The sequence below is a fragment of the Pseudomonas sp. YuFO20 genome, assembly GCF_035064975.1.
Classification (GTDB): domain Bacteria; phylum Pseudomonadota; class Gammaproteobacteria; order Pseudomonadales; family Pseudomonadaceae; genus Aquipseudomonas; species Aquipseudomonas putida_AE.
Genome location: NZ_JAXDEO010000051.1, coordinates 1 through 47,662 on the forward strand (window position 1 = coordinate 1; position 47,662 = coordinate 47,662).

Annotated in this window: 42 protein-coding genes and 3 pseudogenes; 21 read left to right on the forward strand and 24 right to left on the reverse strand. The window is 62.3% G+C overall.

What is annotated here, in order from left to right; translation table 11 throughout:
• Window positions 1–418: 418 nt before the first annotated feature.
• Together SOP85_RS24210 and SOP85_RS24215 are read right to left on the reverse strand one after the other, a co-directional pair.
• Window positions 419–1,681, reverse strand: coding sequence for a gallate dioxygenase (locus SOP85_RS24210; RefSeq protein WP_323628450.1), 1,263 nt, complete (start codon window positions 1,679–1,681; stop codon window positions 419–421).
• 25 nt (window positions 1,682–1,706) lie between these two features.
• Window positions 1,707–3,044: an MFS transporter gene (locus tag SOP85_RS24215; protein WP_323628451.1), complete on the reverse strand. Its 1,338-nt coding sequence runs from the start codon at window positions 3,042–3,044 to the stop codon at window positions 1,707–1,709.
• A 249-nt stretch (window positions 3,045–3,293) separates the two neighbouring features.
• On the opposite strand from SOP85_RS24215, the gene SOP85_RS24220 reads away from it, so the two are divergent.
• Complete coding sequence (locus tag SOP85_RS24220; RefSeq protein WP_274078064.1) at window positions 3,294–3,572, forward strand: Rho-binding antiterminator; 279 nt, start codon at window positions 3,294–3,296, stop codon at window positions 3,570–3,572.
• 8 nt (window positions 3,573–3,580) lie between these two features.
• On the opposite strand, the gene SOP85_RS24225 is transcribed toward SOP85_RS24220, so the two are convergent.
• Window positions 3,581–4,330, reverse strand: coding sequence for an SDR family oxidoreductase (locus SOP85_RS24225; RefSeq protein ID WP_323628452.1), 750 nt, complete (start codon window positions 4,328–4,330; stop codon window positions 3,581–3,583).
• A gap of 100 nt (window positions 4,331–4,430) precedes the next feature.
• On the opposite strand from SOP85_RS24225, the gene SOP85_RS24230 reads away from it, so the two are divergent.
• The 8 genes from SOP85_RS24230 (at window position 4,431) to SOP85_RS24265 (ending at window position 11,776) form a co-directional block, all read left to right on the forward strand.
• The gene (locus SOP85_RS24230; protein ID WP_323628453.1) at window positions 4,431–5,327 is read left to right on the forward strand and encodes a LysR family transcriptional regulator; all 897 of its coding nucleotides are present in this window, start codon (window positions 4,431–4,433) and stop codon (window positions 5,325–5,327) included.
• 84 nt (window positions 5,328–5,411) lie between these two features.
• Window positions 5,412–5,867 (forward strand): glycine zipper 2TM domain-containing protein, encoded by a 456-nt coding sequence (locus SOP85_RS24235; protein WP_323608898.1) that lies wholly within the window; start codon window positions 5,412–5,414, stop codon window positions 5,865–5,867.
• A 217-nt stretch (window positions 5,868–6,084) separates the two neighbouring features.
• Window positions 6,085–6,537, forward strand: coding sequence for an Ohr family peroxiredoxin (locus SOP85_RS24240; protein ID WP_323628454.1), 453 nt, complete (start codon window positions 6,085–6,087; stop codon window positions 6,535–6,537).
• A gap of 63 nt (window positions 6,538–6,600) precedes the next feature.
• Window positions 6,601–7,053, forward strand: coding sequence for an Ohr family peroxiredoxin (locus SOP85_RS24245; protein ID WP_323628455.1), 453 nt, complete (start codon window positions 6,601–6,603; stop codon window positions 7,051–7,053).
• Between the two features lie 119 nt (window positions 7,054–7,172).
• Window positions 7,173–7,631 carry a MarR family transcriptional regulator gene (locus SOP85_RS24250; protein ID WP_323628456.1) on the forward strand — a complete coding sequence of 153 codons (459 nt, stop codon included), beginning with the start codon at window positions 7,173–7,175 and terminating at the stop codon, window positions 7,629–7,631.
• A 120-nt stretch (window positions 7,632–7,751) separates the two neighbouring features.
• Window positions 7,752–8,258 (forward strand): sigma-70 family RNA polymerase sigma factor, encoded by a 507-nt coding sequence (locus SOP85_RS24255; RefSeq protein ID WP_274078057.1) that lies wholly within the window; start codon window positions 7,752–7,754, stop codon window positions 8,256–8,258.
• Window positions 8,255–9,235: a FecR family protein gene (locus tag SOP85_RS24260; protein WP_323628458.1), complete on the forward strand. Its 981-nt coding sequence runs from the start codon at window positions 8,255–8,257 to the stop codon at window positions 9,233–9,235. Before SOP85_RS24255 ends, SOP85_RS24260 begins: the two co-directional genes overlap by 4 nt.
• A gap of 87 nt (window positions 9,236–9,322) precedes the next feature.
• Complete coding sequence (locus SOP85_RS24265; protein ID WP_323628459.1) at window positions 9,323–11,776, forward strand: TonB-dependent siderophore receptor; 2,454 nt, start codon at window positions 9,323–9,325, stop codon at window positions 11,774–11,776.
• A gap of 47 nt (window positions 11,777–11,823) precedes the next feature.
• Here SOP85_RS24265 and SOP85_RS24270 read toward each other — a convergent pair whose 3' ends face one another.
• The 3 genes from SOP85_RS24270 to ppk2 form a co-directional block, all read right to left on the reverse strand.
• Window positions 11,824–12,924, reverse strand: a complete 1,101-nt coding sequence (locus SOP85_RS24270) for a polyamine ABC transporter substrate-binding protein (protein ID WP_323628460.1) — start codon at window positions 12,922–12,924, stop codon at window positions 11,824–11,826.
• A 199-nt stretch (window positions 12,925–13,123) separates the two neighbouring features.
• Window positions 13,124–14,926, reverse strand: coding sequence for a SulP family inorganic anion transporter (locus SOP85_RS24275; protein ID WP_323628461.1), 1,803 nt, complete (start codon window positions 14,924–14,926; stop codon window positions 13,124–13,126).
• A 28-nt stretch (window positions 14,927–14,954) separates the two neighbouring features.
• Complete coding sequence (gene ppk2, locus SOP85_RS24280; RefSeq protein ID WP_323628462.1) at window positions 14,955–15,776, reverse strand: polyphosphate kinase 2; 822 nt, start codon at window positions 15,774–15,776, stop codon at window positions 14,955–14,957.
• 180 nt (window positions 15,777–15,956) lie between these two features.
• Between ppk2 and SOP85_RS24285 the strand changes: the two genes are divergently transcribed.
• The 4 genes from SOP85_RS24285 (at window position 15,957) to SOP85_RS24300 (ending at window position 20,422) form a co-directional block, all read left to right on the forward strand.
• Complete coding sequence (locus SOP85_RS24285) at window positions 15,957–16,619, forward strand: glutathione S-transferase family protein (RefSeq protein ID WP_323628463.1); 663 nt, start codon at window positions 15,957–15,959, stop codon at window positions 16,617–16,619.
• Window positions 16,620–16,790: 171 nt separating this feature from the next.
• Entirely contained in the window at window positions 16,791–18,167 is a 1,377-nt protein-coding gene (locus SOP85_RS24290) for a pyridoxal-phosphate dependent enzyme (RefSeq protein ID WP_274078050.1), read from the forward strand.
• Entirely contained in the window at window positions 18,164–19,342 is a 1,179-nt protein-coding gene (locus SOP85_RS24295) for a trans-sulfuration enzyme family protein (protein ID WP_323628464.1), read from the forward strand. Before SOP85_RS24290 ends, SOP85_RS24295 begins: the two co-directional genes overlap by 4 nt.
• A 585-nt stretch (window positions 19,343–19,927) precedes the next feature.
• The gene (locus SOP85_RS24300) at window positions 19,928–20,422 is read left to right on the forward strand and encodes a PaaI family thioesterase (protein WP_274077815.1); all 495 of its coding nucleotides are present in this window, start codon (window positions 19,928–19,930) and stop codon (window positions 20,420–20,422) included.
• Between the two features lie 16 nt (window positions 20,423–20,438).
• On the opposite strand, the gene SOP85_RS24305 is transcribed toward SOP85_RS24300, so the two are convergent.
• On the reverse strand, window positions 20,439–20,624 hold the full coding sequence (locus SOP85_RS24305; protein WP_274077814.1) for a hypothetical protein: 186 nt from the start codon (window positions 20,622–20,624) through the stop codon (window positions 20,439–20,441).
• Between the two features lie 19 nt (window positions 20,625–20,643).
• Here SOP85_RS24305 and SOP85_RS24310 point away from each other — a divergent pair, with 19 nt between their 5' ends.
• The gene (locus tag SOP85_RS24310) at window positions 20,644–21,096 is read left to right on the forward strand and encodes a hypothetical protein (protein ID WP_323628465.1); all 453 of its coding nucleotides are present in this window, start codon (window positions 20,644–20,646) and stop codon (window positions 21,094–21,096) included.
• A 244-nt stretch (window positions 21,097–21,340) separates the two neighbouring features.
• Here the strand turns inward: SOP85_RS24310 and SOP85_RS24315 are convergent.
• Together SOP85_RS24315 and mqo are read right to left on the reverse strand one after the other, a co-directional pair.
• Window positions 21,341–21,430, reverse strand: a pseudogene (locus tag SOP85_RS24315) (outer membrane lipoprotein carrier protein LolA); the annotation flags it as partial.
• A gap of 108 nt (window positions 21,431–21,538) precedes the next feature.
• Window positions 21,539–23,182, reverse strand: coding sequence for a malate dehydrogenase (quinone) (gene mqo, locus SOP85_RS24320; RefSeq protein ID WP_323628466.1), 1,644 nt, complete (start codon window positions 23,180–23,182; stop codon window positions 21,539–21,541).
• 363 nt (window positions 23,183–23,545) lie between these two features.
• Here mqo and ilvD point away from each other — a divergent pair, with 363 nt between their 5' ends.
• Window positions 23,546–25,228, forward strand: coding sequence for a dihydroxy-acid dehydratase (gene ilvD, locus SOP85_RS24325; protein ID WP_323628467.1), 1,683 nt, complete (start codon window positions 23,546–23,548; stop codon window positions 25,226–25,228).
• A 132-nt stretch (window positions 25,229–25,360) separates the two neighbouring features.
• Here the strand turns inward: ilvD and SOP85_RS24330 are convergent, their stop codons facing one another.
• Genes SOP85_RS24330 through SOP85_RS24340 form a run of 3 tightly spaced genes read right to left on the reverse strand, consistent with a single transcriptional unit; the run spans window position 25,361 to window position 29,627 of the window.
• Window positions 25,361–26,782, reverse strand: coding sequence for an aldehyde dehydrogenase family protein (locus SOP85_RS24330; protein WP_323628468.1), 1,422 nt, complete (start codon window positions 26,780–26,782; stop codon window positions 25,361–25,363).
• Window positions 26,783–26,791: 9 nt separating this feature from the next.
• Window positions 26,792–28,099: an aminotransferase class III-fold pyridoxal phosphate-dependent enzyme gene (locus SOP85_RS24335; RefSeq protein WP_323628469.1), complete on the reverse strand. Its 1,308-nt coding sequence runs from the start codon at window positions 28,097–28,099 to the stop codon at window positions 26,792–26,794.
• Between the two features lie 28 nt (window positions 28,100–28,127).
• Complete coding sequence (locus tag SOP85_RS24340) at window positions 28,128–29,627, reverse strand: serine hydrolase domain-containing protein (protein WP_323628470.1); 1,500 nt, start codon at window positions 29,625–29,627, stop codon at window positions 28,128–28,130.
• Window positions 29,628–29,819: 192 nt separating this feature from the next.
• Here SOP85_RS24340 and SOP85_RS24345 point away from each other — a divergent pair, with 192 nt between their 5' ends.
• The gene (locus tag SOP85_RS24345; RefSeq protein WP_323628471.1) at window positions 29,820–30,698 is read left to right on the forward strand and encodes a GntR family transcriptional regulator; all 879 of its coding nucleotides are present in this window, start codon (window positions 29,820–29,822) and stop codon (window positions 30,696–30,698) included.
• A gap of 440 nt (window positions 30,699–31,138) precedes the next feature.
• Here the strand turns inward: SOP85_RS24345 and SOP85_RS24350 are convergent, their stop codons facing one another.
• The 8 genes and pseudogenes from SOP85_RS24350 to SOP85_RS24380 form a co-directional block, all read right to left on the reverse strand.
• On the reverse strand, window positions 31,139–32,422 hold the full coding sequence (locus SOP85_RS24350) for an OprD family porin (protein WP_323628473.1): 1,284 nt from the start codon (window positions 32,420–32,422) through the stop codon (window positions 31,139–31,141).
• Window positions 32,423–32,519: 97 nt separating this feature from the next.
• Window positions 32,520–34,151 (reverse strand): ABC transporter ATP-binding protein, encoded by a 1,632-nt coding sequence (locus tag SOP85_RS24355; protein WP_323608878.1) that lies wholly within the window; start codon window positions 34,149–34,151, stop codon window positions 32,520–32,522.
• A gap of 2 nt (window positions 34,152–34,153) precedes the next feature.
• Window positions 34,154–35,029, reverse strand: a complete 876-nt coding sequence (locus SOP85_RS24360; RefSeq protein ID WP_323628474.1) for an ABC transporter permease — start codon at window positions 35,027–35,029, stop codon at window positions 34,154–34,156.
• Window positions 35,026–35,967 (reverse strand): ABC transporter permease, encoded by a 942-nt coding sequence (locus tag SOP85_RS24365; RefSeq protein WP_323628476.1) that lies wholly within the window; start codon window positions 35,965–35,967, stop codon window positions 35,026–35,028. Before SOP85_RS24365 ends, SOP85_RS24360 begins: the two co-directional genes overlap by 4 nt.
• Before the next feature lie 14 nt (window positions 35,968–35,981).
• Window positions 35,982–37,562 (reverse strand): ABC transporter substrate-binding protein, encoded by a 1,581-nt coding sequence (locus tag SOP85_RS24370; RefSeq protein WP_442967940.1) that lies wholly within the window; start codon window positions 37,560–37,562, stop codon window positions 35,982–35,984.
• A 310-nt stretch (window positions 37,563–37,872) separates the two neighbouring features.
• Window positions 37,873–38,736 (reverse strand): methyl-accepting chemotaxis protein, encoded by an 864-nt coding sequence (locus tag SOP85_RS31460; protein ID WP_414920062.1) that lies wholly within the window; start codon window positions 38,734–38,736, stop codon window positions 37,873–37,875.
• Window positions 38,731–39,543: pseudogene (locus SOP85_RS31465) on the reverse strand (MCP four helix bundle domain-containing protein); the annotation flags it as partial. The gene SOP85_RS31460 and the pseudogene SOP85_RS31465, both read right to left, overlap by 6 nt.
• A 39-nt stretch (window positions 39,544–39,582) precedes the next feature.
• Window positions 39,583–40,257 carry a DUF2238 domain-containing protein gene (locus SOP85_RS24380; RefSeq protein ID WP_323628478.1) on the reverse strand — a complete coding sequence of 225 codons (675 nt, stop codon included), beginning with the start codon at window positions 40,255–40,257 and terminating at the stop codon, window positions 39,583–39,585.
• Between the two features lie 171 nt (window positions 40,258–40,428).
• Between SOP85_RS24380 and SOP85_RS24385 the strand changes: the two genes are divergently transcribed.
• The gene (locus tag SOP85_RS24385) at window positions 40,429–40,860 is read left to right on the forward strand and encodes a nuclear transport factor 2 family protein (protein ID WP_323628479.1); all 432 of its coding nucleotides are present in this window, start codon (window positions 40,429–40,431) and stop codon (window positions 40,858–40,860) included.
• Between the two features lie 88 nt (window positions 40,861–40,948).
• Here SOP85_RS24385 and SOP85_RS24390 read toward each other — a convergent pair whose 3' ends face one another.
• The 3 genes from SOP85_RS24390 to nirB are packed head-to-tail and all read right to left on the reverse strand — an operon-like array spanning window position 40,949 to window position 44,350.
• Window positions 40,949–41,389: a CBS domain-containing protein gene (locus tag SOP85_RS24390; protein WP_323628480.1), complete on the reverse strand. Its 441-nt coding sequence runs from the start codon at window positions 41,387–41,389 to the stop codon at window positions 40,949–40,951.
• Between the two features lie 25 nt (window positions 41,390–41,414).
• On the reverse strand, window positions 41,415–41,789 hold the full coding sequence (gene nirD, locus SOP85_RS24395) for a nitrite reductase small subunit NirD (protein WP_274077806.1): 375 nt from the start codon (window positions 41,787–41,789) through the stop codon (window positions 41,415–41,417).
• Window positions 41,789–44,350 (reverse strand): nitrite reductase large subunit NirB, encoded by a 2,562-nt coding sequence (gene nirB, locus SOP85_RS24400; RefSeq protein ID WP_274077805.1) that lies wholly within the window; start codon window positions 44,348–44,350, stop codon window positions 41,789–41,791. The genes nirD and nirB overlap by 1 nt, the downstream gene beginning before the upstream one ends.
• A gap of 421 nt (window positions 44,351–44,771) precedes the next feature.
• Here nirB and SOP85_RS31470 point away from each other — a divergent pair.
• Window positions 44,772–44,843 (forward strand): annotated as a pseudogene (locus tag SOP85_RS31470) (DUF6124 family protein); the annotation flags it as partial.
• A 507-nt stretch (window positions 44,844–45,350) separates the two neighbouring features.
• Here SOP85_RS31470 and SOP85_RS24405 read toward each other — a convergent pair.
• Window positions 45,351–45,551 carry a YbdD/YjiX family protein gene (locus SOP85_RS24405; RefSeq protein WP_274077804.1) on the reverse strand — a complete coding sequence of 67 codons (201 nt, stop codon included), beginning with the start codon at window positions 45,549–45,551 and terminating at the stop codon, window positions 45,351–45,353.
• A gap of 242 nt (window positions 45,552–45,793) precedes the next feature.
• Between SOP85_RS24405 and SOP85_RS24410 the strand changes: the two genes are divergently transcribed.
• Genes SOP85_RS24410 through msrA form a run of 3 tightly spaced genes read left to right on the forward strand, consistent with a single transcriptional unit; the run spans window position 45,794 to window position 47,447 of the window.
• Window positions 45,794–46,399, forward strand: coding sequence for an SCO family protein (locus SOP85_RS24410; RefSeq protein ID WP_323628481.1), 606 nt, complete (start codon window positions 45,794–45,796; stop codon window positions 46,397–46,399).
• Window positions 46,399–46,887: a copper chaperone PCu(A)C gene (locus tag SOP85_RS24415; protein ID WP_323628482.1), complete on the forward strand. Its 489-nt coding sequence runs from the start codon at window positions 46,399–46,401 to the stop codon at window positions 46,885–46,887. The genes SOP85_RS24410 and SOP85_RS24415 overlap by 1 nt, the downstream gene beginning before the upstream one ends.
• 53 nt (window positions 46,888–46,940) lie before the next feature.
• Entirely contained in the window at window positions 46,941–47,447 is a 507-nt protein-coding gene (gene msrA, locus SOP85_RS24420; RefSeq protein ID WP_274077802.1) for a peptide-methionine (S)-S-oxide reductase MsrA, read from the forward strand.
• Window positions 47,448–47,662 lie beyond the last annotated feature (215 nt).

Consider the following 47,662-nt stretch of genomic DNA (forward strand, 5'->3'; position numbering starts at 1 on the left):
CTCCCACAGGGGGTCTCCAGCGCACCCGGCATTTGTGCTCGGCGCCAATCAAAATGTGGGAGTGAGCCTGCTCGCGAAGACGGCCGACCCGTTGATAGAAATGTCGCCTGACCCACCGCTTTCGCGAGCAAGCCCGCTCCCACAGGGGATCTCCAGCGCACCCGGCATTTGTGCTCGGTGCCAATCAAAATGTGGGAGTGAGCCTGCTCGCGATAACGGCCGACCCGTTGACAGAGATGTCGCCTGACCCACCGCTTTCGCGAGCAAGCTTGCTCCTACAAGGGATCTCCAGTGCACACAGATCTTGTGCATGACACCGATCAAAATGTGGGAGCGGGCTTGCTCGCGAAGACGGCCGACCCGTTGATAGAGATGTCGCCTGACTCACAGCCAACGGGAGCACGCTCGCTCCTACAGATCAGCGCGGGGCCTTGCCCGCCACCGAGTACAGCACCTGCTGATTGCGGGTTTTCATGAACTCGTCCAGGCTTTGGCCGCGCATGGCGGCGTACACCTGCAGGTTGGGAATGCCGAGCACCGCGGCGAGTTTTTCCAGCACGAAGAAGATCGCCCCGTACTGGATCAACCCGCGCCAGTCACGGCGGCGCAGCAGCTCGCGTTCCTCTTCGCTCAAGCCGCCTTCCTCGAACAGCGCCTCGGGCGTGTCGAGAAAACGCTGGCGCCATTGCGGCTCGATCATGCGGTGCAGGAACTTGTTCAGCCGATAGCCCTTGGCGCTGCGCTCCAGGGTGAACGGATAGGTGCCCTCGAGTTTTTCGATGCCCGCCAACTGGTGCTGCATGTGCTGCAAGTGACGCGCGTTGACCTCGGCGGGCACCGGCCGGTCCTGGTTTTCCAGCAACAGGGTGGCGATGCCGGTCATCGACGGCAGGTAGTAGTCCTGATGTAGGTTCTTCACTGTGGCCGACAAGGCGCCGCGCATGATCAGCCAGGTGATCACCTCCGAGCCTTCCATGCCGCCCAGGGTGGCGTACTCGGCGTGGGTCATTTCGGTCAGGCGCACCGGGTCGTTGACCAGCAGATCGATGAACTGCTCGTCCCACTGCGGATTGTTGAAACCACAACGCTCGCCATGCACCTGGTGGGACACGCCGCCGGTGGCGACAATCGCCACCTTCAAGTCTTCGGGATAGCTTTCGATCGCCCGGCGCAGCGCCTGCCCCAGCTTGTAGCAACGCAACGCGGTGGGGATCGGGAATTGCAATACGCCCACCTGCAGCGGCACGATTTCCACCGGCCATTCAGGCTCGCAGGGCAATAGCGCCGACATCGGCGAAAAGAAGCCATGATCCAGCGGTTTGTCGCGAAAGAAACTCATGTCGAATTCATCGGCCATCAGGCTCTGGCCAATGTGCCGCGACAGCGCCGCATGCCCGCCAACCGCCGGCAACGAACGTGGGTTGCCACCTTCGTCAGCAACCTCGTAACGCTCATCGACGCCCAGGGAGAACGCGCCGTAATGGTCGAAGAAAAACGACGTCACGTGGTCGTTGAAGATGTAGAACAACACGTCCGGCCGTTGCTCCTTCAACCATACCTTGATCGGTTCGAAGCCTTCGAAGATCGGCGCCCAGGCCGCCTCATGCTGTTTGTCGTGATCGACTGCGAAGCCGATGGTAGGAGTGTGGGATACGGCGAGACCACCGATGATGCGTGCCATGACGAGTTCCTGTGTTCGAAGATAATTATTGCGCCAGAACAGCCTGGCTGACCCGACGCCGTGCATGACCATTGGCCAGGATCGCCAGCGCGGCGATGAAGGCCGGCACGCTCAACAGGGTGAACAGCAGCGGCAGGCCCAACCCGAGGCTGAGCACCGCACCACCGATGAGAGAGCCGAAGATAGCGCCGAAACGACCGATGCCCAGCATCCAGCTCACCCCCGTGGCGCGGAAATCCGTTGGGTAGTAACCGGGCGCAAAGGCGTTGAGACCGGTCTGCGCACCGCTCATGCAGAAGCCTGCCGCGACGACGCCGAATGCCAAAAGGCTCGACTCCAGGCTGAAAGCCCCCAGCAGCAGGATGAACGCGCCGCCCAATGCATAGGAGGTCGCAATGACGGCGTTGGGATTACGTCGATCCATCGCCCAGCCGACTACAATCGCGCCGACCGTGCCGCCGATCTGGAACAGGCCGGTGATGGTCGCTGCGCGTTCGATGGACAGGCCACCTTCGCGCAACAGCGTCGGCATCCAGCCCATGGTCAGGTAGATCACCAGCAGCCCCATGAAGTAGGTCATCCACAGTGCCAGCGTGCCGAAGCGGTAACCCTCGCTGAACAACATGCGCACCGGCGCCTTATGCTGGACCTGGGGCTCGCTGATGGTGAATGTCGTGGCCGCCGAGAAACGCCCGCCCAACTTGTTCAACACCTTGGCGATCTGACTGGCCGGGGCATTCCGTGCCGCGAGGAAACGCGGCGACTCGGGCAACAGCAGCCAGAGGAACGGCAGCAGCACCAGCGGCAGGATGCCGCCAGCGAGCAATACCGATTGCCAACCGTGGTGCGGGATCAACCAGGCCGCGAGAAAACCGCCCAACCCCGAGCCCATGTTGAAACCGGTGAACATGAGGGTGATGAACAGCGAGCGATTGCGCTCCGGCAGGTATTCGGAAAGCAGCGTGGTGGTATTGGGCATTGCGGCGCCCAGCGCGACCCCGGTCAGCAACCGCAGGATTGCCAATTCGTAGGGGTTGCGCGCAAAGGCACAGGCCAGGCTCAGCACGCTGAAACCCGTCACGGCAATCAACAGCACTTTCTTGCGTCCCAGGCGGTCGGCATAAGGGCCGGCGGTCAAGGCGCCAATGGCCAGGCCGACCATGCCGGCGCTCATCACCGGGCCAAAGGCCGCCTTGGAAAGCCCCCAGTCCTGGATCAGCGAAGGCGCGATGAAACCCATGACCGCGACATCAAAACCATCGAACAGCACAACGAAGAAACACAGGCTCATGATCAGCCACTGGTACCCGGCAACCGGTCGGTTGTCGATCCACGCTTTGATATCGACCGTGTCGTGACTCATGCTTATCACCTTCTTGTTTTTATAGAAATTCCGACTGGCGTGGCAGCGGCGACAGGCCCATCAGCCATCCGCCAGCCAAACCTTGGGCGTGACTCTAAAGGCGCACGGGCCTGCCCCGCCTCTGGGAAATCCTTAAGCGGGTATCGGTTTTTCTTATCGGGTGATTTTCGAGGTGATGTCTACAATGAGCGTGAATCGACAAACAGGGTTACTTCATCCTCAAACTGCAAGGTTGTCAGGAGTAACGACATGAACACCTACCGGCCCATGAACTGCGATCTGCATGACTATCTGGAGATCGCCTGCCTGCGCGGTTATCGACTGGACATCGAGTTGCACGATGGCTCACGCCTGGTCGCCACGGCGTTGACCACGCGAACCTCCAGCGACAAGGAAGAGTTTCTGCGCCTTGAAACGGCTGATGGACAGCAGGAGGTTCGCCTGGACCACCTGCTGGCCATTACGCCACTGGATGCGAATGCACAGTTTGGCCGGGTGGTATTTTCCGATGCCTCCTGCACATTCTGAGGCCTGTGTCAGACCAGCGACATGCCGCCGTCCACGTGCAATTCGATGCCGTTGACGAATGCACTGTCGCTGGACGCCAGGTACAGCGCCGCTTGTGCCAGCTCATGGGCCTCGCCCAGGCGGCCTGCCGGAATCATGTCCGCCATCATTTGCACAAACCCCGGGCGATGTTCTTCGGTGACGCCCAGTTTGCCAATGATCGCCGTATCCACCGGGCCTGGGCTCAACACGTTGACGCGGATGCGCCGCGCGCGCAGCTCCAGCGCCCAGTTGCGCGCGAATGCCGCGATGGCCGCTTTGGAACCGGCATACACCGCATGCCCGTCGAGCACTTTGCTCGCCGCCAGGGAGCTGGTCAGAATGATGCTGCCACCGTCGCGCAGCAACGGCGTGATCGCCTGCACCCCGAAGAACACGCCACGGGTGTTGATGTTGAACTGCGCGTCGTATTCTTGCGGCGTGACCTGCTGCGATGGCGTCAGGGTGATGACCCCGGCATTGGCCATGTAGACATCCAGCGCACCGAAGCGCGCCCGCACCTGTTCGGCCACCTCGCCATGGTGTTCGAGGCTGGCGACATCGCCCTTGATGCCGATGGCGCCATGGCCGATCTGGCGTATCGCCTCATTGAGTATCTCCTGGCGGCGCGCCGTGATGATCACCTGCGCCCCCTCTTTGGCGAACAGACACGCGGCGGCCAGACCAATGCCGCTGTTGCCGCCGGTGATCACCGCGACCTTACCTTGTAGACGTTGCATCTGCTGACTCCACTTGTTGAAGGAGCGCAGTATTATGTCGCGCGCATCCCCGCCAACCAGTCCAGCACCAGGCACATCTGTTGTGCTGCGGAGTCACAAGATGTCCAACCTGTTGAACCAGTCGGCCAGCCTGATCGCCTTCGTCCGCGCGGTAGAAGCCGGCTCGTTCAGCGCCGCCGCGCGCAATGCCGGCACCACGCCCTCGGCCATCTCCAAAAGCATTGCCCGGCTGGAAACCGAACTCAACGCCAAGCTGTTTCGCCGCTCCACGCGCATGCTCGGCCTGACCCCCGAGGGCCAGGCATTTTTCGAGCGGGTCGCGCCGCTGCTGCGCGCCATCGACGACAGCGCCGATGCGCTGCGTCACACCGGCGGCGCCCGCGGTCACCTGCGGGTGAGCATGCCCAGCGACCTGGGACGCCTGTTGCTGCCGAGGATCCACTCGGTGTTTCTCTGCGACCACCCGGATGTGGAGCTGGACCTGACCTTGCTCGATCACCATGTGGACGTGATTCGCGAAGCCTACGACGTGATTTTTCGCGTCGGCAGCCTCCTCGACAGCGACTTGAAAAGCCGTACCCTGGCCCAGCTCGACATGGCCCTGGTCGCCTCCCCGGTGTTCCTCGGCGAATGGGGCACCCCTACCTCCATCGAGGCACTGCGCGCCCTGCCCTTCGTGCGCTATCAATTCAATGGCCGAACCCTGCCGATCGTCTTTGCCGACGGTGAAACCCTGGTCCCCCGCGGTCGCATCGGCCTGGACTCGGGGTTCGGCCTGCGCGGCGCCGCGCTCGGCGGCATGGGCGTGGCCTACCTGATGAAATGCACGGTGCAACAAGACCTGGATTCAGGCGCCTTGGTACAAGTGCTGGCCGACCACCCCCTGCCATCGCTGGCGATTCATTCGCTGCACGCCTTTGGTACGCTGACCCCGATCCGGATCAGACTGTTCGCCGATTTTGTGCAGCAGGAACTGCAGCGGTTGGGCGGCCAGTAAAACCGGGGCCCTGTGCTAGTCTCCTTCGTCTAACCTGCGCTGATGCGTTTGCATGAACCGCTTCCCCTGGTGATGGAGTTCGACATGAAAAACACCGCTTCCTGGCTGACGATTACCCTCGTAAGTCTTGTGCTTTGCGCCTGCGCCGCCGTCGATGCTGGAAGTGGTGGCGCCGGCGAGATGGAAATCCGCTCGGGGAAAATCGAGCAGATCACCATGACGCAGATGCAGACCAACCACGACAGCGGCGTCGGCGCCATTCTTGGCGGACTGGCGGGCGTGGGTATCGGCAGCCTGATCGGTTCGGGCACCGGGCGCGATGTGGCCATGGTCGCCGGCGCCCTCGCCGGTGCGGCGGGCGGCAACTACGCCGAGAAGAAAAAGTATGATCAACCGCAGCAAGCCCAGCAGATTATCGTGCGCACCAAAAGCGGCGTGCTGGTGTCGGTGACCCAGCCGATCAATGCCGCTCTGAGCAAAGGCCAGAGTGTCTATATCGAAGGCACCGGCAATGAAGCCCGGGTAGTGCCGCAGGGCTGATCATCACCCCGCCGTCGAGCACCGATAGTTAAAAGCCCCGGGCCTCAACAGCCCGGGGCTTTTTATTGAACGCGAATTGAATCAGACCGTTCGTCGTCCAGAGATGAAAATACCCCTTGACGCTAATCAGCTTCTGGAGGACGATCACTTGCATCGGATGCGATCTAAACGTATACGACACTAATCGAACCTGACCGCCCCCTTGAGGATTCACCCCATGAGCAAGATCGAAAAAGTCCTGGCCACCGGCAAGACCCACACCAGCCTGAGCAACGCCGGCAACACCTTGCGCGGTCATAACGGCAACCTCGACATCGAACTGTCGACCCCAGGCGCTGCCCAGCCCGCCCATGTTTTCGCCGCCACCCAGCCGCACCCGAAAGCCGAGCAACTGTTCGCCGGGGCCTGGTCGGCCTGCTACACCGCCGCCGTCGGCCTGGTGGCTGCAGAGCGCAACATCGCGCTGCCGGCGGACCTGGCCGTCGACATCGAAGTGGACCTGGGCCAGACGGGTCCGGCCTATTTCCTTCAGGCCCGACTGACCCTGCGCGTGCCGGGGCTGGCACAGGACGTCGCGACGGAACTGGCGCACATCGCCGATTCCATCTGCCCCTACTCCAAGGCGACACGCGGCAATATCGACGTTGCCCTGAGCGTTATTACGGTCTAATTTTATGTCGCATGCGATCAATGCGTATGCGAACCACATATCGGTAAACCTGAGGAAATCATCATGAGCAAGATCGAAAAAGTCCTGGCCACCGGCAAGACCCACACCACCCTGAGCAGCGCCGGCACCACCTCGCGCGGCCATAACGGCAACCTCGACATCGAACTGTCGTCCCCCGGCAGCACCACTCCGGCGCATGTGCTGACCGGTGTGCAACCGCACCCGAAAGCCGAGCAACTGTTCGCCGGGGCGTGGTCGGCCTGCTACATCGCAGCGGTGGGCCTGGCCGCCCAACAGGCGAAGGTGACCCTGCCGGCCGATACGGCCGTGGACATCGAAGTCGACCTGGGCCAGACCGGCGCCGCCTACTTCCTCCAGGCCCGCCTGACCCTGCGGGTGCCGGGCCTGTCACAGGAAGTCGCGACCGAGCTGGCCCACAATGCCGATGCGATCTGCCCCTACTCCAAGGCCACCCGTGGCAACATTGACGTCGCCATCAACGTCCAGACCGCGTAACCCATGGCACGGCCGGTTCCCGGGGGGACCGGCCAGGCGGCCGCAGGGTTAGTGCTCTTCCGACACCATCGCATACGATGTACAGTCTCAGTTTGCAGCCTGCCCAAAGAGAACCCCCCATGAAAAGCACCGACAAGACGTCCGCCCTGGATCTCAAGCTCTCCGACTTCCTGTGTTTTGCGGTCTATTCCACCAACCTCGCGTTCGGCAAGGCCTACAAGCCGATGCTCGAACGACTTGGCCTGACCTACACCCAATACATCACCCTGGTGGTGCTGTGGGAACAGGACAACCAGACCGTCGGCAGCCTCGGGGAAAAGCTGTTCCTGGAATCCAACACCCTTACCCCGATCCTGAAAAAGCTCGAGGCGATGGGTTACCTGCTGCGCCAGCGCGACCCGGAAGATGAACGCCAGGTGCGCATCAGCCTGACCGACGCCGGTCGCCAACTACGCACCGAACTGACCGAAGACGGCTTTCCGCAAACGGGCCTCGATCCCGACGATTTCGCACAGATGCAGCAGGCGATCGTGGCGTTGCGCAACAATCTGATACGCACGACCAATGCCGATAAATAATCTCTGAAGCTGTAAAACCGGTCCCCCCACAGCGGTTGCCCGGAAAGTCCCGATTGCGGTGGCTCGTCGCTCAAAGGTAGTATTGAGAACGATTCACACTAACATCTGGAAAATCCACCGGTGCAACCTCCTTCGACCAGCAAGCTGAGCTACTTTTTCAGCGATCATCACCGTTGGCTGCTGCAGCATATCCAGCGACGGCTGCGCAATCATGCGGACGCCGAGGACACTGCCGCCGATACGTTTTGCCAGATGCTGATGGCCCGGGTCGATCCCGACAGCATCGAACAACCCCGCGCCTACCTCTCGACCATCGCCCGACGGCTCATTTTCGATCGGCATCGCCGGCGCAAGCTGGAGTTGGCGTATCTCGAACGCCTGTCCACCCTGCCCGAGATGCTCGCCCCGTCCCCCGAAGAACAGCTGCAGCTGATCGAAGCCCTGGTCGCCATCGACCGGGCGCTGGATGGCCTGCCGACGGTGGTCAAGGCCACCTTCCTCTACAGCCAGCTGGACGGCATGAGCTATGTGGCAATCGCCCAAAAGCTGGGCCTGTCGGAGCGCACGGTCAGCCGCTACATGAAGCAGGCGTTGCGCCAGTGCTACCTGAGCGAGATGGCGACATGAAAACAGAGCGCCTGGACCCTGTCAGCGAGCAGGCCATCGACTGGATGGTGCGCCTGCGCGCCGGTACCCCCACGCCCGCCTTGCAGGCACGTTTCGATGCCTGGCTGGCCAAGGACCCGGCGCACGCCCAGGCCTGGGCCAGATTGCAGGAGCGCCTGGGCGGTTCCTTCAACACCCTGCGCGCCCTCGATCGACGCTTGCCGGGGCACACCGAGCATGCCCGCCAGGTGCTCTTGCAACCGCAGGCATCGCGGCGCGATGCGCTGCGGGTAATCGCAGGTTTAGGCCTGCTCGGTGGCGGTTTGTGGCTGGGTGCGCGCAGCCCGCTGGGCGACAGCCTGTTCGCCGACCTGTCCACCGGACGGGGGCAGCGCGAGGATTTCAACCTGGCCGACGGCAGCCGCCTGAGCCTCAACGCCGACAGCGCGGTGGACCTGCAATTCGACGGCCAGCAAAGGCTGGTCATCCTGCGCCACGGCGAACTGGTGATTCAGGTCGCGCCCGATCCCCGCCGTCCGTTGCGCGTGCGCACCGCCCAGGGTGAGGTGCGCGCGTTGGGTACGCGTTTCCTCGTCGCCCAGGAGCAGGATGCCAGTCGTGTGGTGGTGCTGGAGCACTCCGTCCAAGCCACGCTCTTCAATGGCACCCGACGTGACCTGCAGGAGGGAGAATCCGCCCTGCTCTACGCGCGGCACATCGAACCGGTTTCTGGCGATCAGCGTTATCGCGCCGACTGGCTCGGCGGGCGCCTCAATGTGCTGGACGAGCCCCTGGAAAACGTCGTGGATGCGCTGCGCCCCTACAGTCGCGGTTTTGTTCGCCTGGCCCCTGAAGTTCGCAACTTGCGGGTGCAAGGCGTGTTCCCGCTCAACGACCCTGCGCGCACCTTCGCGGCGCTGGCGGAAACCCTGCCGATCCGGGTCGATCACTACAGTCCGTGGCTGACGTTGATTCGCGCAAAACCGGCCAAAGAATAATTTTTTTTGCAAATCACTCTTATTCGTGTCCGGTTTTCATTTCTCGTCCCACCTATCTCCTGACACTCACACCTTCAGGAGAATGCTGTGTTCAACCCGTGGTCCCACTCGCTTTCCGTCGCCGTTGCCCTGGCCACCCTGGCAGGCCCTGGCCTGTCACAGGTGCAGGCGCAGACGCAAACCCTGCCATTCAATCTGCCCGCCGGCCCGCTCGCCAGTACCCTCAATGTCATTGCCAGCCAGAGCGGACGAATCATCTCGCTGGAGCCGGCGCTCGTGCAGGGCAAGCAAGCACCGGCGGTGAAGGGCCAGATGTCCGCTGAAGAAGCGATGCAGCGGGCGTTGGCGGGCAGCGGCCTGCAACTGCGGGTGACCGCCCAGGGCAACTTCAGCGTCGAGCCAGCCGCCACCGACAGCGCTACGCTGCAATTGGGCGCGACCAATATCATCGAAAACAGCGACGACGCCACTACCGAAGGCTCGGGTTCCTACGCCGCCCGGGCGGTGACCATCGGCAAGGGCACCCACACCCTCAAGGAAATCCCGCAGTCGGTCACCGTCATGACCCGCAAGCAAATGGACGATCAGAACCTGGTCGACCTCAAGGACGCGGTAAACCAGACGACCGGCCTGGTCGGCCTTCAGGGCGTAGGCAAAGGCATGATCGTGACTTCACGCGGTTTCCAGATCGATGACTGGCAATATGACGGCGTGCCGATCCCGCGCAACACCTACGCCTTGGGTAACTGGGCCACCCAGGACCTGATCTTCTTCGATCGCATGGAAGTGCTGCGCGGCGCCTCCGGCCTGCTGCAGGGCACCGGCAGCCCCGGCGGCGCGATCAACCTGGTGCGCAAGCGCGGCCAGTATGCCCCGACCGTGACGGTCACCGGCAAGGCCGGTTCCTGGGATCACTACGGCCTGCAACTGGACGCCGGCGGGCCCTTGAACCAGGCCGGCACCATTCGTGGGCGTTTCGTCGCCGACGAAGACCAGAGTGACTCGTTCATCGACTACGAATGGAGCAAGACCCACTCGCTGTACGGTTCGCTGGACTTCGACCTGCGCGAGGACACCACCCTGGGCCTGGCAGTCAGCTACTCCGATGCCGAGTCGCGCCCGATGATCCGCGGCCTGCCGCGCTATTCCGACGGCAGCCCCCTCGATGTGTCGCGCTCCACTTACACCGGCGCGCGCTGGAACCATTCGGACATCGATGTCACCACCGTCTACACCGATCTTGAGCACCACTTCAACGACGACTGGGCCTTCAAGGTCGGCGCCGTGCGCATGACGGAAAACAACAAGTCGAAAAACCAGCGGCTGCAAAGCAGCGGCGATGGCCTGGAAGCCGACGGCAGCGGCGTGCAGTACGCCGACTTCGTGACCGATTTCGACGCCACCAAGCTCGGCCTGGACATGAACCTCATCGGCCACTTCGACGCCTTGGCCATGCAGCACGAAGTCATGATCGGCGGTAACTACTCCAAGTACACGTCCGACGACAAGTTCGCCCGAACCTTCAATAACAGCACCGACACCATCTTCGGCATCAACCACGACCGCCCGGAAATCAGCTACGACGGGATACTCAATACCCCCGGCGGCCGGGCAACGCCGAGCAAATACGACATTCGGCAAAAAGGCCTGTACGGCAGCTGGCGGGTCAAGCCGATCGAACCATTGACCCTGGTGCTCGGCTCGCGGGTCAGCTGGTACGACTACAGCTACAAGTCATGGAGCCAGCTCGCATTCAGCGACGTGGTCAACGCCGACCCGGAAAGCACCGCCAACGAAACCGGGGAAGTCACGCCCTACGCCGGCATCATCTATGACCTGAACCGCGAATGGGCGGTGTACGCCAGCTACACCGACGTGTTCGAACCCCAGGCACTGCGCGACGCCAGCGGCAAGATGCTCAAGCCGGTGATCGGCAGCAACTACGAAGTCGGCCTCAAGGGCGAGCTGATGGACGGCCGGGTCAACACCTCCCTGGCGCTGTTCCGTTACGACCAGGAAAACCGAGCCCTCAACGACCTGGCCTCGGGCTTCGCCTGCGACGGCTGGTACTGCTCGATTGCCGCGGGCAAAGTGCGCAGCCAGGGGCTCGACGCGGAAATCAGCGGCGAAGTGCTCACCGGCCTGCAGCTGTTTGCCGGTTATACCTACAACACCACCAAGTTCCTCGACGACCCGGAAAACGAAGGCAAGGTCTTCAGCACCTGGACGCCCAAGCACATGCTGCGGGTGTGGAGCGATTACCAGTTCAGCGGCGACTGGAACCGTGTCAGCACGGGCCTGGGCTTCACCACCCAAAGCCATACCCTGGGCTATGAACACACCTACGACGTGCCGGGTTACACCGTCTGGAGCGCACGCGCCGGCTACCAGCTGACGCCGGAGATCGGCCTGGCGCTGAACGCCAACAACCTGTTCGACAAGCACTACTACACGGCGGCGTACAACCAGCTGAGCGGCAACAACAATTTCGGCGAACCGCGTAACCTGATGTTCAGCTTGAAGTACACGCCGGAGTTCTGACCCTCAACACCAGGCTCAACACAGGGAGGATCCGATGGGTTCGAGGGTTATTTATCCGACTTGATGGAGGTCCATACCCGCGTACGCACCCGCTCCAGCTTCTGCGGCAACGGCTGCACGACGTACAGGGTTTTCAGCGCCTCGGGTGTCGGCGTGAGATTCGGGTTGCCGGTGATTTCCTTGTTGATCAGAGGCAACGAGTCCGTGTTGGCATTCGGGTAACCGAGGAAGTCGCTGATCGGTGCGATGACTGTCGGGTCGAGCAAGGTGTTGAGGAATTCGTGGGCTTCCTCGACATTCTTCGCGCTTTTCGGAATGGCAAAGGTGTCGAACCAGATCGGCGCGCCCTCCTTCGGCAAACGCCAATCGACCACCACCCCATTGCCTGCTTCCTTGGCGCGATTGCCGAACTGGTAGAAGCTGCCGGAGTAGCCGATGGCCACGCAGATATCACCGTTGGCGATATCGGTCATGTACTTGGCCGAGTTGAAGTAGGTGACATAAGGGCGAATCTTCAGCATCAGCGCCTTGGCTTTTTCGTAGTCATCGGGGTTCTGGCTGTTCGGGTCCAGCCCCAGGTAATGCAGGGCCAACGGCAGTATCTCGGAAGGCGAGTCGAGCATGGCGACACCACAGGCCTTGAGCTTCTCCATGTTCTCGGGCTTGAACACCAGGTCCCAGCTGTCCACCGGTGCATTCTCGCCCAGCGCGGCCTTGACCTTGGCCGGGTTGAAGCCGATCAACACGGTGCCGTACATGTAAGGCACGCCGTACTGGTTGCCGGGGTCGTTCTTGTCCAGCAACTTGAGCAGGGCCGGGTCCTGGTGCTTCCAGTTGGGCAGCTTGGCCTTGTCCAGTTTCTGGAACACACCGGCCTTGATCTGGGTTTCGATGAACTGGTTCGACGGCACCACCAGGTCATAGCCGGAGTTGCCGGTCAGCAGCTTGGCCTCCAGGGATTCGTTGGTGTCGAAGGTGTCCCAGGTGACCTTGATGCCGGTCTTGTCGGCGAAGTCCTTGGGCACGGACGGCAGGATGTAGTCCGCCCAGTTGTACACCCGCAATTCGCGCTGCTCGGCTTGTACGGCACTGGCCAGCAGTGTCAGCCCGCAAACGGTGGCACCCAATAGGCGTTTGATTGTGTCCATGGATCAATTCCCCAAGTCAGCTCGATGGTTTTTATGTGCTGTACGCGGCAGTGCCCGGCAAAACCGCCAAGGGCAAGGAAGATCAGGTTCGTATTTATCGATGGGGAGGCGGGTGCGCACCCGCCTCCGGTTCCGATTCTTGCCCACCGCCCGGCCGGTTCATAGCGCGGGGTTGGCCAAAAGGAGATCGAAATGGCCATTATCGGTGTCCGGGCAGCGCCTCCTCCTCGGGGTATGGCCACTCCACCGCATGGCTCGCGAGGTAGGCGCTGACGGCAGCGTTCAAGGTCGGATAAAACGCCGCCTCGCCAAACCGCTCGAACAACCCGAAGCGCTTGAGCTTGTCCTTGACCGGGTCCTTCATCTCGGCCAGGCGCAACTCGATGCCCGCCGCTTTCAAGGTGTCATCCAGCTCGGCCAACATGTCGGCGCTGGTCACGTCGACGCTGGTGACCGGTTCCGCCGCCAGCACCAGCCAGCGCACGGGGGTTGGCGATGCGGCCACGGCGTCCAGTACCCGCTCGTGGAACAGTTCGGCGTTGGCGAAAAACAGCGAGGCATCCCAGCGAAAGATGACCAGGCCGGGAATCAGCCGCGCGTCCGGGTAGCGCTTGATGTCGTGGAAGCCCCTGACCCCTCGCGCGCGCCCCAGTACCGCAGAGTATGGGCGCCAGCCATCCCAGAGGAATTCGATGACCGCAATCAGGATGGCCAGGCCGATGCCCTCGATCGCCCCCAGCACGGCCACGCCCACCGTGCAGACGATCGACAGCCAGAACTCCCAGCGCTGCATGCGATAAATGCGCCGCAGGTCGGTGATCTCGATCAGGCCGATGGCGGAGGCGATCACCACGGCAGCCAGGGCACTGTTTGGCAGGTCCTGCAACAGGTTCGGTGCCACCACCAGCAGCAAGGCAACCGCTACCGCGCCGACGACGCCGGTCAACTGGGTCTTGGCGCCAGCGGCTTCGGCCACGGGCGTACGGGAGGAACTGCTGCTGATCGCAAACCCCTGGAACAATCCGGAGGCCAGGTTGGCAATGCCCAGCCCGACCATTTCCTGGTTCGGGTCGACATAGGTGCGGGTGCGCGCCGCGTACACCCGCGAGAGCACGCTGGTGTCGGCAAAGGACACCAACGCCACGGCACCACCGCCGATCAGGACCGGCACGATATCGGCGCTGGTGATCCAGGGAATGGCGAACGACGGCAGGCCCTGGGGTAGCGGGCCGAGGACCTTGACCCCCGCCCGCGCCGCCAGGTCCAGCACATCCACGGCGATCGTCGCACCGGCCACCGCGATCAGGATGCCGGGTATGCGCTTGTGGCCCTTGAGCAGCAGGATCACCACCAGGGTGCCGGCACCGACCATGAACGCGGTCCAGTTGGTTTTGCCCTCGATCAGCGCGGTCGCGATGGCCCACAGGTTTCGCAGCGGCCCCTCGGCATCAATGGAAAAACCGAAGAACTTCGGCAACTGGCTGATCAGCACCGTCAGCGCAATCCCGTTCATGTAGCCGTAGCGAATCGGCTTGGACAGCAACTCGGTGATGAAACCCAGGCGCGCGATGCCGGCGAGGATGCACACGGCCCCCGAGACGATGGCCATCATTCCCGCCAGGGCGACTGCGCGTTGGGGATCACCGCCGGACAGGGGCAGGACCACCGCTAGAATGACGGCCGCCAGCGAGGAATCCGGCCCCAGCACCAGGATCCGGCTGGGGCCGAACAGCGCATAGGCGATCAGCGGAACGATGGTGGCGTACAGGCCATAGATGCCCGGTACCCCCGATGCCACTGCATAGGCAATGCCCACCGGCACCAGCATAGTGGTCAGTACCAGCCCGGCCATCAGGTCGTGGCGCAACCACGCCACGTGGTAGCCGCGCAGCGTGCGCAGTCCGGGGAACCAGCGGCCCCAGCCAGCCTGGTCTTCGCTGGTGTCACGGCGCACGATACGGCCCGGTTCCGCCGCGGGCGGGGAAGCGTCTGGCTGGCTCATGGGACAATGGCCCCCGGGTGCGTACCCATCAGTACTTCTCGGGGATCCGCTTCAGCGGATAATCCGGTTCGCGATAACCGCCCGGCTTCTGCCGCTTGGGCAATACCACCTTGTCCCGCGCCACTTCTTTATAGGGGATGCGGCTGAGCAGATCGCTGATGATGTTCAGGCGTGCCCGCCGCTTGTCGTTGGAGTTGGCCACGAGCCAGGGGGCATGCTCGCTATCGCTCGCCTCGAACATGGCGTCACGCGCTCGCGAGTAGTCGAACCAGCGGCTGTAGGACTTGAGGTCCATGGGGGTCAGCTTCCAGATCTTGCGACCATCCTTGATGCGCGCTTCGAGTCGACGGGTCTGTTCCTCGGGGCTGACTTCCAGCCAGTACTTGAGCAGGATGACCCCCGAATCGACAATCGCGCGCTCCACGTGGGACACCGATTTGAGGAAGAGGTCCACCTGCTCCTGGGTGCAGAAGCCCATCACCCGCTCGACGCCCGCGCGGTTGTACCAACTGCGATCGAAGATCACCACTTCGCCCGCTGCGGGCAAGTGCGGCAAGTAGCGCTGCACGTACATCTGGCTCTTCTCTCGATCGGTGGGCGCAGGCAATGCCACCACCCGGAACACCCGCGGACTCACGCGCTCGGTAAGGGCCTTGATCGTGCCCCCCTTGCCGGCGCCGTCGCGCCCCTCGAACACGACGCAGATCTTGATGCCCTCGGCTTTCACCCATTCCTGCAACTTGACCATTTCGACGTGCAACAGGCGCAACTGCTCAAGGTAATCCTTGTTCTTCAGCTTCTCGTCTGGCGCGGAACGCCCCTTGGGCGCGCCCTTCTTGTCCTTTGCCATGACCCAGCCCCCACGCTTGCTTGAGTAATTGACCTTTGACTTGCCCGACCAACGGCATGAGTCTAGTTCATGGTTCAAGGTAGCGAAGACCGCGCCTGCGACTTAATCTCCGAGCCACTGCAATCATCCGTGGGACGCCTCGCCACCTGGCATCCCGTCGCTGGAACGAGGAGTTGAAGAATGCCCCTGACACTCTATTACCACCCGCTTTCGTCGTTCTGCCACAAGGTACTGGTCGCGCTTTACGAGCATGGGATCGACTTTGAGAGGCGAATCATCGATCTTTCCAGCGAGGAAGACCGGGCGGAACTCTCGGCGTTATGGCCCCTGTGCAAATTCCCGGTCATCCGCGATCACGCGCATCCGCAAGGACTGGCGGAATCGAGTGTGATCATCGAATACCTGGACCGGGCTTATTCCGCCCAGCACTGCCTGCTGCCCGGCGATTGCGATAACGCGCTGCAAGTGCGCCTGTGGGACCGTTTTTTCGACCAGTACGTGCAGGGGCCGCTGCAACGGATAGTCGCCGACCGCCTGCATGGGACGAACGGCGACCTGACCGGGGAACGGGCCATGCTCGCCACGGCCTACGGCATGCTCGAGCGCCAGCTGGCCTCGCGAACCTGGGTGGCCAGCCCGGACTTCAGCCTGGCCGACTGTGCCGCCGCGCCGGCCCTGTTCTATGCCAGCACGCTGGTACCCTTCCCCGACGGCCACCCGCACTTGAGCGGGTATTTCGACAGGCTGACGCAGCGGCCATCCTTCCAGCGCGTCATCGACGAAGCCAAGCCCTGGTTTGCCTTCTATCCGTTTGCCGAGGCCATACCCCAAAGGTTTCGCTAGCGGGCGTGCCCGTTGAAAAAACTTCCCCAATGTCGGGGGTACTTTTCGCCCGGACGGTTGCGAGTGTGGCGTTCCCGGCCTATGGTCCAGACACAACAATTTCACGACTGGCGCGATGATTCGCCGCCGTCTTTTTGTCCATCCATGGTGCTAGCGCAACGAGGTGAAGACATGCCCAACGACTCCCGCCCTGCCGTACTCGAACTGATCGGTAACACGCCACTGGTACGCGTCAGCCGTTTCGATACCGGACCCTGCACGCTGTTTCTCAAGCTCGAATCACAGAACCCCGGCGGTTCGATCAAGGACCGCATCGGCCTGGCGATGATCGATGCCGCCGAACGCGATGGCCGCCTGCGACCCGGTGGCACCATCGTCGAAGCCACCGCCGGCAACACCGGCCTCGGCCTCGCCCTGGTCGGCCGCGCCAAGGGATACCGGGTGGTGCTGGTGGTACCGGACAAGATGTCCACCGAGAAGGTCTTGCACCTCAAGGCCATGGGCGCCGAGGTGCACATCACCCGTTCCGACGTCGGCAAGGGCCATGCGGAGTACTACCAGGACGTCGCCGCGCGGCTGGCGGCGGAAATTCCCGATGCGTTCTTCGCCGACCAGTTCAACAACCCGGCCAACCCCCTGGCCCACGAATGCAGCACCGCGCCGGAGATCTGGGCGCAGACCCAGCATGATCTGGACGCGATCGTCGTCGGTGTCGGTTCGGCGGGCACCCTCACCGGCCTGACCCGCTTCTTCAAACGCGTGCAACCGGATCTGGAAATGGTCCTGGCCGACCCGGTCGGTTCGGTGATGGCCGAATACAGCCGCAGTGGCACCCTCCCCACCCCCGGTTCCTGGGCGGTGGAAGGTATCGGCGAAGACTTCATTCCGTCGATTTGCGACCTGTCCAGCGTGCGCCACGCCTATTCGATCAGCGACGAGGAAAGCTTCGATCATGCCCGCCAGTTGCTGAAGGCCGAGGGCATTCTCGGCGGTTCGTCGACCGGCACCCTGCTGGCGGCGGCATTGCGCTACTGCCGCGAGCAGACCCAACCGAAACGGGTGGTCAGCTTTGTCTGCGACACCGGTACGCGCTACTTGTCGAAGGTCTACAACGACCAGTGGATGAACGATCAGGGCCTGCTGCAACGCAAGTCCTACGGCGACCTGCGCGACCTGGTCGCGCGGCGCTTCGAGGATGGCCGGGTGATCAGCGTTGGCCCCGACGACACCCTGCTCACCGCGTTCCAGCGCATGCGCCTGGCGGATGTGTCGCAACTGCCGGTGCTGGTCAACGGCAAACAACTGGTCGGGGTGATCGACGAGTCCGACATCCTGCTGGGCGTGCATGAAGACGTTAAGCACTTTCGCAAGACCGTCTCCAGCGCCATGACCGACAAATTGCAAACCCTTTCCCCCGGCGCCTCACTGGCGGAACTGGAGGCAGAACTGGGTCGTGGGCTGGTGGCGATCATCCAGGATGCCTCGGGTTTCCACGGCCTGATTACCCGAACCGACATGCTCAATCATTTGCGGAGATCCCTGCCATGAGTCAGCACGATGAACATGCCCCGCCACAGGGCTTCGCCACCCGCGTGATCCATGCCGGGCAGACGCCGGACCCTTCGACCGGCGCGCTGATGCCGCCGATCTACGCCAACTCTACCTACCTGCAACAGAGCCCCGGGGTGCACAAGGGCCTCGACTACGGGCGCTCGCACAATCCGACGCGCTGGGCGCTGGAACGCTGCGTGGCCGACCTCGAAGGCGGCACCCGGGGCTTTGCCTTCGCCTCGGGCCTGGCGACCATTTCCACGGTACTGGAGCTGCTCGACGCCGGCTCGCACGTCGTCTCCGGCAACGACCTGTACGGCGGCACCTTCCGCCTGTTCGACAAGGTGCGCCAGCGCAGCGCCGGGCACCGCTTCAGCTTTGTCGACCTGACCGACCTGGCGGCGTTCGAAGCATCCCTGCAGGACGACACGCGCATGGTCATGGTCGAGACCCCGAGCAATCCGCTGCTGCGCCTCACCGACCTCGCCGCCATCGCCCGCACCTGCCGCGACCGGGGCATCATCTGCGTGGCCGACAACACCTTTGCCAGTCCGTGGATCCAGCGTCCGCTGGAACTGGGCTTCGACATCGTGCTGCACTCCACCACCAAGTACCTCAACGGCCACTCCGACGTGATCGGCGGCATCGCCGTGGTCGGGCAGAACGCCGAGCTGGCCGAACGCCTGGGTTTCCTGCAGAACGCGGTGGGCGCCATCGCCGGGCCGTTCGACGCCTTCCTCACCCTGCGCGGGGTCAAGACCCTGGCGCTACGCATGGAACGCCACTGCAGCAACGCACTGGAACTGGCGCAATGGCTGGAACGCCAGCCGCAAGTCGCCCACGTCTACTACCCGGGCCTGCCCTCGCACCCGCAGCACGAACTGGCGCGCCAGCAGATGCGCGGCTTCGGCGGGATGATCTCCGTCGACCTGAACACCGACCTGGCCGGCTCCCGGCGTTTCCTGGAAAACGTGCAGATTTTCGCCCTGGCCGAAAGCCTGGGCGGGGTGGAAAGCCTGATCGAGCACCCGGCGATCATGACCCACGCCACCATCCCCGTGGAAACCCGCGCGCAACTGGGCATCGGCGATGCGCTGGTGCGGTTGTCTGTTGGGGTGGAGGATGTCGAAGACCTGCGCGCAGACCTGGCGCAGGCGTTGGCACGGATTTAGGAGTTGCCTTCTCGGATCGCCCCATCGCAGCGATGGCGGCCTGACAGCCGCCCCATCTCTCACGGCTGCACCCGATCCACTGTAGGAGCTGGCTTGCCAGCGATGGCGGCATAACGGCCACCATCGCATCGCCAGCAAGCCGGCTCCTACAGATCTGTGTCACACCACAAATTCCACATACGTAAATCCCTGTAGGAGCTGGCTTGCCAGCGATGGCGGCATAACGGCCACCATCGATCGCCAGCAAGCCGGCTCCTACAGATCTGTGTCACACCACAAATTCCACATACCCCGTAAATCCCTGTAGGAGCTGGCTTGCCAGCGATGGCTGGCATAACAGCCACCATCGATCGCCAGCAAGCCGGCTCCTACAGATCTGTGTCACACCACAAATTCAACATACCCCGCAAATCCCTGTAGGAGCTGGCTTGCCAGCGATGGCGGCATAACGGCCACCATCGATCGCCAGCAAGCCGGCTCCTACAGAGGCGCGTTGTGCCTCAAAACATTTCCCCCGCAGGCCTCACCGATTATGATTGAGCGTTAACGTCCATCAGGTCTGGCTCATTTTTCGGATAACACGACATGTCCCAACTCGATACCTCCCTGCAAGACACCGCCGCGCCCGATGGCGTGTGCTACGGCTGCGGCAGCAGCAATCCCCACGGGCTGCACATCAAGAGCTATTGGCATGAAGACGGCGTGCATGTCATGGCCGAGCACGTGCCCGATGCCAAATACTGCGGCTGGCCGGACCTGGTCTATGGCGGGCTGATCGCCATGTTGGTCGATTGCCATTCAAACTGGGCGGTCATGGCCTATCACTACCGCGCGGAAAACCGTGAAGTCGCGAGCCTGCCGCGGATCAATTGCGTCACCGGCAACCTCGGCATCAAGTTCATCAAGCCGACGCCCATGGGCATCCCGCTCACCCTGCGGGCGCGGGTGGAAGGTGAAGTCGGGCGCAAGACGCGAGTCATCTGCGAAGTCTTCGCCGGGGACGTGCTGACCGCGGTGGGCGATTCCATTTTCGTCCGGGTCGATACCGCGCAACTGGCAGACAACGCCCACGGGCGCTAGGTGCAACGGTCGCGGGTCAATCTTCTTCCATGAGCGCGGTGATCCGCCCGGACCTGTACGCGGCCAGTAGCGCGGCATAGTCCTTGGCATTCTGCTTGGCATAGGCCACGGCAAACGTGCCGATGGCCTGGTCATGGGGCAGCGACAGGCGATAATCCTGCAGCGCCTCGCGGATTCGCTGCTGGAAGTCCGGTTCGTTCACATGAAAAAGGAGTTTTGCAATGAAACTCAGACATTCCCTGGCGGCGCTGATGGTCTGCGCCAGCCTGTTCGGCTGCACAAGTTCACCAAACCAGAGCGTGTCGGTCACCCTGGTCGCTACCCGGCAGAACACCGGCCAGATCGGCAATGTCGCGTTGTCCGCCTGGGACCAGCAAACCGGACTCAGTTTCTTCATCAGCGGTGCGCCAAGCGGTGCCACCCTGCCCCTGCGCCTCTACAGCTTCATCAATAAAGGCAGCTGCGAGCAACCCGGGCCCGTCGCCTACGCCATGAATGACAGGGTCAACACCGAGCGCCAACCGATTCGCGGTTGGACGTTCTCCAGAAGCGTGCCGGTGGCCTTGCCGGTCTTGCTGTCCGGTGACTATCACGTCGTTGTGCGAACCGCAGCGACGGATGGCAACGTCGATATTTTCTGTGGGGACATCAAGCATAAAGACCCGGTGAAGTAGCCGCCACGGAGGTCACACCGGCGAAATCGTCGCCAGGATGCCGATCAGAATGGTCAACACCAGGAAACCACCGAGGAAAAACGCCATCTTGCCCATAAAGACTCCAACATTTCGAAAATACGGTGCACCGCGGCCAAGGCGGCGAAACTTGCCGTTATTGTGGGGGTTGGGCTGAATGCATAACAGGGGCAGAAAGCGCTGGAAAATACGGATCAGATGGAACTGATGAACTGATGAACTGATGAACTGTAGGAGCGAGCTTGCTCGCGAAAAACCTGAGCACGCTGCGGTGTGTCAGGTTTAAAGCGTTATCGTTGACGACCTTCGCGAGCAAGCTCGCTCCTACAGTGGAACCGGGAGAACCGGGAGAACCGGGGACAGTAGGCACAAAAAAGCCCACTGGCCATCCCTGGCGCAGTGGGCTTGCTGATCAGGCGCTCAGTTACAGCGCCATGTCTGCCGCAGCATTCTCTTTCGGTGCCTTGGCCTTCTCAGCCTCGACAGCCGGAGCAACGGCCTGGCCAATCGCCGGTGGCGGAGTCAGTTCCAGCACCTTGGCGGTGTAGGCCCATTCCTCGGCAACCTTTTGCGGGTTGGCGTTCAGCTGGGTGCCATAGCTCGGCACGATCTGGTGCAGTTTTTCCTGCCAGGCCGGGGTCGCGACCTTGTCCTTGAAGACTTTCTGCAGCACGGTCAGCATGATCGGTGCGGCAGTCGAAGCGCCTGGGGATGCGCCCAGCAGGCCGGCGATGCTGCCGTCTTGCGAAGCAACGATCTCGGTGCCCAGTTTCAGCACGCCACCGGCGGCTTCGTCGCGCTTGATGATCTGCACGCGCTGGCCGGCTTGCCACAGGCGCCAGTCTTCGGCCTTGGCGTTCGGGAAGTACTCCTTCAGGGCGTCGAGGCGGTCTTCATCCGACAGCATCAGCTGACCGGCAAGGTACTCCACCAGCGGGTATTCCTTGATGCCAACCTTGGTCATCGGCCACACGTTGTGCGTGGTGGTGGTGGTCAGCAGGTCCAGGTACGAACCTTCTTTCAGGAACTTGGTGCTGAAGGTCGCGAATGGGCCAAACAGGATCACGCGCTTGCCGTCCAGCACGCGGGTGTCCAGGTGCGGAACCGACATCGGCGGAGCGCCAACCGAGGCTTTGCCGTAGGCCTTGGCCAGGTGTTGTTCGGCGATGGTCGGGTTCTCGGTCACCAGGAACGAGCCGCCTACCGGGAAGCCTGCGTATTCCTTGGCTTCAGGAATGCCCGACTTCTGCAGCAGGTGCAGGGCACCGCCGCCGGCGCCGATGAACACGAACTTGGCGTCGGTTTCGGATTTGCTGCCGTCTTTCAGGTTCTTGTAGCTGACGCGCCAGCTGCCGTCGGCGTTCCTGGTGATGTCCTGGACTTCGCTGGACAGCTTCAAGTCGAATTTCGGCGTGGTTTGCAGGTGCGCAACGAACTGGCGGGTGATCTCGCCGAAGTTCACGTCGGTGCCGATCGGGCTCCAGGTGGCCGCGACTTTCTGGTTCGGGTCACGCCCTTCCATCATCAGCGGGACCCACTTCTTGATCACGGCCGGGTCTTCGGAGTACTGCATGCCGGCGAACAGCGGGCTCGCCTGCAGGGCTTCGTAGCGCTTTTTCAGGAACTTGATGTTGTCATCGCCCCACACGAAGCTCATGTGCGGTGTGGAGTTGATGAACGAACGCGGGTTCTTCAGCACGCCTTGCTGAACCTGCCAGGCCCAGAACTGACGGGAGATCTGGAACGCCTCGTTGATTTCAACGGCCTTCGGGATCGACACGTTGCCCTTGTCGTCTTCCGGGGTGTAGTTCAGCTCGGCCAGGGCTGAGTGACCGGTACCGGCGTTGTTCCAGCCGTTGGAGCTTTCCAGGGCGACGCCGTCGAGGCGCTCGATCATTTCCATCGAGGTGCCGGGTTCCAGCTCGTTGAGCCACACACCCAGGGTCGCACTCATGATGCCGCCGCCAATCAGCAGCACGTCGACTTTCCTGGCTTCTTCGGCCTGGGCTGTCGTCATCCCCAACGACAAGGCCAGCCCCAGCAGGGCCGTGTTCACTTTCTTAAACATCTGTAGCACCTATGATAAAACGCCATCCGCCCCTCCATCTGCAATCGCGAGCCGCTTGTTCACGGCATTCAGGCAAGTCTGCCGCGGGTTCTCGCACATGATGTCTGGAGGGTGGGCACGCAAGGCCGATTGAATGCATCGACCCCAGTTATATGTCCCTACTGAACTGACTTCTTATCTTTTTTGGCTTCAGCTACTTGAGCGACAGTGATTCTGCTCGCCCGTCTCAAGGACAGGAAAACTGAATGGATCAAACCAAGTTGTTGCCAAGAATATCACGACAAGGCCAGCCCGCGCGGGTTGGTTGCCGTGGATGGGTGTCTATACTCAGTGGTCACCAGTTGAACATGTGGGGAAAGAGCCATGAGCGATAAAAACGATCTGCGCAAATATTCCTCCCAGGTCATCGACGGTGTCGAGGCCGCGCCCGCCCGCGCCATGCTGCGTGCCGTGGGCTTTACCGACGAAGACTTCAAGAAACCGCAAATCGGCATCGCCTCCACTTGGGCCATGGTCACGCCCTGCAACATGCACATCGACAAACTCGCGATCGAAGCGGAAAAAGGTGCGAATGCCGCCGGTGCCAAAGGCGTGATCTTCAACACCATCACCATTTCCGACGGCATCGCCAACGGCACCGAAGGCATGAAATATTCGCTGGTGTCCCGTGAGGTGATTGCCGATTCCATCGAAGTGGTGGTCGGTTGCGAAGGCTTTGACGGGCTGGTGACCGTGGGCGGTTGCGACAAGAACATGCCGGGCTGCCTGATCGGCATGGCGCGGCTCAATCGCCCGTCGATTTTCGTCTATGGCGGCACCATTCGCCCCGGCGCCGGCCACACCGACATCATTTCCGTGTTCGAAGCCGTGGGCCAGCACGCCCGCGGTGACATCAGCGAGATCCAGGTCAAGCAGATCGAGGAAGTGGCGATCCCCGGCCCCGGTTCCTGTGGCGGCATGTACACCGCCAACACCATGGCCTCGGCCATCGAAGCGCTGGGCATGAGCCTGCCCGGTTCCAGTTCCCAGGACGCGGTGGGCAGCGACAAGGCGTCGGACAGTTACCGCGCCGGCCAGCAAGTCATGGAACTGCTCAAGCTCGACCTCAAGCCCCGGGACATCATGACCCGCAAGGCCTTCGAAAACGCGATCCGCGTGGTGATCGCCCTCGCCGGCTCGACCAACGCCGTGCTGCATCTGCTGGCCATGGCCAATGCCGTGGACGTCGAGTTGACCCTCGACGACTTCGTCGAGCTGGGCAAGATCTCTCCGGTGGTGGCGGACCTGCGTCCCAGCGGCAAATACATGATGAGCGAGCTGGTGGCCATCGGCGGCATCCAGCCCCTGATGAAGCGCATGCTCGCGGCCGGCATGCTGCACGGCGACGTGCTTACCGTGACCGGCAAGACACTCGCCGAGAACCTCGAAAACGTGCCCGACTACCCCGCAGGGCAAGATGTGATCCTGCCCTTCGACCAGCCGATCAAGAAGGACTCGCACCTGGTGATCCTGCGCGGCAACCTCTCGCCCACCGGCGCCGTGGCCAAGATCACCGGCAAGGAGGGCCTGCGCTTCGAAGGCACGGCCAGGGTGTACCACGGCGAGGAAGGCGCACTGGCCGGCATCCTCAACGGCGAAGTGCAGGTGGGCGATGTGATCGTGATTCGCTACGAAGGGCCCAAGGGCGGGCCGGGCATGCGCGAAATGCTCTCGCCAACCTCGGCGGTGATGGGCAAGGGCCTGGGCAAGGAAGTGGCGCTGATCACCGATGGGCGCTTTTCCGGCGGCTCCCATGGTTTCGTGGTGGGGCATATCACGCCCGAGGCGTTTGAAGGCGGGCCGATCGCGTTGGTCGAAGATGGCGACCGGATCACCATTGATGCTGAAACCCGGCAGATTACCGTTGATGTGTCCGACGCAGACCTGGCTGAGCGCAAGAGCCGTTGGGTTAGGCCTGAGTCCAAGTACAAGCGTGGGGTGTTGGCCAAGTATGCGAAGACGGTGTGCAGTGCTTCGGAGGGGGCGGTGACTGACAAGTATCTTTAGCCCATAGGTTTATGTTGTCTGAACCGCCGCCTTCGCGAGCAAGCCCGCTCCCACATTGGAATGCATTTCAAATGTGGGAGCGGGCTTGCTCGCGAAGAGGCCCTCACATTCACCGATAACTATCTGCAGAAATCACGGCTGATAGCCGAACATCGACTTCACTTCAAGGTAGTCCTCCAGCCCGTGCACGCCCCACTCGCGGCCATTGCCCGACTGCTTGTAGCCGCCAAAAGGCGCGCCATTGTCGGCCTTGCTGCCATTGAGGTGGACCATGCCGGTGCGCAAGCGCCGTGCCACTGCCCGGGCCCGCTCCAGGGTGCCCGCCGTGACGTAGCCCGACAGGCCGTAAGGGCTGTCATTGGCGATCGCGATGGCCTCCTCCTCCGTGTCATAGGCAATGATCACCAGCACCGGCCCGAACACCTCCTCGCGGGCGATCGGCATGTGCGGATGGACATCGGCGAACACCGTCGGCTTGACGAAATAACCCTGTGTCACGCCCTCGGGACGCCCGACGCCGCCACAGACCAGCCGTGCCCCTTGCTCTATGGCAGCGCCGATCAGCGCCTGGACCCGCTCGAACTGTGCCCCATTCGCCAGCGGCCCCATGGCGCTGGACGCCTGGCTGTCGTCGAAACAGCTGTGCGCCGCGACAGACCGTGCGATGTCTATCGCCCGGGCTAGCTGTGCCCGTGGCACCAACAAACGAGTCGGCGCGTTGCACGACTGGCCGCTGTTGCGCAAACAGCTGCTGACACCATGGCGCACGGCGGCGTCGAAATCAGCATCGGCGAGGATCAGGTTGGCCGATTTGCCACCCAATTCCTGGGACACCCGTTTCACGGTATCTGCCGCCGCCTTGGCCACCGCAATCCCCGCACCGGTCGAGCCGGTGAACGAAACCATATCGATGTCGGGGTGGCGGGCGATGCCATCGCCGAGGGTCGGGCCATCGCCATTGATCAGGTTGAACACCCCCTTGGGCACGCCGGCCTGGTGAAGAATGTCGGCGAGCAGCATTGCCGACAGCGGCGCCTTCTCGCTGGGCTTGAGCACCAGGGTGCAACCGGCCGCCAACGCCGGCGCGATCTTGCAGGTCAGTTGATTGAGCGGCCAGTTCCAGGGCGTGATCAACCCGCAGACGCCAATCGCCTCGCGGCTGATCAGGGTGCTGCCGTGCGCTCGGTCGAACTCATAATCGCGCAGCACCTCGAAGGCCCGTTGCAGATGCCCGAGGCCCGCCGGCACATGGGCGCTGTGGGCCAGTGACAGCGGCGCGCCCATCTCCCGGTGCACCAACTCCGCCAGCGCTTCGCTGTGCTGGCGATAGCCCTCGATGATCGCGGCCAGCAGGTCCAGGCGCTGCTCGCGGGACCATTGCGAATAGAGCGTGAAGGCATGCCGGGCCGCGGCGACGCCGAGGTCGAGATCGGCGCGGGTACCGAGGCTGATCGCAGCGATGGCGCGTTCGGTGGACGGGTCGATCACCTCCAGGGTTTCCCCGCCCAAAGGACGGACCCAAGCGCCGTCGATGTAGAAATCCAAAGGGTTCATCGGGCCTCCTCAGGCGACTTGATCGAGCACGCGCTGCAAGGTGTCGAAGATCAGCGTGATCTGTGCTTCGCTGATGATCAGTGGCGGCGACAGCACGATGTTCTCCCCTGAAGCCCGCACCAGCAGGCCGGCCTCGAAACACCGCTGGGCGACTTCACCGGCGCGAGCACCCGGCGCACGATCGCGGGATTTTAGTTCGACCGCACACAACAGGCCGATGGCCCGCACGTCCTGCACCCATTGCTGCTCACGAAGCGCGAGCGCGGCGCGCTGCCATGGCGGCGCCACCTGCTGGACGTGGGCGTTGATCCCCAGCTCCTCATGCACCGCGAGGGTCGCCAGGCCTGCCGCACAGGCCAACGGATGAGCGGAATAGGTGTAGCCGTGCATCAATTCGATGGCTTGCTCGGGGCCCGCCATGAAGGCGTCGTACACCGCGCCACTGACCATCACCGCGCCCATGGGCACGGCGCCATTGGTCAGGCCCTTGGCCAGGGTCATCAGGTCTGGCGTGACGCCAAACGCCTGGGCCGCGAACGAGTGCCCCAGGCGTCCGAAGCCGGTGATCACTTCATCGAAAATCAGCAACACGCCATGCTGGTCACAGATCTCGCGCAGCCTCTGCAGGTAACCCACGGGCGGTGCATAGACGCCACCAGACCCCGTCACCGGTTCGACAATCACCGCGGCCACCGTCGCCGGGTCGTGGATTTCCAGCAGCTGCAGCAGCGCCTCGGCATAGTGCGCGCCCTGCTGCGGCTGGCCTTCGCTGAAGCGCAGGCTGGCGTCATAGGGCAGCGGCAGGTGCGCAACGTCGCCGAGCAGCGGCCCGAAGTCCCGCTTCTGCCGGCCGATACCGGACACCGACAAGCCGCCGAACCCCATGCCGTGATAACCCTTGGCGCGACCTATCAGCTTGGTCCGGCGACTGTCGCCGCGGGCCTGGTGATAGGCCCGGGCGATCTTCAACGCGGTGTCCACAGCCTCGGAACCGGAGTTGGTGAAGAACACCTTGTCCAGCCCCGCCGGCGCAATCGCCGCCAACGCGTCGGCGATGGTTAGCGCTGCCGGATGGCTCATCTTGAACGAGGAGACGAAGTCCAGGCGCCCTGCCGCTTCGCGGATGGCTTCGACGATCCGTGCCTGGCCGTGACCGGCGTTGACGCACCAGAGCCCGGCCATGGCGTCGAGCACCCGCTGGCCCTGGGTGGTGGTGTAGTGCATGCCCTCGGCGCTTTCGAACAGCATCGGCTGGCGATTGAACTGGCGCATCGGGGTAAAGGGCGCCCACAGCGCCGACGTGGAAATCTGCTTCATCAAAGGTGCTCCATCCATTTAATCAGGGTCAGATCCGGGTGCCGATCAGCGTCGGGCGTTGCATCGACCCGGCATTGGTGTTGACGCCGCGATCGAACAGCAAGCGGCCCTCTTGCAGGCGGCAGCTGACGTGGTCGCCGAAGGTGGTTTCGACAAAACGCCAGTCCATCTGCAACGCCCCTTCTGCGCTCCACCGGCCCTGGGCGATGACGGGCGTCTGTTCCGGTTGGTACTGGTGATGCAGGTAGTTGCCGGTGATGCTGGCCCGGGATTCGACAGGCTGCTGCAGGCCGACCCGCAGGCTGTGCCGCCCACGGTGATCGACCAGACTGAAGTCGCAGTAGTCATCGTGAAAGTCGAAACCCAGCTCCAGTACGCCGTCTTCGTTGGGCTCGACGGCGAAACGTCCCTGCAGGGCAGCAGCGTTGGGTGAGGTGCTCGAGCCTTGCAGCGTCGGCAGGCGCAGGTCATCGATCAAGGCATCGAGTTGCCCCTGGCTGGTGTGCGGATCGACCGCTTCGCGCCCCAGCGCCGGGAACAGGTGCTCCCAGATCGCGGCTTTCAAGCGGCGCTCGCCCAGTTGCAGCCCGCAGGTGAAGGCGATGACCGTGTCCTGGTCCGGCAGTACCATGCAGTACTGGCCGAACACGCCGGACGCGTAGTAGCCGCCATGCCGGGTCATCCACCACTGATAGCCGTAGCCCTCACGTTGCGCCTCGGCGTTGTTGTCCTTGTTGCGCGGCAGGTACTGCTTGCCGTCGAACTCGCCCATCCACACATCGTCGACCTGATTGCGGGTGGCCTCGGCGATCCACTGCGCCGACAGCAACTGGCGCCCCTGCCATTGGCCGCGGTTGAGGTGCAGCACGCCGAACTTCAACGAGTCTTCCGTGGTGCAGCTCAAGCCGTTGCCGCCGGAGTTGAAACCGCCAGGGGCCAGGTCCCATTCCAGCTTGTCCATGCCGAGAAAATCCAGGACCCGCTGCTGCAGCAAGGCGTGCAGGGTAAGACCTGTGACCTGGGTGACGATCGCCGATAACATGAAGCTCGAGGCGCTACTGTAGATGAAGTCTTTTCCCGGCGGTACAACGACCGGCTCATGCAGGAAGGCTTCGACCCAGCTGGTTTTCAGGTTGCGCCAGTCGCCGCCGGAAATGCCCCGTTGATGGCCGGTGCGCATGGTCAGCAAGTCTTCCACGGTCATGGCCGCCAGGTTCGCGCTTATGTCTTGCGGACACATCTGGGGGAAAAAGCTGACCACCTTGTCATCGAGGCTCAGGCGACCGTCATCGATCAACAAACCCACGGCGGTGGCGGTCCAGCTTTTGGTCGCCGAATGCTGCACGTGCATGCGGTGCGCCGAGTACGGTCGCCAGAACGCTTCTGCCACCACCGCGCCTTGGCGATAGAGCATGAAGCTGTGCAGCTCGAGTCCGGCACTGCTGACGGCCGCCAGGAAATCGACGATACCGCGAGGGTCGACGCCGCACTCATGGGGCAAGGCTCTGGGCAGAGGTACATAGGTCATAACGGTGGATCCTCACAAATTGCCATTATCTTTACTGGCAATGTTTTTATATTCCGAATAATACACAATTGGTTTTATCAGGCGCTGCATAAATGTATTTGAGCGGCCTATAATTCAGCTTCCGGGCGCATCGAAGCTTTCCGGTCTTTTCGGGTATCCTTCCCTCCCCTGTCACAGGAACCACAACGCGCCATGGCTCAACTCACCTCGCTGCAGACCAAAGTCGCCGGCCAGATCCTTTCCGCCATTCAGTCCGGCGACCTGCAACCCGGTACCCACCTCAAGGAAGTGGAACTGAGCCAGCGCCTGGGCGTGTCGCGCTCGCCGATCCGCAGTGCCCTGTCGTACCTGGCCGAACAACAGCTGATCGAGCCGCTGCCGCAACAGGGCTTTTGCGTACCGCTGCAAAGCTCTGCGGTGTTGCCGCAACAATTCGATGAGCTGCACAACGAGGAAGACGAGCTTTACACCCGGCTGATCGACGACCGGCTGAACCAGGTGTTGCCCGACCAGATCTCCGAGAGCGACCTGTTGCGCCGTTACGGCGCCGGCAAAAGCGTGCTGCGCCGTTGCCTGTTGCGGCTTTCCGATGAGGGCGTGATGCAGCGCAAGCACGGTCACGGCTGGATGTTCCTGCCCACCCTGAGCAGCCCGCAGACACGCTTCGAGAGCTATCGCTTTCGCATGCTGGTCGAGCCGGCCGGCCTGCTCGAACCCACCTTCAAGATCAATCCCGAACAATTCCGGCGCTGCCGCCAGCGCCAGCTCGAACTGCTCGAAGGCCAGGTCGACGGCCAGCGGTTTTTCGAAAGCAACGCCGAGTTTCACGAACTGCTGGCGGCGGCGTCCGGCAATACCTACATCCTGCAGTCGATCCAGCAGCAGAACCGTTTGCGGCGCCTGACCGAGTTTCATTCGGCGAGTAACGTCGAGCGGGTCAAGGTGTCCTGCCTGGAGCACCTGGCAATTCTTGATGCGCTGGAACAGGGGGATAACGAATGGGCTTCGACCCTGTTGCATCGGCACCTGGAGGTGGCTAGCAAGATGGGGGTGGCGCGTAACAAGGGGTGATGTTTTAAACGATGACGCGGGGAACCTGGAACCCCGCAGCGCTCTCAGGTTTTTCGCGAGCAAGCTCGCTCCTACAGGGGCCCGCCTGCGCAGAACCTCCTCTCGGCCTCTCGATGGGGCCAAAGCAAAAGCGAGGCGGCCTGTGGGCCGACCTGATCCCAAGTCAACGCGTCCCCCTGTAGGAGCTGGCTTGCCAGCGAAGGTCGTTAACGATGACGCGCCCTGTCTGAATGAAAGCGTTCTCCAGACGTTTTTCGCGAGCAAGCTCGCTCCTACAGGCAAGAGGCTAAACCATAGGTGGCCGTTACCGCAGGAATGGATATGTACGCGGTCAACAAAACACAGGTCGGCTGTCAGGCCGCCATCGCCGGCAGGCCAGCTCCCACAGTTTGATCGGAGCCAGCCCCCAAATTTGACTGGCGTACACACAGGAGCATTCATCACCAAAGCGCCACGGTGTAACCAAGGATCACCCGGTTTTCGTTCATGTCCCGCAGGTAATTGGCCTTGCTAAACCCATTACGCCAGCGCAACGAAACCCCCTTGAGCGCCCCCGACTGAAACACATACCCCAGGTCGATATCCCGCTCCCACTCCCGCCCCTCGCCAGCAAACCCCAACACCTGGGCCTGATCGCCCTTGGCCCATCGAGTAGAGAACGTCAGCCCCGGAACCCCCAACACCGCAAAGTCAAAGTCGTAGCGCGCATGCCAGACCCGCTCATTGGTCTGGGAGAAGTTACTCAGCTGATACTCCGAGAACAGATAGGTGTTGGTGCCATCGACATAGGTGAAAGGCGTGTCGCCGAATTGCTCCTGATAACCGCCACCCAGGCTGTGGCCCTTGTAGCTGTAGGCCACGCGAGTACTCAGCGCACGGTTGTCGACTTGACCCGCCAGCCCTGCACCGGCCTTGTCCGCATCGAAGTAACGGATATCGGTTTTCAGCGTACCGCCGCCGAGGGCGAAGCTGTTTTTCAGGCCCACGTAGTGCTGCTGGTAGATGTCGTCCAGCTGGGCGAAGTGATAGGTCAGGATCAGGTTCGGCATGAGCTTGTAATCGCCGCCGATGAAACGGAACTGATCACTTTTGGCCGAGCTCTTGTAGGCGCCGCCTTGACTGGTCAGCCCCATGTCTTCGTAATCGGTGGATTCGCGTTGTTTGGTCCGGTCGATCTGGCCGCCGGTCAGGCTCAGGTCCTTGATGTCGGCGGACGTCACCTGGGTGCCACGGAAGGTCTGCGGGAACAGCCGGCTGGTGTTGGGTTGCAGCGTTGGCAGGTCCGGCAGCAGGTAGCCGCTGCGCAACTCGCTTTTGGCGAAACGCATTTTTCCGGTCACGCCCAGCTTGGAATATTCGTCGTGCGCACGCTTGGCGTAGCTCGGTTGACCCGGCTCGGCCTCGTTGTCCCGCGACAGCAAACCCGAGCCTGAGCGGTCGGGGCTGGAATCGAGTTTCAAGCCGAGCATGCCGACCGCATCCACGCCAAAACCCACCGTGCCTTCAGTGAACCCCGACTTCAGGTTGAGGATGAAACCCTGCGCCCATTCTTCGCGTTTGGACTGCCCGGCGTCTTCACGGTAATCGCGATTGAAGTAGTAGTTCTTCAGTTCCAGGTCGGCCTTGCTGTCCTTGATGAACTCGGCCTGGGCCTGGGCGCTCAAGAGGCCCCCGCCCATCAGGCTGACACTGGTCACGATCAGGCTCAGATTGTTGTTGCTCATGTTTGGCTCCTGTTGGTCTTATTGTTTTTTACGGGCATGACTCCCCCCTTCGCGCCGGTTTCGGGACAGGCGCGCGGGGTGTGATCAGGGGGTTAAATCAAACGTTGGCCGGTCGTATTCGGTAGCCGCCGTCAGCGAGTTTTTCCAGAGGGCTGGCCGCCGCCAGCAATTGCCGTGTATAGGGGTGCCGCGGAAAGTCGAAGACCTGGTCGCGCGCGCCGACTTCCACCACTTCCCCCTGGTGCATCACCGCCACCCGGTGGGCAATGCGCTCCACGGCCGCCAGGTCATGGGAGATGAACAGGCAGGCAAAGCCGTACTGCGCCTGCAAGCGCTCGAACAGTTCGAGAATCTGCTTCTGGATGGTCATGTCCAGCGCGGAGATCGGCTCGTCGGCGATCACCAGTTGCGGATGGCGCACCAGGGCACGGCCAATGGCGACACGCTGGCGCTGGCCACCGGACAGTTGATGGGGAAAGCGCTCGACGAACTGCTCGCCCAGGCCCACATCACGCAAGGTCTGCGCGACCCGCTCGCTGCGCTGGAAGGCATTGAGGTCGGGCTCGTGACGCAGCGGCTCAGCCAGGATCTCGCCGATTCTCATCCGCGGATTGAGCGATGAATACGGGTCCTGGAAGATCATCTGGCATTGCAGCCGATGGGTGCGGTTGGCGGCCTTGAGAATGTCCACGCCCTTGAAGCGGATCGCCCCGGCACAGGGTTTGATCAAGCCCACCAGCGAACGACCGAGGGTGGTCTTGCCCGAGCCACTGCCACCGACCAGCGCCAGGGTTTCCCCCGGCGCAATGGCCAGGCTGGCCGAATGCACCACGCGCTTGTACTGGCGTTTGCCCCAGAACGAGGGTGGCCCGGGATGCTCGATGCACACCTGATCGACTTCCACCAATGGGCCCTTGCTCAGCGGCAGCGCTGCCAGTTCGCCGCGCCGGGGCAACGCCTCCAGCAATTGCCGGGTGTACTCGGCCTTGGGCGTCAGCAGGATGTCATTGATCGTGCCCTGCTCCACCGACTTGCCATGGCGCATCACCACCACTTTATGGGCATAGCGCGCCACCAGTGACAGGTCATGGCTGATGAACAGGATCGCCGTGCCCTGCTCGCGGGTCAGTTCCAGCATCAGCTCGATCACGTCCAGCTGGGCCAGGCAATCGAGCGCGGTGGTCGGCTCATCGGCGATCAGCAGCGCCGGACGCAATAGCATCACCGACGCCAGCATGATCCGTTGGCGCATGCCGCCGGAGAACTGGTGCGGATAGGCTTGCAGGCAGCGCTCGGCGTCCTTGATGCCGATGCGCCGCAGCATGGTCAGGCAACGCTCGCGGATCTGCCCGGCATCAAGGTCGGTATGCAACTGCAACGCTTCGCTCATCTGCTGGCCGATCTTCAACGCCGGATTGAGCGACACCATCGGTTCCTGGAACACCATGCCGATGCTCGCCCCACGGATGGCCCGCAACCCGGCAGTATCGAGGGTCACCAGGTCACGGCCCTGGAACTCCAGGCGGCCACCGCAGACTTGCATCGGAGGCGGCAGCAACCCGATCGCGGCCCGAGCGGCCATGGTCTTGCCGCTGCCGGACTCGCCGACCAGTGCAACGATCTCGCCCGGTGCGACACTGAAGCTCAGGTCGTCGACCGCCAGGGGGCCATCGTCACCCACGCGGATCTTCAGGTTTTCCACGCTCAACAACAGATTGCTGGATGCCATGCTCATTTCCTCATCCGCGGGTCGAGACGATCGCGCAGTGCATCGCCGAACAGATTGATTGCCAACAGCGCCAGGCAGATGAACAGCCCCGGGAAGATCCCCAGCCAGCTGGCCGAGGCGATGTAGGGCCGGCTGCTGGCGAGCATGTTGCCCCAGGTCGCAGCGGGTGGCGGCACGCCCAGGCCCAGGAAGCTGAGGGCACTTTCCGAGAGCAGGGCCCAGCCGAACATGCTGGTGGCCAGCACACAGAGCGGCGCCAGACAGTTCGGCGCGATATGCCGCAGCATGGTGTACAGCTCCGAGTTGCCGATGACCCGCGACGCTTCGATGTACTCCAGTTCGCGCAGCGACAGCACCGTGCCCCGTACCACACGCACCACCGATGGCGTGTAGGCGATGCCCAGGGCGAGGACGATCCCGTATTTGCTCGCACCGATGATCGCCATGATGCCCAGGGCCATGAGAATTCCCGGAAATGCCAGCAACGCATCGTTGAACATCATCAGCAAGCGGTCGGTCCAGCCGCGCAGGTAACCGGCAAGCATGCCGATCAGCGTACCGGCAAGCACCGCGACCGTGACAGTCAGCAGGCTGATCCACAGGCTGGTGCGGGCACCGATCAACAACCGGCTGAAGACATCGCGACCAAACTCATCGGTGCCCAGCCAGTGCATCGCAGACGGTCCTTGCAGGCGCGACAACAGGTCGATGCGCAACGGGTCGAACGGGGTCCAGACCAGCCCGAGCACGGCCAGGGCAATCAGCACCAGCAACAGGCTGCCACCGATCAGGGCGTTGGCCGCCGGCCACGCACGGCGCTGCTTGACAGGTGGGCTCGCGGCACCGACAAAGGGGGCCACAGGGATATTCGAACTCATAACTTCACCCTTGGATCGAACAGTGGGTAGAGCAGATCCACGCAAAGGTTGACCAGCACATAGATGAAGGTGATCAGCAGCAGGCAACCCTGCAGCACGGGGTAGTCGCGGGCGAAAATCGCATCCACCATCAGCCTGCCGATGCCTGGCAGGGTGAACACGGTTTCCAGCACCGCAATCCCGCCCAACAGGTTGCCGAGGATCAGCCCGACCAGGGTCCATGTCGGCGCGAAGGCATTGGGCAAGGCATGGCGCCACAACACCGCACGTTCGGACAGCCCCTTGGCACGGGCATGAGCGATGTACTCCAGGCGCAAGACTTCAATGGTGCTGGCACGGGCCATGCGCGTGATCGCACCCAATTCCACCAGCGTCAGGGTGATCACCGGCAGCACCAGGAAGCTCATGGCTTGCCACGGCGCCTGGGCAAAGCTCACGTAACCCACCACCGGCAACCAGCCCAGCTTGATGCCAAAGGCATGCAGCAACAGCAGGCCGAGCCAGAAGCTGGGAATCGACAACAGTAAGGTGGCGGTGGTCACCAGCCCAAGGTCGAGGGCGCTGTTCTGTTTCCAGGCAGCGATCAGGCCGACCGGCACCGCAATCAGCGTGGCCAGGAAAACCGCCACCAGCACGATGATCGCGCTGACGCTGAAACGCTCCAGAATCAGCGGCAACACCGCCTGTTTGGTGCTGATGGAAAAGCCCAGGTCACCGCTCAGCACCGCCTTGAACCAGATCAGGAACTGGGTCGCCAGCGAGTGATCCAGGCCCAGATTGCTTCGCATGTCGGCCAGGCTCTGCGGGTCGGCCATGTCGCCGAGCATCAACAGCGCCGGGTCACCGGGAATCAGGCGAATCAACGCGAACACCATCACCGAAATCAGCAACAGGGTCGGTATCGCCATCCCGAGTTTTTGCAGGATAAAACGCAACATGATCAGGCTCCGCGTTACTGGGCTGCGAGGCTGACGCCCCACAGTCGCGGCTTGGCCACCGGCCAGGAGTGGTAGCCACGGACGCTGTCGCGCAGCCCACCGATAATGGTGCCGTTGTAGATGATCACCATCGGCGTGTCCTCGATCATCATGCGATGCAACTGATCGAACAGCGCCTGGCGCTTGCCCGTGTCGCTCTGGCGCACCGCATCACGCAGCAACGCCTGGGCTTGAGGGTTATCCCAGACCTTACGCGGTTCCTTGCTCTTGTCGCCCATCAGCGAATCGAAGCCCAGCGCCGGGTCCAGGCGCGATGAATAGGAAAACGACATCATCTGGTAGTTACCGCTCTGGTAACGCTCCAGTTGCGTGCCCCACTCCAGGGTTTCCATCTCGATGTTCAAGCCGGTGGCCTGGGCCATGGCCTGGCTCAACACGCCCATGTCGAACATCTGCTGATAGCGTTTGTTGACGATCATCTTGATCGGCTGGCCGTGGTAACCGGCCTCCTTCAGCAGACGTTGGGCCTCTTGCGGGTCGTACTGGTAACCCTGTTTCGCCGTGGTGTCGTAGAAGGGACTGGTTTGCGGGATCGCCGAGTTGTTGGGCTCGGACAAGCCGTTGGACAAGGCGGTGACCATTTGTCCGTAATCCAGCGAACGGGCGATGGCCTGGCGGATGCGCACGTCCTTGAGCAACGGGTCGTTGGTCTGGAACAGCAGGCCGCAGATCGCCATGATCGGGCTGACTGACACCTGGATTCCCGGCATCGCCTTGAGTTCCTGGGCGTCGCTGGCAGTCACGTCTGGCAGCAGGTCGACGTTGTTCGACAGCAGAGCCGCCTTGGCCGAGGCCGCATCGGGAATGATCATGAAGCGCACGGTGTCGACCAGCGCCTGCTTCTTGCCGGTGAAGCCATCCGGCCCGGCATCGTCACGGGCGCTGTAGTCCTTGAAGCGCGCCAGCTCCACGGACTGGCCGGGCTTCCACTGCGCGAGGGTGAACGGGCCGGTGCCGATCGGCGCCTTCCAGCGCCCGTCCGCCGCGACCGAGTCCGGATGCAGGATGCCACCACCGCCGCAATCGGGCCGGGCCATGGACGCCAGGAACAATCCGCTGGGCTGATCGAGCTGGAACACCACGGTGAGCGGGTCCGGGGTGGTGATGTTGGTGATCTTCGCCCCGCCGCGACCATCGAACTCCGCCAGGCAGCGCCACTGTGTCTGCGGGTTGAGGTAATGCGACCAGGTCCACTTGACGTCGGCGGCGGTCAAGGTCGCGCCATTATGAAAGCGCACCCCTTCGCGCAGCTTGAAGGTATAGGTCAGGCCGTCGTCGGACACCTGCACCTCCCTGGCCAACAGTGGGCCGACGGACGCGTCCTCGCGATGGGCCACCAGGCCTTCGACGATGTGCAGCATGACGGTATCGGTGTTCTCGTCGCGGTTGACGCCGGGCTCGGTACTGCGGATATCGGCATTGAGGCCCACGCGTAACGTGGTGTCGGCCTGGGCCTGGGCAATGGCGGCCCCGAACGCGACCACGCCAAACGCATGCAGGGTGACGCAAAGAGATCTGTTCAATAAGCGATTCACGGGAGATGTTCTCCTTCGCTGAAAGGTCCGGCCAGGGGCAGAGCCGGTTTCAACCTGTGTTTATGTCGTTTTTGTTATGGCCTGACCTTAATCAGCGCCGCATGCGATTTTGTTTTTTTAAATTCGCACGGACATATTCACAGCATGAAGATCGCATTGCAATGTTTTTTTCATCATATAAAAACATTGCCTTGAACTTTATCAGTCAGGGCCGGCCCCTTCGCGAGCAAGCCCGCTCCCACATTTGGAATGCATTCCATTGTGGGAGCGGGCTTGCTCGCGAAGAGGCCCTTAAAGACAGCGAGAGGTCTCAGAGCCGAAACCGATCCACCGACTGCGACAACTGACCCGCCAGGCTCGACAACTCATCCGTGGTCGAAGCCGTCTGCCCGATCACCTTGCTGTTGCCCTCAGACATCCCGGCAATCATCTCCACCTGATGGGCGATTTCATTGCTGGCCAGGCTCTGCTCGCCGATGGTGCGGCTGATGTCGTTGACCAGTTGCGTGGTGTTGAGCGTGGCCTCGAGGATTTCGCGGATGGCGCGCTCGACGTCGGCGGTCACGGCCATGCCTTTGTCGACCTGGGCGACACCCTCCTCCATGCTGATCACCGCCTCGCGGGTGCTCTGCTGGATGCGCGAGACCATGGCGGCGATTTCCTGGGTCGAGGCGCTGGTGCGGCCTGCCAGGCTGCGCACCTCGTCGGCCACCACGGCAAAACCACGGCCCTGCTCCCCGGCGCGTGCGGCCTCGATGGCGGCGTTGAGCGCCAGCAGGTTGGTCTGGTCGGCGATGCCCTTGATCACCTGGATGATGCTGAAAATCCCTTCGGATTCCTTGTCCAGCGTGCGGATCACCTGCGCCGACTGCTGCGCCGAACGGGCGATGCCGTCCATGTCGTTGACCACCTGATGGATCACCCGTCCGCCATCCTTGGCCAGCGCCTCGGCCTGGTTGGCCATGTCCAGCGCTCGCCCGGCATGCCGGGTGATTTCCTCGATGCTCGCGGTCATTTCGCTGGCGGCGGCGGCCATGGTGCTGGCGGCAGCGCTTTGCTGCTGGCTGCTGCCGGCCACTTCGTGACAACCATTGCTCAGGCGTGTGCTCATGCCGCTGACGCCATGGGCGTTGCTGCGCACCACTTCGATCATGCCGCGCAAATCTCGCTGCATGGTCGCCAGGCTGCGAATCAACAGGCTGGCTTCGTCGGTGCGGGTCGGCTCGACAATGGGTTCGCTCAAGTTGCCGTGGGCGATGCTCTCGGCAATGCGGCTGGCCGTGCGCAACGGCCCCATGATGCTCAGGATCACCCAGCGGCCCTGGGCCAGCAACAACAACAGGCTGGCGATGAGCACGGCGCCGAGGGTCAGGTTGGCGCTGCCGAGTACCTGGCGGGTGCCTGCACTGGCCTGTTTGCTGTTGCTTTCAATCAGCTCGCTGAGGGCGGCCATCTGCTCTTCCAGTTGGCTGAACGCGCTGTTGAAGGTGCCGAGTTCCTTTTGCGCGGCCTCGGGATTTTCCAGGGCCATGCCGACAATGCGCTCGGCCGTACTGATGTAGGTGTCAAGGCTGGGCTTGATCCTGTTCAGCGCGGTTTTCAGGGTGTCGTTGACCGGCAGCTTGAGGTTGTCGCCGAGCACTTGCCGAAAGTGCGCCGCATGCTCTTCGATGGACGTGCGCACCTCGGCCTGGCTGCTGGTGCTCTTGCCCAGCCCGACCAGCATCGCCGACAACACGTCGGCGCGCAGCGCGTCGTGCATCATGTCGGCTTCCATGTGGTTGCGCAGCACGGTCATGCCCACTTCGTTGTCCTGCACCGCCTCCGCCATCCGGGCCGTCCCCAGGTAACCGACCAGGCCCATGACCAACGCGGTGAGCAACCCGGTCCCTATCAGCAACAGTAAACGCAGTTTAATGGACACGCTGTGGTTCCTCTTCTGACACGTGGGTTGGCGGCCAACGGCCACCGCGAATGGCATCTCAAGAGGTTATCGACGGGTCTCTGCGCGAATTGAAGGCTATTGCCACTGATTGCGGTTTTTGCGACATGCGGTAGGTAAAGCGGCTGTGTCTGCCGTATTGAGCAGGGAAACCAATACCAGGCTGACGAATGCACCGGCGACGGCCAGCGCCATGTCCTTTTGCGAATCCCAGGGGTCGTTTTGCGCGCCGACGAAGGCTTTTGCCGTGTCGTCGCCAAGGTAAGCGCCACCGATCCATTCCACCAGTTCGTAGACGGCAGAAGTCGACAGCATGATGTTCAGGGCCACGAAAAACAGCCAGCGCCCGCGCAACGGGGTAAGCCGCAGCAGCACTTCGCGGACCGGCCAGGCCATCAACAGCCCGTAACTCAAATGCACCAGGCGGTCGTAGTGGTTACGGTGCAGGCCAAGGCTCTTGTTGAAGCTGACCCCGGTCAGTTCCGAACACCAACGGTCGTACGGCACCAGGGAATAGGTGTAATGAGCTCCCAGTTCGTGGATGCACAAGAACACGAACACCAGGGTGAGTGAGGCCGCAGACAGGCGAAAGCGGCGATAAAACACCACCAACGTCCCCACCAGCAGCAGCGCCAGCAGGTTTTCCAGCGCCCAATCCACCCGGCTGCGAGGGGCATAACCCAAGGCGATGACGATCAGCAGAAACAGGATGAGCAGCGTCAATTCGTATCGCGGATGTTCCTTGGGCTGCATGTTTTGAAGTCCTCGAACCCTGGCACCATTGAAGTCGCAACACCTTTTAACTTTGAGACAAAACCAGGGTGCAAGTTCGCTTTTTTCCTCCGCCCCATGCTAGGTTGTACGATGACCGACGAGTAATCTGGTACACGTCGATCCGCTCCCCCACAACAACAAGGAAACAACATGAAAAAAGCAAAAATGCTGATCGGTTTTCTGTGCCTGTTCAGCGGCTACGTGGCCGCCACCCCGGCTGCCGGGGACAAGGACGTGGCGCAAGCCGTCGACCACTTGACCCAGGCGATGCTGCACAAGGACATTCCTGAACTGAAGGCGTTGACCGCCGAGAACCTCACCTACGGCCATTCCAGCGGCAAGATCCAGGACAAGAAAGCCTTCATCGCCGATATCGAAACCGGCAAAAGCGCCTTCAAGACCCTGGAGATGCAGAACCAGACCATCACCGTCTCCGGCGATGTCGCGCTGGTCCGCCATCACTTCTCGGCCCAGGCCCTCAAAGGCACCGAGGTGGTCCCGACGGAAATCGAGAATTTCCAGATCTGGCAGAAACAAGACGGAAAATGGCTGCTGGTAGGACGCCAGGCATTCAAGTTCTGATGGTTGGCTGATCCCGAAAAAAAGGGGGCGAATCGGCGTCTACCCGCCCTTCGCCCCCTTTTGTGTTGCGCTGACTCACCCGCTGGTTTCAGTGCCCGCGAATGTAATGTTCAAACTGCCGGATCAGGTCGGCCTGCTCGACAATGGCCTCCTTGACCAGATCACCAATCGACAGCAACCCGATCAGCTCGCCATTCTCCACCACCGGCAGGTGCCGCAAATGGCTGTCCGTCATGACCGCCATGCAATGCTCGATGCTCTGTAGGCTATCGGCCGTGACCACCGGGGAACTCATGATGGCCCTGACCGGCGTGCCGACTGACGAACGTCCCAGCAGGACCACCTTGCGCGCATAGTCGCGCTCGCTGATCACCCCGACGACCTGGCCCTTGTCGATCACCGGCAACGCGCCGACGTTCTTTTCGGCCATTTTCTGCACGGCCTCCAACACCATGGCGTCCGGGCCGATGCTGTGCACCTGCTGGTTTTCCACGACCTTGAGCTTGAGCAACTGTGCGGCTGTCTTCATGTCCGTCTCCTGCTGAAAAAGGCACTCAGGCCACTGCGACTTCCACCACCCCGTCGTTCAGCCGCACCGGCCATACCCGCAAGCGCTGTTGCGGGTACTCCAGGCAACTGCCGTCCTCAAGACGAAAATGCTGCTTGTAGATAGGCGAGGCAACGACCAGGTCGCCCTTGATGCTGCCCACCAGGCCGCGGCCGATGACATTGGCCCCGGATTGCGGGTCGTGGTTGTCGATGGCATAGAGGTTTTTACCCTCCATGCCCGGCAGGTAGAACAGCGCCACCTGGGCACCGTCCAGCCACACCACCACGCCGGAGTCATTGACCAGGTCCTGCTGGCTGCACACCGATTGCCAGGTGGCAGACGCAGTGGTTTCAACGCGTTGGCTATTGGACTGGTTCATCAAACGCTCTCCTCGGTAACAGGGATCAGGTTGAGTTCGGCCGCCATGATCGGCCGGCGCTGGCCGCGTTCCTGGACGAAGTGGATGTCCGGGTCCGCGCGTTTGTCGTTGACGAAAGTACGGAAGCGCTTGAGCTTTTCCGGGTCCTTGAGGGCGTTGGCCCACTCGCATTCGTAGCGATTGACCACCAGCTGCATCTGCGACTCGAGCTCGGCGCCCAAACCAAGGCTGTCGTGGATGATCACGTCCTTGAGGTAGTCCAGGCCGCCTTCCAGGCTTTCGCGCCAGACCGAGGTGCGCTGCAACTTGTCGGCGGTGCGGATGTAGAACATCAGGAAGCGGTCGATGTAGCGGATCAGGGTCGCGTCGTCGAGGTCGGTGGCGAACAGCTCGGCATGGCGCGGGCGCATGCCGCCGTTGCCGGCGATGTAGAGGTTCCAGCCCTTCTCGGTGGCGATCACGCCGACGTCCTTGCTTTGCGCTTCGGCGCATTCACGGGTGCAGCCCGACACGGCGAACTTGAGCTTGTGCGGCGAGCGCAGGCCCTTGTAGCGGTCTTCGATGGTCAGGGCCATTTGCACGCTGTCCTGCACGCCGTAGCGGCACCAGGTGCTGCCGACGCAGGACTTCACCGTACGGGTCGACTTGCCGTAGGCGTGGCCGGTTTCGAAGCCTGCTTCGATCAGTTCGCTCCAGATGTCCGGCAACTGATGCAACTGGGCGCCGAACAGGTCGATACGCTGGCCACCGGTGATCTTGGTGTAGAGGTCGTATTTCTTCGCTACAACGCCGATGGCAATCAGCTTGTCGGCGGTGATCTCGCCACCGGGAATGCGCGGCACCACTGAATAGGTGCCGTTCTTCTGCATGTTGGCCATGAAGGTGTCGTTGGTGTCCTGCAGCGGCACCAGCGACGGGTCCATGATCGGCTGGTTCCAGCAGGACGCCAGGATCGAGCCCACCGCCGGCTTGCACACGTCGCAACCGGTGTGGCCACGGCCATGCTTGGCCAGCAGTTCTTCGAAACTGATCACCCCTTCCACCCGCACCAGCGCATACAGCTCCTGGCGGGTGTAGGCGAAGTGTTCGCACAGGCTCTTGTCGACGCTGACCCCACGGGCGATCAGCTCATGCTCGAAGACTTGCTTGAGCAACCCGGCGCAACCGCCGCAACCGGTGCAGGCCTTGGTTTGTGACTTGAGCAGGCCGAGGTCGGTACAACCGCCGTCGATGGCCGAGCAGATGGCGCCCTTGGTCACGTTGTGGCAGGAGCAGACCGTGGCGGTTTCCGGCAAGGCGCCAGGGCCGAGGGTCGGTGCGCCTTCGGACGAAGGCAGGATCAGCGCGGCGGGCTCGGAAGGCAATGCGATCGCGTTCTGCATGTATTGCAGCAGCGTGTCGTAGTAGCTGTTGTCGCCGATCAGCACTGCACCGAGCACCTGTTTACCGCTGGCGTCGACCACCAGGCGCCGGTAGCTGGCACTGGTTTCGTCGATGAACTGATAGCTGCGGGCGCCCGGCGTGTTGGCGTGGGCATCGCCGATGGAGCCGACGTCGACGCCCAGCAGCTTGAGCTTGGTCGACATGTCGGCGCCCTGGAACGGCTCGGCGGCATCGTCACACAGGCGCGCGGCGACACTGCGGGCCATCTGGTAGCCGGGGGCGACCAGGCCGAACAGGCTGCCATTCCACGATGCGCACTCGCCGATGGCGTAGATGTGCGGGTCGCAGCTCAGGCAGGTGTCGTCGATCACCACGCCACCGCGCGGGCCGATGTCCAGCGCGCATTGCCGGGCAAGAGCGTCCTGGGCACGAATCCCGGCGGAGAACACGATCAGGTCGGTCTCGAGGAATTCGTCGTTGGCAAAATTCATCCGATAGCGGTACTGCTCGCCGGCGCTGATCGATTGCGTGGCGCGGGACAGGTGCACACCGACGCCCAGCCGCTCGATCTGCGCCTTGAGCGCCAGCCCACCGAGGTCATCCAGTTGCACCGGCATCAGCCGTGGCGCGAATTCCACCACGTGCGCTTCGAGTCCCAGGCTTTTCAGGGCGTTGGCGGCTTCCAGGCCGAGCAGGCCACCGCCGACCACCACACCGCGCCGGGCATTGGCCGCCGCGGCACGGATGGCATCGAGGTCTTCCAGGGTGCGATAGACCAGCCGCGAATCGCCTTCGGCGCCTTCGATCGGCGGCACGAACGGGTAGGACCCGGTGGCCAGGACCAGCTTGTCGTAGGCCACACAGCCTTGCGCGGTGATCACCTGGCGCCGGGCACGATCGATTTCCAACACCGGCACCCCCAGGTGCAGGGTGACGCCGGGCGTCTGGTACAACGCCGCGTCGCTCAGTGCCAGCGACTCGGCATCGCGACCGGAGAAGTATTCGGACAGATGCACGCGGTCGTAGGCACGCATCGGCTCTTCACTGAAGACGTGCAGCCGATAGCGATCAAGCGCGCCGCGCTCGATCAACTGCTCGACACAATGATGCCCGACCATGCCATTGCCGATCACGATCAGCGTTTGCAGCTTGTTCAAACTGGCTACATTGGAATTCATATACGACCCTGCCCAAAGCCCATCACGGTGAAAAAAAGCAAAAAAAAACGCCTGAAACCTTGCGGTTCCAGGCGTCTTTGCCTGTTCTTTTGCGGTGTTGAAACCAGACGGCCATGCCTGATCCACCGATGTTGCCCACGACCTGTGCGGCCAGTCGATCGTCGTTGACCGAGAGGGCTGCCCTTCTTTTTCAGAGGGGCTTGAGGGGAGCGATGCAGTGTTTGTGCCAGATTGCTGATTGATACTTCCACGGTCGTGAAAACTGGCGTGATGACCGCGAGTCAGGCGTGTTTCTGGCGGATTGAGCGGGTCGGGCGGCTGTTGCAGCTTGCGATAGAAAAACTCGGCAAACCGCTTCGCACTGGTGCACGTTGTCAGGCATGGCGCTTTAAAAGTGCATGCAGCGGCCGATTGCGCTGCCGGGATTTCAAACCGTGTAATGCTGGCGGAGATCACGGCGAATTGGGTGCTGGATCAGATTGATCCGCCTTGATGGGTGTTCCGCCCTTCAATAATGCGCTGGTCTTTCGGCCGCCATCGCCGGCAGGCCGGCTCCCACAGTAGATTGGGCACGGCCGCGAGAGACGGGTTGGCTGTCAGGCCGCCATCGCTGGCAAGCCAGCTCCTACAGGTTTCGCGCAGGTAAATTGAATTTTTGGCGTGACGCATATCCGTAGGAGCCGGCTTGCTGGCGATGCGATGGTGGCCGTTATGCCGCCATCGCTGGCAAGCCAGCTCCTACAGGTTTGCGCAGGTAAGTTGAATTTTTGGCGTGACACATACCCGTAGGAGCCGGCTTGCTGGCGATGCGATGGTGGCCATTATGCCGCCATCGCTGGCAAGCCAGCTCCTACAGGTTTCGCGCAGGTAAGTTGAATTTGTGGCGTGACACATATCCGTAGGAGCCGGCTTGCTGGCGATGCGATGGTGGCCGTTATGAGGCCATCTCGGGCGAGCCAGCCCTGCAGTGGATCGGGTCCATAAGCGGGAGTTTGCAGCGTCAGCAACACCGCGTATTACATTTCCCACGACCGAAACGCGCCTCCTGACGCTCACGAAAAAACGCCTCCTGGCTCATCACCGGCTCCCCCGGATGGGTGATCGCCCGCTGCGCAACGTAGTTGTCGTAATCAGGTACGCCCACCATCAAACGCGCACTCTGGCCAAGGAAACGGGCGGCTTGCTGCAGTTTACGGATCATGACGATACTCGCTTCAACTCGTTGGAAAGCGCCATCTAATCGCAAGTTTGTATCTGCAATGTGTCGGCATCCGCCGCGTTTGTATTTTCATGTATTACACCGACCGCGACCTTTTGGCGCATGACCGGCTGGCCATCGATTGAGCGCCAACGGGCAACAGTTTGTTAACATCCACGCGCTTTTTCTCGTCTCAGAGATCAGCCACTGTAGATTTCCAGTCGCTACACAGGATGCTTTTTTCCATGAGTACGTTGTATTCCCGCCGCACGGTCCTGCAAGGCATGAGCCTGCTGAGCCTCGGCCTGCTCGCCGGCTGTGATGACAGCAGCAAGCTGTCGTTCAAGTACGGCAAGGACCTGAGCGACAAGATCATGGGGCGTTCCTTCAAGCTCAAGGATGCCGAAGGCGAAACCCGCATGCTCGGCAGCTATCAGGGCCTGATGCCGATGATCTTCTTCGGTTTCACCCAGTGCCCGGCCGTCTGCCCGACCACGCTGGCACGCGCCGCCCAGGCAAAGAAACTGATGGGCCGCGATGGCGAGCGCCTGCAAGTGATCTTCATCACCCTGGACCCCGAACGCGATACCCCCGAGTTGCTCGACAAGTACGTGAAGGCCTTCGACCCGAGTTTCGAAGCGCTGTCCGGCACCCTGGAAGAAACCGCCGCCACCGCCAAGGAGTTCGGCGTATTCTTCGAGAAAGTCCCCAGCGGCGATACCTACACCCTGTCCCATACCGCGACCAGCTTCGTGTTCGACTCCCGGGGCAATTTGCGCCTCGGCCTGTCCGCGTCCCTTACCGCTCAAGAGTGCGCAGAAGACCTGCTCACCGTCATGGAGGTCTGCTGATGACTTTGTTTTGCGCACCCCGTTTCAAACAACTGGCCCTGGGCCTGACCCTGATCGGCATGGCGTGGCAGGTGTCCGCGCAAACCCAGGTCAACGACGCCTGGGTCCGGGCGACGGTGGCCGGCCAGCCTTCGAGCGGCGCCTTCATGACCTTGCAGGCCGACACTGACAGCAAGCTGCTCAGCGTGCAGTCGCCGGTGGCGAAGTTGGTGCAGATTCACCAGTCGAGCATGAAAGACGATGTGATGAGCATGCAGCAGGTCGAGTCCGTGGCGTTGCCGGCCGGCAAGGCGGTGAGCTTCGATCCCCATGGCTACCACATCATGCTCATGGACCTGACGGGCCAGATCAAGGAAGGTAGCAAAGTGCCGTTGACCTTGACCGTGGAAAACGCCAAGGGCGAGAAAGAGACGATCAAGGTAGACGCCGAGGCCCGGGCACTGGGTACGATGGATCACGGCAACATGGATCACAGCAAGATGCATTGAGGGACTGACGGCCTCCCTAACGGAGGTCGCTCTTTGATGGGAGGTGCGTACTGATGACGACGAACACCGAAACCGCCATCCTCGCTGGCGGCTGCTTCTGGGGCATGCAGGATCTGCTGCGGCGCTACCCTGGCGTGATCTCCACGCGGGTGGGCTACACCGGTGGTGATGTGCCCAATGCAACCTATCGCAACCATGGCTCCCACGCCGAAGCGATCGAAATCGTCTTCGACCCGGAGCAGATCAGTTATCGGCAGATCCTTGAGTTTTTCTTTCAGATCCATGATCCGAGCACCCTCAATCGTCAGGGCAACGATATCGGCATGAGCTATCGCTCGGCGATCTATTATCTGGATGAAGCGCAACAGCGCGTGGCCGAGGATACAGTGGCCGACGCTGATGCCTCTGGCCTGTGGCCGGGCAAGGTGGTCACGGAGATCGAACCCGCCGGGCCGTTCTGGGAGGCGGAACCTGAGCATCAGGACTACCTCGAGCACTATCCCAACGGCTACACCTGCCACTTCATACGACCGAACTGGACGTTGCCCAAGCGTAAATGATTTGTGGGCGCTGGCTTGCTGGCTATGGTGTCCTTGAGGGCCTCTTCGCTGGCAAGCCAGCTCCTACAATGGGTTGCGCCGCACGTGAAACCGTGGCCGCCTCGGACCTGTAGGAGCCCGGCTTGCCGGCGAAGGTGTCCTCGAGTATTGCATCGATCTTTCGGGCCTCTTCGCTGGCAAGCCAGCTCCTACAATGGGTTGCGTAGCGCGTGAGT

Coding starts and splice junctions, on each gene's coding strand:
- nirD (WP_274077806.1), bottom strand. CDS start 41,789: ATGAACCAGTCCAATAGCCAACGCGTTGAAACCACTGCGTCTGCCACC.
- SOP85_RS24350 (WP_323628473.1), bottom strand. CDS start 32,422: ATGAGCAACAACAATCTGAGCCTGATCGTGACCAGTGTCAGCCTGATG.
- SOP85_RS24405 (WP_274077804.1), bottom strand. CDS start 45,551: ATGATCCGTAAACTGCAGCAAGCCGCCCGTTTCCTTGGCCAGAGTGCG.
- SOP85_RS24410 (WP_323628481.1), top strand. CDS start 45,794: ATGAGTACGTTGTATTCCCGCCGCACGGTCCTGCAAGGCATGAGCCTG.
- SOP85_RS24290 (WP_274078050.1), top strand. CDS start 16,791: ATGCCCAACGACTCCCGCCCTGCCGTACTCGAACTGATCGGTAACACG.
- SOP85_RS24210 (WP_323628450.1), bottom strand. CDS start 1,681: ATGGCACGCATCATCGGTGGTCTCGCCGTATCCCACACTCCTACCATC.
- SOP85_RS24390 (WP_323628480.1), bottom strand. CDS start 41,389: ATGAAGACAGCCGCACAGTTGCTCAAGCTCAAGGTCGTGGAAAACCAG.
- ppk2 (WP_323628462.1), bottom strand. CDS start 15,776: ATGGCAAAGGACAAGAAGGGCGCGCCCAAGGGGCGTTCCGCGCCAGAC.
- SOP85_RS24365 (WP_323628476.1), bottom strand. CDS start 35,967: ATGTTGCGTTTTATCCTGCAAAAACTCGGGATGGCGATACCGACCCTG.
- SOP85_RS24295 (WP_323628464.1), top strand. CDS start 18,164: ATGAGTCAGCACGATGAACATGCCCCGCCACAGGGCTTCGCCACCCGC.
- SOP85_RS24330 (WP_323628468.1), bottom strand. CDS start 26,782: ATGAACCCTTTGGATTTCTACATCGACGGCGCTTGGGTCCGTCCTTTG.
- SOP85_RS24275 (WP_323628461.1), bottom strand. CDS start 14,926: ATGAGCCAGCCAGACGCTTCCCCGCCCGCGGCGGAACCGGGCCGTATC.
- SOP85_RS24300 (WP_274077815.1), top strand. CDS start 19,928: ATGTCCCAACTCGATACCTCCCTGCAAGACACCGCCGCGCCCGATGGC.
- nirB (WP_274077805.1), bottom strand. CDS start 44,350: ATGAATTCCAATGTAGCCAGTTTGAACAAGCTGCAAACGCTGATCGTG.
- SOP85_RS24380 (WP_323628478.1), bottom strand. CDS start 40,257: ATGCAGCCCAAGGAACATCCGCGATACGAATTGACGCTGCTCATCCTG.
- SOP85_RS24285 (WP_323628463.1), top strand. CDS start 15,957: ATGCCCCTGACACTCTATTACCACCCGCTTTCGTCGTTCTGCCACAAG.
- SOP85_RS24260 (WP_323628458.1), top strand. CDS start 8,255: ATGAAAACAGAGCGCCTGGACCCTGTCAGCGAGCAGGCCATCGACTGG.
- SOP85_RS24385 (WP_323628479.1), top strand. CDS start 40,429: ATGAAAAAAGCAAAAATGCTGATCGGTTTTCTGTGCCTGTTCAGCGGC.
- SOP85_RS24230 (WP_323628453.1), top strand. CDS start 4,431: ATGTCCAACCTGTTGAACCAGTCGGCCAGCCTGATCGCCTTCGTCCGC.
- SOP85_RS31460 (WP_414920062.1), bottom strand. CDS start 38,736: ATGCAGCGAGATTTGCGCGGCATGATCGAAGTGGTGCGCAGCAACGCC.
- ilvD (WP_323628467.1), top strand. CDS start 23,546: ATGAGCGATAAAAACGATCTGCGCAAATATTCCTCCCAGGTCATCGAC.
- msrA (WP_274077802.1), top strand. CDS start 46,941: ATGACGACGAACACCGAAACCGCCATCCTCGCTGGCGGCTGCTTCTGG.
- mqo (WP_323628466.1), bottom strand. CDS start 23,182: ATGTTTAAGAAAGTGAACACGGCCCTGCTGGGGCTGGCCTTGTCGTTG.
- SOP85_RS24245 (WP_323628455.1), top strand. CDS start 6,601: ATGAGCAAGATCGAAAAAGTCCTGGCCACCGGCAAGACCCACACCACC.
- SOP85_RS24310 (WP_323628465.1), top strand. CDS start 20,644: ATGAAACTCAGACATTCCCTGGCGGCGCTGATGGTCTGCGCCAGCCTG.
- SOP85_RS24215 (WP_323628451.1), bottom strand. CDS start 3,044: ATGAGTCACGACACGGTCGATATCAAAGCGTGGATCGACAACCGACCG.
- SOP85_RS24250 (WP_323628456.1), top strand. CDS start 7,173: ATGAAAAGCACCGACAAGACGTCCGCCCTGGATCTCAAGCTCTCCGAC.
- SOP85_RS24335 (WP_323628469.1), bottom strand. CDS start 28,099: ATGAAGCAGATTTCCACGTCGGCGCTGTGGGCGCCCTTTACCCCGATG.
- SOP85_RS24355 (WP_323608878.1), bottom strand. CDS start 34,151: ATGGCATCCAGCAATCTGTTGTTGAGCGTGGAAAACCTGAAGATCCGC.
- SOP85_RS24225 (WP_323628452.1), bottom strand. CDS start 4,330: ATGCAACGTCTACAAGGTAAGGTCGCGGTGATCACCGGCGGCAACAGC.
- SOP85_RS24235 (WP_323608898.1), top strand. CDS start 5,412: ATGAAAAACACCGCTTCCTGGCTGACGATTACCCTCGTAAGTCTTGTG.
- SOP85_RS24340 (WP_323628470.1), bottom strand. CDS start 29,627: ATGACCTATGTACCTCTGCCCAGAGCCTTGCCCCATGAGTGCGGCGTC.
- SOP85_RS24220 (WP_274078064.1), top strand. CDS start 3,294: ATGAACACCTACCGGCCCATGAACTGCGATCTGCATGACTATCTGGAG.
- SOP85_RS24360 (WP_323628474.1), bottom strand. CDS start 35,029: ATGAGTTCGAATATCCCTGTGGCCCCCTTTGTCGGTGCCGCGAGCCCA.
- SOP85_RS24415 (WP_323628482.1), top strand. CDS start 46,399: ATGACTTTGTTTTGCGCACCCCGTTTCAAACAACTGGCCCTGGGCCTG.
- SOP85_RS24270 (WP_323628460.1), bottom strand. CDS start 12,924: ATGGACACAATCAAACGCCTATTGGGTGCCACCGTTTGCGGGCTGACA.
- SOP85_RS24240 (WP_323628454.1), top strand. CDS start 6,085: ATGAGCAAGATCGAAAAAGTCCTGGCCACCGGCAAGACCCACACCAGC.
- SOP85_RS24345 (WP_323628471.1), top strand. CDS start 29,820: ATGGCTCAACTCACCTCGCTGCAGACCAAAGTCGCCGGCCAGATCCTT.